The sequence below is a fragment of the Accumulibacter sp. genome (assembly GCF_023806565.1).
In the GTDB taxonomy this organism is placed as follows: Bacteria; Pseudomonadota; Gammaproteobacteria; order Burkholderiales; family Rhodocyclaceae; genus Accumulibacter.
In genome coordinates this window covers 1-56,391 of record NZ_JAMTDV010000139.1, presented here as the reverse complement: position 1 = coordinate 56,391, position 56,391 = coordinate 1, and the positions used below count along the sequence as shown (strand labels likewise).

Annotated in this window: 52 protein-coding genes, 1 tRNA gene and 2 pseudogenes (1 of these 55 only partly in view); 26 read left to right on the top strand and 29 right to left on the bottom strand. The window is 63.0% G+C overall.

Annotated features, from left to right (window positions below):
• Window positions 1–1,012 carry the 5' portion of an efflux RND transporter periplasmic adaptor subunit gene (locus NFV80_RS17375; protein WP_366143451.1) on the bottom strand. Its footprint begins 185 nt before the window's first position, so the window shows 1,012 of its 1,197 coding nt (coding positions 1–1,012); the start codon lies at window positions 1,010–1,012; its stop codon lies beyond the left edge, outside the window.
• A gap of 268 nt (window positions 1,013–1,280) precedes the next feature.
• Here NFV80_RS17375 and NFV80_RS17370 point away from each other — a divergent pair, with 268 nt between their 5' ends.
• On the top strand, window positions 1,281–1,652 hold the full coding sequence (locus tag NFV80_RS17370; protein ID WP_295331661.1) for a DUF3301 domain-containing protein: 372 nt from the start codon (window positions 1,281–1,283) through the stop codon (window positions 1,650–1,652).
• Window positions 1,653–1,795: 143 nt separating this feature from the next.
• Here NFV80_RS17370 and NFV80_RS17365 read toward each other — a convergent pair whose 3' ends face one another.
• From NFV80_RS17365 to NFV80_RS17355, 3 genes are all read right to left on the bottom strand, one after another.
• The gene (locus NFV80_RS17365) at window positions 1,796–3,421 is read right to left on the bottom strand and encodes a 4-hydroxyphenylacetate 3-hydroxylase N-terminal domain-containing protein (RefSeq protein WP_296759450.1); all 1,626 of its coding nucleotides are present in this window, start codon (window positions 3,419–3,421) and stop codon (window positions 1,796–1,798) included.
• Between the two features lie 34 nt (window positions 3,422–3,455).
• Window positions 3,456–5,297: a translational GTPase TypA gene (gene typA, locus NFV80_RS17360; RefSeq protein ID WP_295331657.1), complete on the bottom strand. Its 1,842-nt coding sequence runs from the start codon at window positions 5,295–5,297 to the stop codon at window positions 3,456–3,458.
• Between the two features lie 76 nt (window positions 5,298–5,373).
• The gene (locus NFV80_RS17355) at window positions 5,374–5,760 is read right to left on the bottom strand and encodes a group II truncated hemoglobin (protein WP_295331656.1); all 387 of its coding nucleotides are present in this window, start codon (window positions 5,758–5,760) and stop codon (window positions 5,374–5,376) included.
• 248 nt (window positions 5,761–6,008) lie between these two features.
• On the opposite strand from NFV80_RS17355, the gene NFV80_RS17350 reads away from it, so the two are divergent.
• Both NFV80_RS17350 and NFV80_RS17345 read left to right on the top strand, forming a co-directional pair.
• Window positions 6,009–6,509, top strand: a complete 501-nt coding sequence (locus tag NFV80_RS17350) for a phasin family protein (RefSeq protein ID WP_295331655.1) — start codon at window positions 6,009–6,011, stop codon at window positions 6,507–6,509.
• A 243-nt stretch (window positions 6,510–6,752) separates the two neighbouring features.
• Window positions 6,753–7,028, top strand: coding sequence for an ArsR family transcriptional regulator (locus NFV80_RS17345; protein ID WP_295331653.1), 276 nt, complete (start codon window positions 6,753–6,755; stop codon window positions 7,026–7,028).
• Window positions 7,029–7,181: 153 nt separating this feature from the next.
• On the opposite strand, the gene NFV80_RS17340 is transcribed toward NFV80_RS17345, so the two are convergent.
• The 8 genes from NFV80_RS17340 to NFV80_RS17305 form a co-directional block, all read right to left on the bottom strand.
• Window positions 7,182–8,621: a DUF294 nucleotidyltransferase-like domain-containing protein gene (locus tag NFV80_RS17340; RefSeq protein ID WP_295331651.1), complete on the bottom strand. Its 1,440-nt coding sequence runs from the start codon at window positions 8,619–8,621 to the stop codon at window positions 7,182–7,184.
• 135 nt (window positions 8,622–8,756) lie between these two features.
• A complete protein-coding gene (locus NFV80_RS17335; RefSeq protein ID WP_295331650.1) occupies window positions 8,757–9,125 on the bottom strand; it encodes a Na+/H+ antiporter subunit G in 369 nt (122 codons plus the stop codon).
• On the bottom strand, window positions 9,122–9,391 hold the full coding sequence (locus NFV80_RS17330; RefSeq protein WP_295331649.1) for a K+/H+ antiporter subunit F: 270 nt from the start codon (window positions 9,389–9,391) through the stop codon (window positions 9,122–9,124). The genes NFV80_RS17335 and NFV80_RS17330 overlap by 4 nt, the downstream gene beginning before the upstream one ends.
• Window positions 9,385–9,876, bottom strand: coding sequence for a Na+/H+ antiporter subunit E (locus tag NFV80_RS17325; RefSeq protein WP_295331647.1), 492 nt, complete (start codon window positions 9,874–9,876; stop codon window positions 9,385–9,387). Before NFV80_RS17325 ends, NFV80_RS17330 begins: the two co-directional genes overlap by 7 nt.
• Window positions 9,873–11,372, bottom strand: coding sequence for a monovalent cation/H+ antiporter subunit D (locus NFV80_RS17320; protein ID WP_295331645.1), 1,500 nt, complete (start codon window positions 11,370–11,372; stop codon window positions 9,873–9,875). The genes NFV80_RS17325 and NFV80_RS17320 overlap by 4 nt, the downstream gene beginning before the upstream one ends.
• Entirely contained in the window at window positions 11,369–11,695 is a 327-nt protein-coding gene (locus NFV80_RS17315; protein WP_295331643.1) for a Na+/H+ antiporter subunit C, read from the bottom strand. Before NFV80_RS17315 ends, NFV80_RS17320 begins: the two co-directional genes overlap by 4 nt.
• Window positions 11,695–14,499, bottom strand: coding sequence for a monovalent cation/H+ antiporter subunit A (locus NFV80_RS17310; RefSeq protein WP_295331641.1), 2,805 nt, complete (start codon window positions 14,497–14,499; stop codon window positions 11,695–11,697). Before NFV80_RS17310 ends, NFV80_RS17315 begins: the two co-directional genes overlap by 1 nt.
• Window positions 14,500–14,851: 352 nt before the next feature.
• Window positions 14,852–15,145, bottom strand: a complete 294-nt coding sequence (locus NFV80_RS17305; protein ID WP_366143450.1) for a DUF1214 domain-containing protein — start codon at window positions 15,143–15,145, stop codon at window positions 14,852–14,854.
• A gap of 153 nt (window positions 15,146–15,298) precedes the next feature.
• Here NFV80_RS17305 and NFV80_RS17300 point away from each other — a divergent pair, with 153 nt between their 5' ends.
• From NFV80_RS17300 to NFV80_RS17290, 3 genes are all read left to right on the top strand, one after another.
• Window positions 15,299–15,637, top strand: a complete 339-nt coding sequence (locus tag NFV80_RS17300) for a CzcE family metal-binding protein (RefSeq protein WP_295331639.1) — start codon at window positions 15,299–15,301, stop codon at window positions 15,635–15,637.
• A gap of 118 nt (window positions 15,638–15,755) precedes the next feature.
• Complete coding sequence (gene copK / locus NFV80_RS17295; protein WP_295331637.1) at window positions 15,756–16,043, top strand: periplasmic Cu(I)/Cu(II)-binding protein CopK; 288 nt, start codon at window positions 15,756–15,758, stop codon at window positions 16,041–16,043.
• A 297-nt stretch (window positions 16,044–16,340) separates the two neighbouring features.
• Window positions 16,341–16,580, top strand: coding sequence for a CopK family periplasmic copper-binding protein (locus NFV80_RS17290; protein WP_295331668.1), 240 nt, complete (start codon window positions 16,341–16,343; stop codon window positions 16,578–16,580).
• A gap of 583 nt (window positions 16,581–17,163) precedes the next feature.
• Here the strand turns inward: NFV80_RS17290 and NFV80_RS17285 are convergent.
• The 14 genes and pseudogenes from NFV80_RS17285 to NFV80_RS17220 all read right to left on the bottom strand — a co-directional run bounded on the left by NFV80_RS17285 (window position 17,164) and on the right by NFV80_RS17220 (window position 30,335).
• On the bottom strand, window positions 17,164–17,808 hold the full coding sequence (locus tag NFV80_RS17285; protein WP_295331635.1) for an isoprenylcysteine carboxylmethyltransferase family protein: 645 nt from the start codon (window positions 17,806–17,808) through the stop codon (window positions 17,164–17,166).
• Window positions 17,805–18,050: a DUF2933 domain-containing protein gene (locus tag NFV80_RS17280; RefSeq protein WP_295331633.1), complete on the bottom strand. Its 246-nt coding sequence runs from the start codon at window positions 18,048–18,050 to the stop codon at window positions 17,805–17,807. The genes NFV80_RS17285 and NFV80_RS17280 overlap by 4 nt, the downstream gene beginning before the upstream one ends.
• Before the next feature lie 24 nt (window positions 18,051–18,074).
• The gene (locus tag NFV80_RS17275) at window positions 18,075–18,407 is read right to left on the bottom strand and encodes a hypothetical protein (protein ID WP_295331631.1); all 333 of its coding nucleotides are present in this window, start codon (window positions 18,405–18,407) and stop codon (window positions 18,075–18,077) included.
• A 464-nt stretch (window positions 18,408–18,871) separates the two neighbouring features.
• Entirely contained in the window at window positions 18,872–19,018 is a 147-nt protein-coding gene (locus tag NFV80_RS17270) for a hypothetical protein (RefSeq protein WP_295331630.1), read from the bottom strand.
• 100 nt (window positions 19,019–19,118) lie between these two features.
• Window positions 19,119–21,449 carry a heavy metal translocating P-type ATPase gene (locus NFV80_RS17265; RefSeq protein ID WP_295331628.1) on the bottom strand — a complete coding sequence of 777 codons (2,331 nt, stop codon included), beginning with the start codon at window positions 21,447–21,449 and terminating at the stop codon, window positions 19,119–19,121.
• A pseudogene (locus NFV80_RS17260) lies at window positions 21,428–21,721 on the bottom strand (HD domain-containing phosphohydrolase); the annotation flags it as partial. The pseudogene NFV80_RS17260 and the gene NFV80_RS17265, both read right to left, overlap by 22 nt.
• Before the next feature lie 5 nt (window positions 21,722–21,726).
• A pseudogene (locus tag NFV80_RS17255) lies at window positions 21,727–21,882 on the bottom strand (IS21 family transposase); the annotation flags it as partial.
• Window positions 21,883–22,178: 296 nt separating this feature from the next.
• Window positions 22,179–22,631, bottom strand: a complete 453-nt coding sequence (locus NFV80_RS17250; protein WP_295331627.1) for a hypothetical protein — start codon at window positions 22,629–22,631, stop codon at window positions 22,179–22,181.
• Window positions 22,632–22,681: 50 nt separating this feature from the next.
• Window positions 22,682–25,816, bottom strand: a complete 3,135-nt coding sequence (locus NFV80_RS17245; protein WP_295331626.1) for a CusA/CzcA family heavy metal efflux RND transporter — start codon at window positions 25,814–25,816, stop codon at window positions 22,682–22,684.
• A 10-nt stretch (window positions 25,817–25,826) separates the two neighbouring features.
• Window positions 25,827–27,380: an efflux RND transporter periplasmic adaptor subunit gene (locus NFV80_RS17240; RefSeq protein ID WP_295331625.1), complete on the bottom strand. Its 1,554-nt coding sequence runs from the start codon at window positions 27,378–27,380 to the stop codon at window positions 25,827–25,829.
• On the bottom strand, window positions 27,377–28,648 hold the full coding sequence (locus NFV80_RS17235) for a TolC family protein (protein ID WP_295331624.1): 1,272 nt from the start codon (window positions 28,646–28,648) through the stop codon (window positions 27,377–27,379). Before NFV80_RS17235 ends, NFV80_RS17240 begins: the two co-directional genes overlap by 4 nt.
• 6 nt (window positions 28,649–28,654) lie before the next feature.
• Window positions 28,655–28,984, bottom strand: a complete 330-nt coding sequence (locus NFV80_RS17230; protein WP_295331623.1) for a copper-binding protein — start codon at window positions 28,982–28,984, stop codon at window positions 28,655–28,657.
• A 187-nt stretch (window positions 28,985–29,171) separates the two neighbouring features.
• The gene (locus NFV80_RS17225; protein WP_295331621.1) at window positions 29,172–29,621 is read right to left on the bottom strand and encodes a DUF411 domain-containing protein; all 450 of its coding nucleotides are present in this window, start codon (window positions 29,619–29,621) and stop codon (window positions 29,172–29,174) included.
• A gap of 84 nt (window positions 29,622–29,705) precedes the next feature.
• Window positions 29,706–30,335: a cytochrome c gene (locus NFV80_RS17220; protein WP_295331619.1), complete on the bottom strand. Its 630-nt coding sequence runs from the start codon at window positions 30,333–30,335 to the stop codon at window positions 29,706–29,708.
• Window positions 30,336–30,482: 147 nt separating this feature from the next.
• Here NFV80_RS17220 and NFV80_RS17215 point away from each other — a divergent pair, with 147 nt between their 5' ends.
• The 12 genes from NFV80_RS17215 (at window position 30,483) to NFV80_RS17160 (ending at window position 43,329) form a co-directional block, all read left to right on the top strand.
• Window positions 30,483–31,163, top strand: coding sequence for a heavy metal response regulator transcription factor (locus NFV80_RS17215; protein ID WP_295331618.1), 681 nt, complete (start codon window positions 30,483–30,485; stop codon window positions 31,161–31,163).
• Entirely contained in the window at window positions 31,160–32,533 is a 1,374-nt protein-coding gene (locus NFV80_RS17210) for a heavy metal sensor histidine kinase (protein ID WP_295331617.1), read from the top strand. Before NFV80_RS17215 ends, NFV80_RS17210 begins: the two co-directional genes overlap by 4 nt.
• Window positions 32,534–32,918: 385 nt before the next feature.
• On the top strand, window positions 32,919–33,812 hold the full coding sequence (locus tag NFV80_RS17205; RefSeq protein WP_296759442.1) for a PEP-CTERM sorting domain-containing protein: 894 nt from the start codon (window positions 32,919–32,921) through the stop codon (window positions 33,810–33,812).
• Between the two features lie 210 nt (window positions 33,813–34,022).
• Window positions 34,023–34,715, top strand: a complete 693-nt coding sequence (gene phoU / locus NFV80_RS17200) for a phosphate signaling complex protein PhoU (RefSeq protein WP_295331615.1) — start codon at window positions 34,023–34,025, stop codon at window positions 34,713–34,715.
• A 131-nt stretch (window positions 34,716–34,846) separates the two neighbouring features.
• Entirely contained in the window at window positions 34,847–35,863 is a 1,017-nt protein-coding gene (gene pstS, locus NFV80_RS17195) for a phosphate ABC transporter substrate-binding protein PstS (RefSeq protein ID WP_295331613.1), read from the top strand.
• 83 nt (window positions 35,864–35,946) lie between these two features.
• On the top strand, window positions 35,947–36,930 hold the full coding sequence (pstC, locus tag NFV80_RS17190) for a phosphate ABC transporter permease subunit PstC (RefSeq protein WP_295331665.1): 984 nt from the start codon (window positions 35,947–35,949) through the stop codon (window positions 36,928–36,930).
• Between the two features lie 26 nt (window positions 36,931–36,956).
• Window positions 36,957–37,799: a phosphate ABC transporter permease PstA gene (gene pstA, locus NFV80_RS17185; protein ID WP_295331611.1), complete on the top strand. Its 843-nt coding sequence runs from the start codon at window positions 36,957–36,959 to the stop codon at window positions 37,797–37,799.
• A 13-nt stretch (window positions 37,800–37,812) separates the two neighbouring features.
• Window positions 37,813–38,592: a phosphate ABC transporter ATP-binding protein PstB gene (gene pstB / locus NFV80_RS17180; RefSeq protein ID WP_295331610.1), complete on the top strand. Its 780-nt coding sequence runs from the start codon at window positions 37,813–37,815 to the stop codon at window positions 38,590–38,592.
• A gap of 156 nt (window positions 38,593–38,748) precedes the next feature.
• Complete coding sequence (phoU, locus tag NFV80_RS17175) at window positions 38,749–39,447, top strand: phosphate signaling complex protein PhoU (RefSeq protein ID WP_295331609.1); 699 nt, start codon at window positions 38,749–38,751, stop codon at window positions 39,445–39,447.
• On the top strand, window positions 39,444–40,169 hold the full coding sequence (gene phoB / locus NFV80_RS17170) for a phosphate regulon transcriptional regulator PhoB (protein ID WP_295331607.1): 726 nt from the start codon (window positions 39,444–39,446) through the stop codon (window positions 40,167–40,169). Before phoU (NFV80_RS17175) ends, phoB begins: the two co-directional genes overlap by 4 nt.
• Window positions 40,166–41,476, top strand: coding sequence for a phosphate regulon sensor histidine kinase PhoR (gene phoR, locus NFV80_RS17165; protein WP_295331606.1), 1,311 nt, complete (start codon window positions 40,166–40,168; stop codon window positions 41,474–41,476). Before phoB ends, phoR begins: the two co-directional genes overlap by 4 nt.
• A gap of 212 nt (window positions 41,477–41,688) precedes the next feature.
• Window positions 41,689–43,329, top strand: coding sequence for an electron transfer flavoprotein-ubiquinone oxidoreductase (locus NFV80_RS17160; protein WP_295331605.1), 1,641 nt, complete (start codon window positions 41,689–41,691; stop codon window positions 43,327–43,329).
• A gap of 24 nt (window positions 43,330–43,353) precedes the next feature.
• Here NFV80_RS17160 and queG read toward each other — a convergent pair whose 3' ends face one another.
• Window positions 43,354–44,484: a tRNA epoxyqueuosine(34) reductase QueG gene (gene queG, locus NFV80_RS17155; RefSeq protein WP_295331604.1), complete on the bottom strand. Its 1,131-nt coding sequence runs from the start codon at window positions 44,482–44,484 to the stop codon at window positions 43,354–43,356.
• Here queG and tsaE point away from each other — a divergent pair.
• The 8 genes from tsaE (at window position 44,479) to NFV80_RS17115 (ending at window position 54,111) form a co-directional block, all read left to right on the top strand.
• Window positions 44,479–44,985, top strand: a complete 507-nt coding sequence (gene tsaE / locus NFV80_RS17150) for a tRNA (adenosine(37)-N6)-threonylcarbamoyltransferase complex ATPase subunit type 1 TsaE (protein WP_295331603.1) — start codon at window positions 44,479–44,481, stop codon at window positions 44,983–44,985. The genes queG and tsaE overlap by 6 nt on opposite strands.
• Complete coding sequence (locus NFV80_RS17145) at window positions 44,937–46,337, top strand: N-acetylmuramoyl-L-alanine amidase (protein WP_295331601.1); 1,401 nt, start codon at window positions 44,937–44,939, stop codon at window positions 46,335–46,337. The genes tsaE and NFV80_RS17145 overlap by 49 nt, the downstream gene beginning before the upstream one ends.
• 124 nt (window positions 46,338–46,461) lie before the next feature.
• Window positions 46,462–46,537: transfer RNA gene (locus NFV80_RS17140), tRNA-Thr, on the top strand.
• Between the two features lie 725 nt (window positions 46,538–47,262).
• Window positions 47,263–48,072, top strand: coding sequence for an NF038130 family PEP-CTERM protein (locus NFV80_RS17135; RefSeq protein WP_295331599.1), 810 nt, complete (start codon window positions 47,263–47,265; stop codon window positions 48,070–48,072).
• Between the two features lie 152 nt (window positions 48,073–48,224).
• Complete coding sequence (locus tag NFV80_RS17130) at window positions 48,225–49,769, top strand: MraY family glycosyltransferase (RefSeq protein ID WP_296759437.1); 1,545 nt, start codon at window positions 48,225–48,227, stop codon at window positions 49,767–49,769.
• A gap of 6 nt (window positions 49,770–49,775) precedes the next feature.
• Entirely contained in the window at window positions 49,776–50,219 is a 444-nt protein-coding gene (locus NFV80_RS17125; RefSeq protein WP_295331597.1) for a low molecular weight protein-tyrosine-phosphatase, read from the top strand.
• A gap of 312 nt (window positions 50,220–50,531) precedes the next feature.
• The gene (locus NFV80_RS17120; protein WP_295331596.1) at window positions 50,532–51,731 is read left to right on the top strand and encodes a polysaccharide biosynthesis/export family protein; all 1,200 of its coding nucleotides are present in this window, start codon (window positions 50,532–50,534) and stop codon (window positions 51,729–51,731) included.
• A 121-nt stretch (window positions 51,732–51,852) separates the two neighbouring features.
• Window positions 51,853–54,111, top strand: coding sequence for a polysaccharide biosynthesis tyrosine autokinase (locus NFV80_RS17115; protein WP_295331595.1), 2,259 nt, complete (start codon window positions 51,853–51,855; stop codon window positions 54,109–54,111).
• On the opposite strand, the gene rlmB is transcribed toward NFV80_RS17115, so the two are convergent.
• Together rlmB and NFV80_RS17105 are read right to left on the bottom strand one after the other, a co-directional pair.
• Window positions 54,108–54,890 (bottom strand): 23S rRNA (guanosine(2251)-2'-O)-methyltransferase RlmB, encoded by a 783-nt coding sequence (rlmB, locus tag NFV80_RS17110; RefSeq protein WP_295331594.1) that lies wholly within the window; start codon window positions 54,888–54,890, stop codon window positions 54,108–54,110. The genes NFV80_RS17115 and rlmB overlap by 4 nt on opposite strands.
• Before the next feature lie 89 nt (window positions 54,891–54,979).
• The gene (locus NFV80_RS17105; RefSeq protein WP_295331592.1) at window positions 54,980–56,053 is read right to left on the bottom strand and encodes a carboxysome shell carbonic anhydrase domain-containg protein; all 1,074 of its coding nucleotides are present in this window, start codon (window positions 56,051–56,053) and stop codon (window positions 54,980–54,982) included.
• Window positions 56,054–56,391 lie beyond the last annotated feature (338 nt).

Sequence of the window (56,391 nt, the reverse complement as noted above, 5' to 3'; positions counted from 1 at the left end):
CGCCGTCCCGCTTCCTGCCCGGTTGGACTCCGCTGGTCGCGTCGCCTGCCGCTTTCGGCGCCGTGCTGTCACCGGCCCCCGGACGATCGTCGCTCGGTCGGAAACGGAGCGCGGCGTTGGGCACCAACAGCACGTTCTCCCGGCTGGCGACGGCGATGCTGACATACGCGGTCATGCCCGGCAGCAGGATCTGTTCGGGGTTGGAGAGCGAAACACGCACATTGTAGGTGACGACGTTCTGCTGGATCGTCGGGTTGAGGCGAAGCTGCTCGACCGCGCCGTGGAAAATGCGGTTGGGAAAAGCGTCGACCGTGAAGCGCACTTTCTGTCCTGGGCGAATCTTGCCGATGTCGGCCTCGGCGAAGCTCGAATCGATGCGCATTTCGGACAAGTCCTGTGCGATCTTGATCAATGTCGGCGTCTGCAGGCTGGCGGCGACGGTCTGCCCGAGGTCGACCACGCGGTCGACGACGACTCCCGATACCGGCGAACGGATCAGCGTGTAGCCGAGATTCGCCCGGTCCTTGTCGGCTGCAGCTTTCGCCTGGAGCAGTTGCGCTTCGCTCGAACGCCGTGTCTGGATCGCCTGTTCGAGTTCCTGTCGAGAGACGTATTCCTGCTCGAACAGCGCTTTCATGCGCGCTTCGCTGGCGCGTGCAAGATCGAGGGCGGCAGCGATATTGCCGACGTTGGCCGCCGATTGTCGGGCCTGCGCGGCAAGGAGTGCGTCGTCCAGTTCGAGCAGCGGCTGCCCCTTTTCGACCTTGTCGTTGAAATCGACGTAGAGTTTGGTGACCGTGCCGGAGACCTGTGTGCCGACATTGACCAGCACCACCGGATTGAGCGTGCCGTTGGCCGAAACCGTCTGGGTAAGGTCGCCTCTTTCGATCGCCTGCAGCTTGTAGCGCTGTTCGAGCGATCGGTTGCCGGTCTGCAGGTACCACCAGTAGGCACCGCCGAGCAGGCCGGCAAGCAGCAGGATGACGGCGGCCCGCCTCGCCAAGCGTATCACGGAGCGTCTGACCGTGGGCTCACCGTCCTTAGGCAGTTTTTCTCTGCTCGGGTGAGCAAGATCGCAATGGCGAGGCCGCGTACGTGTCGGAAACGCTTGACGTCGTTCTCCAGCGAATTCGTGCGAGGTGTCGTGTGAGCCATTTTTCGCTAGTATAGCCAGCTCGCCTGCGGTTTTGTGCGGGGACGACGCGGCGCGACGCCTATCACGGCTCCCCCGGACGAACGTTCGCGCCGCCGCGGGCAGTCATTCTTTCAGGGATCGTCAGATGCCGTGGATGGAAACGATCAGCCTGTTGGTTCTGTTCGCCTTCGGCTGGTTCTGGTTCGGCAGCTTCCAGGCGCGCGCCGCCGGCATGGCTGCTGCGCGCGCCGCCTGTGCGGCGGAAGGCCTGTTGCTGCTCGACGACACCGTGGCGCTTGGCTCGTTGCGCCCGGCGCGTGATGACCAAGGCCGGCTGCGCCTGCGGCGCGTCTATCACTTCGAGTACAGCGATACCGGGGACAATCGTCGTCCGGGTCGAGTGACGCTGCTCGGCAGCGAACTGGAAATGGTGAGCCTGACGCCGTCCGGGCGATCCCGGTTGCGCCTCGTGTCGAGCGGCGACGTGCAGCGAGAGCCTCCGCAACGGCTTTCGTAGTGGATTGGCGCGGGTTGCGGTGCTCCCGTCGCCGCACGATCGGCCAGCGCTGATGAATCCCGCGGAGCACTCTTTGCCCCGCGGGCGAATGCCGCCGCCGGTTTCGTCGACTCGTGCCGACGAGGCACACCCGCCTGCCGGTCTTACTGCTGGTCCGGATTGCCGCGAGTATCGTCGGTGTTCGGCAACGGCACCATGATTGCCTGCCACGGTCGCGAACAGCCGGCGTCGCAACAGCGTCCCGGCTGGCGATTGCGCGTGACCGGGCGTGACTCGTCGTGCAGCACGCCCCGTTCAAGAAGCCTTTCGACCAGTTCCACCTTGCTGCCCAGCGGGTAATTGCGCCAGATCTCCTGCTTCATGGCCGCCGGCGAGCCGCCGCCGTGCAGGCTGATCACCGAGTACCAGCCGCCCTGATACGAGGCGGTCAAATCCTCGATGAAGCGGGCCACTTCGATCCGTTTGTCGTAGGGAACGTCGGGATTGGCGCGCAGTACCTCGGCAAGCGTTGCCGCGGTCGCCGGGTTATGGTCCTCGTCGGGGCCGGGCAGGGCGACGATCAGTCCGCCGGAGACCTCGTGCGCCAAGCGATGCATGTCGTATATCTGTGTGGCCAGCAGGAGCTTGCCAATGTTGGCGAACACCGGTTCGGGTACGAAGCTTCCGCTGTGTCGGTCCGGCGTGCCGTAGACGCTGGCTGCCACACCGCAGGCGAAGAAGCCTTCGGTGATCTTGATCAGCTCGACCATCGGCTCGCGCAGGCTGGCCTTGCGCCCGGGGTCGAAGCCGTTAGCCTCGCAGATCAAGGCGCCGGCGCCGATCAGAAGGTCGCCGAAACCGGCTCGGGCAGCGATGCAGCTGTGTCGATGGTGCGTGGCATAATCGTAAGTCAACGAGCCGGAATGCTCCCACTCGCCAGCGAGGAATACCCGTTCCCAGGGGACGAAAACGCGGTCGAAAATCACCACGGCGGTCGATTGTCCGTAGCGGCGTGAAAACAGTGCAGCGCCATGCTCGAGCCTTTCGCCAGGCCGCCCCGCCGGCCGCGCCACGATGGTCACTCCGGGGGCGTCGATCGGCACGGCGCAGCACACCGCGAAGTCGGCATCGGCCACGCCCATGTTGCGGCTGGGCATGACCAGGAACTCGTGCATGTACGGGGCGCCAGTGACGATCGCCTTGGTTCCCGAGATGACGATCCCCTTGCCACTGCGTTCAACGATGTGCACATAGGTCTCAGGATTGTCCTGCTGATGCGGCCGGCGCGAGCGGTCACCCTTGGCATCGGTCATTGCGATACCAAGTGAGAGGTCGCGCGCCTGTACTTCCGCGAGATAGGCAGCGAAGCGCGTGCGGTACTCGTTGCTGTCCAGCGCGTCGTCGACTCTGGCAGCGAGTTGGTGGATCGCATTCAGCGCGTCGTGTGCCAGGTAGCGTTGTGCGCAGCCTGTTTCCTGACAGAGGAGGCGCACGGCTTCAAGCTTGTTCAACAGGTCGCCCGACGACTCATCGATGTGCAGCATGCGATTGACCGTCGCTCCACGGAAAGTTTGCACGGCAGTCATCAGTGGTGCTCTCGCCGGATCGAGAGCGAAATCGTAGCTCACGGCCAGCGCATTGATTCCCGGTTGCAGCGACGGGGCGTCGGCTACCGATTCGATCAATCGGCCGTCGACGTAAACCTTCGGCGCATACTGTCGCAGAGATTCGCGGTACTCGGCGCCGCTGATCAGCCGGCTGGTGTGCGGCAGAGTGGACTGTGTGTGCATCGTGCGTACCCCTGGTCGGCACCGGACGGCGAGTCTAGCCTTCGCGCGCAGCCCGGCGGCGCTCGTTGTCGGTCAGCAGGCGTTTGCGGATGCGGATGCTTTTCGGCGTGATTTCGACCAGTTCGTCGTCATCGATGAATTCGACTGCGGATTCCAGCGTCAGCGCCACCGGTGGCACCAGGCGCACCGCCTCGTCGTTGCCCGCGGCGCGGATGTTGGTCAGCTGCTTGCCCTTGATCGGATTGACGACCAGGTCGTTTTCGCGGCTGTGGATGCCGATTATCATGCCCTCGTAGAGTCTGTCGCCGGGACTGCTGAACATCCGTCCGCGATCCTGCAGTTTCCACAAGGCGTAGGCGACCGCTTCGCCCTTTTCGGCCGAAATCAGGACGCCGTTGCGGCGCCCCGGGATGTCACCCTTCAGCGGTGCGTACTCGTCGAAAACGTGACTCATCAGGCCGGTGCCGCGCGTCAGATTGAGGAACTCGCCCTGGAAGCCGATCAGGCCACGCGCGGGGATGCGGTATTCGAGGCGAGCCCGGCCACGTCCGTCCGAAGACATGTCCTGCAGTTCGCCGCGCCGATAGCCAAGCGCTTCCATGACGCCGCCCTGGTGCGACTCCTCGACATCGAGCGTGAGCATCTCGTAAGGCTCGCACGGTTCGCCGTTGATTTCCTTGATGATCACCTTTGGCCGCCCGACCGCCAGCTCGTACCCTTCGCGGCGCATGTTCTCGAGCAGGATCGTCAGGTGCAGTTCGCCACGTCCAGAGACCAGGAAACTGTCCGTATCGGACGTCTCTTCGACACGCAGCGCCATGTTGGTCAGCAATTCCTTGCGCAGGCGCTCGCCGATCTGGCGGCTGGTGACGAATTTTCCTTCCGTGCCGGCCAGCGGCGAATTGTTCACCATGAACGTCATGTTCAGCGTCGGCTCGTCGATCTTCAGCATCGGCAGCGCTTCCGGCTTGTCCAGATCGGTGACCGTGCAGCCGATCGCGAGATCGTCGATTCCGGTGACGAGCACGATGTCGCCGGCCAACGCTTCTTCGAGCGGTACGCGTTCGAGACCGCGAAACCCGAAAATTTGTCCGACTTTGGCGTTTCTTGGCGCACCATGCTCGAACCTGCCCTGGGAATCTGCCTGGCCGAACATCACGAGCACCTGCTGTGCTGGTCGCAGGCGTCCGCGCTGCAGGCGGCCGATGCCGATGCGGCCGACGTAGCTCGAATAATCGAGTGCCGAAATCTGCAGTTGCAGTGCGCCGTCGATGCCGTCCGCTCGCGGCGGCGGGACGTGTTCGAGAATGGTCTCGAACATCGGCCGCAGGTCGGGCGACGGTGTCGCCGGATCGCGCGTCGCGTAACCGTTGATGGCGGATGCATAAAGTACGGGGAAATCGAGTTGCTGGTCGTTCGCCCCGAGCTTGTCGAAGAGGTCGAAGGTATGATCGACCACCCAGTCCGGCCGCGCGCCGTCACGGTCTATCTTATTGACCACGACGATCGGTTGCAGGCCGAGTGCCAGCGCTTTCTTGGTGACGAAGCGGGTCTGCGGCATCGGGCCTTCGACGGCATCGACCAGCAGCAACACGCCATCGACCATCGACAGGACGCGCTCGACTTCGCCGCCAAAATCGGCGTGGCCCGGCGTGTCCACGATGTTGATATGGACGCCAGCGTAATCCACCGCCAGATTCTTGGCGAGGATGGTGATTCCACGCTCCTTCTCGAGTTCGTTGGAATCCATCATCCGCTCGGTGATGTGCTGGTGTGCCGCGAAGCTTCCGGCCTGCACCAGCAGCTTGTCCACGAGGGTGGTCTTGCCATGGTCGACGTGGGCGATGATGGCGATGTTGCGGACGGGGCGGGACATGTCGGTTGCGGCTATGGAGGAAGGGGCGACATTCTAGCACGGGTCGCCCAGATTGCTGCGGCGCAGCGCGTATCGCTCAGGCAGGCTGGTTGCGCATGAAGTCGGCAGTGTCGAAGAAGGCGGTCAGCAGTTTCTCGCGCACTGTTTCGTCGATGCCGATCGACTCCATCGCCAGGTACATGCAGGCGACCCACTGGTCACGCTCGGCCGTGCCAATGGCAAAGGGGAGGTGGCGACGGCGCAGCATCGGATGACCGATTTGCTGCACGTAGAGGTCCGGCCCGCCGAGCCAGCCGGAGAGAAACATGAACAGCTTGTCGCGCGACGCCTGCAAATCGGCGGGGTGCATCGCACGTATTGCCGCGAACTGCGGAACCGAATCCATCAGTTCGTAGAAGCGGTCGCATAGCCGGGCGACGCCGTTTTCGCCGCCAATCAGCGAATAGGGAGTCTGTTCCTGCACGAGTGTGTTGCCTGCCAAGAAAGGAAGAATTCTACCCTGTGCCGCGTTCGCTGGCGTTCTTGTCGCGGATGGGCTCTCTCGGTGGGTCATTTCCACCGTACTGTCAAATCCGGCACTTCCGCAATGCAACATGAGAAGTTGACAAACGTCACCTGATGGACAAGAATGAACGTTATGCTGCATTGCAGCAATTCGCTGCGGGCCGAGTCGAGCCCCTGCGATTTTTCGTATTCCCAAGGAGATCAAGCATGAACAAGCTTACAGAGAAATTGACCAGCGCCAGCCAGACTGGCCTGAACGACCTCAGAACCATCGTCAACACCTCGCTCGATGGCATTGGCCAACTGGCGACGCTGAACGTGGAGACGGCTCGCGCCTTTACCGAGCGGAGCGCCGAAAACCTCGCCGCGCTGGCACAAGCACGAGACCTGCAGGGGCTGCTGGCGGTGCAGAAACCGGCGATCATCGCAGCCGCCGAGCAGTCGCTGGCTTACTCGCGGCGTATCTACGAGATCTACAGCGAGTCGTCGACGACGGTCGCCCAGATCGTGGAAGGACAGTTCGGAGGTATCGGCCGGGGCTTGGTGACAGGCATCGACAAGCAGTGGCAAGCAGTCTCCCCCACCCTCCAGTCTGCCGTGGCAAATGTCAAGTCGCTGTTTTCGAGGGCCGCCAAGATTGTGCGGCCGGAGACGGAAGTTCCGGCGACCGGCACACCCGCCCTGCCGCTGATCGAGAAAGCTGCCTGACAAGCCTGCCGGCCAGCCTGTGCTCGCGGGCAAGCCGCTGCAACCGCACCCGGCGCCGGCCGCCGGGCGCTCTGCCCGGAATCCGTCACGCGGCGCGGCAAAGTGGCTTGCCAAGCGGATCGCCAAGGCAGAGGTATCGCCAGGAATGCCGGGAGAAACGTTCGCAGGAATTGCCAGAAAGCGATTCGCGGTGCACACTGCGATTCTTTGCCAACTGGTAACGGCATTCTTGGGAGTAGTCCGATGACCGAAACGATTGTTGCCTACCTGCGAGCCAACGCCGAACAACTCGATGTCGACATGGCCGAGGCACTGAACATCCCGCTCAGCGAACTGCGCGAAGAGATTTCCCGGCTTGCTGCATCGGGCGACGTGATCTGTTGCCGGGTGACCCGTTTCCTCGATGGCCGCAAGATCGAGGGCATCAGCTGCCGGCTGTCGTGCGATCCGCCAACGCCGGCACGTGGTCGCAAGCCCGGCGTCAAGAAGGACGACGACGCCGAGGCAAGCCTGTTCTGATGGCGTCGAAGCCTGTAAACGCAATTTACTACCCAGTCGGCCGGCGGAGTTGCGCGCCTGTTCGCTGCGATTTCTTCCCAGACTCACTCGCCGCGCAGGGGGAACTGCGATCGGCCGACATCTCGCCGCTGCCCCAACATCGCGCGGTTGTGCTTACCTGAGCAAATGCAGCTTGAAATGGCCCTTGACGAATTCCTGAAATTTCTCCACTCCCTTCAGGGCGATCTGCAGCCTGCCCAGTTCCATCATGTTTAGTCGTTCGAGCGAGATGTAGTTGTCCGGCTTGCGCCCTTCGTGCACCGCTTCGACCTGTCCGCGCAGGCGCATCAGAACCAGGAAATCGAAGCTCTCGGCAATGTTGGCGGCCATCTTCTTGTTGACCACCTTGTCCTTGACCAGCATTTCCAGTCGCTGGTGGGTGCTTCCTTCGAGCTTGCCGGCCTGAATCGCGAGCGCCTTGACGCCTTCGGAAAGCGCAAAAATTCCCGCTTTCTTGATTTCCAGCATGCCCGAGTGCTCCCCTTCCTTCTCGCCCTTGATCTTGCCAAACCAGCCGATCGGAGGGACGAAGCGCAGGGTGTTCTCGACCATTCGCATCAGGAACAGCTTGTTCTGTTGCGCGTGCCTGTACACCTGCGCCTTCAGTTCCTGCTCGAATGAGGTGTCGCCGTAAATGGTCCGGATGTCCGCGAAAGTCCCGCAACTGAGGACGTGGTTCGGACTCGGCACCTGCATCCAGCGATCGAGCTGATCGCTCCATTTGCTCAGGCTGCGCCGCCACTCCTTGTTGTTCGCCATGATCCCGCCGCTGCAGGGCGGGATGCCGATGGCGACCAGGGAATCGATCAGCAGCTGTGAAAACCCCTCGATCTTGGCGATCTGCTCCGGCCCGAGTTCGTCGCCATAGATGATCGCGTTGTCCTGGTCGGTGAGCAGCGTCTGCTCGCCGCGCCCCTCGCTGCCGAGAACGACAAAGGCAAAGCGCTCCGGCAGGTCGTTGAAATGATCCCGGCGAATCAGCGCAATCAGCCGCAGGAGGATCTGGTCGTTCAGGTGGGCGATCATGCGCACCACGTCGCGCGTCTTGGCGCCGGTGCCGTTCAGGTGGAGGACCAGGCTCTGGATTCTCGAATAGACCGTCTTCAGTTCGTCGAAGTCCTTCGCCGTTTCGATGTCGAGTACCAGTTGATGCGGCGAATGTGACTGCAGGCGGATGATGTCGCTGTCGGTGATGATTCCCGAAAGCTCCCCCTTGTCGTTGACCAGTGCCAGGCGATGTATCTTCTCGCGGGACATCCGGTACAGCGCTTCGTAGAGAAAATCGTCCTCGCCAATCACCGACAGCGGGCTGTGCATGATCGATCGCACGCTGAGGGAGGACGGATCGACTCCGTTGGCGACCACCTTGTTGCGCAGATCGCGATCGGTGATCATGCCGCTGGGCAGCGTGTTCTCACAGACCACGACGCTGGAGATGTTCTTGTCGCGCATGATTCGGACCACCTCGACGAGCGCGTCGTCGGGCCCGCAGGTGACGACGTTGCGCTGGCAGAAATCCTTCACCGGGCGAAAAAACTGACCCTCCTCAGCCATTGCGTGCGTCTCCTCGCTGTGATCGACCGGATTCCCGCCGCTGGTGCAGCGTCATCGGTGGCGGCGCCTGGGCAGCAAGTCGGGGAAGCGCGATTCTACCATCTGCCGCCGCTTCGCGTCCGCGGCAGCGGGCGTTTACGATGCCTCGTCGATGTCTCCGGGCAGACTGCTGTCGCTCGCGGTGAGTGCTTCGTGATCCCTTCGGTTCACGGCGTGCTGCCGATGCAGAGCCGCTTTGGCGAGCAGATGCGCGCTGACCGGCGCGCTGAGGAACAGGAAGAGCAGGATTGCCAGTTCGTGCAGGCTGACGCCGCCGTCGCGGTTCGAGAAGAAGATCGCCGATGCGAGCAGCAGTGCACCGACGCCGAGAGTGGTGGCCTTGGTCGGGCCATGCAGCCGGTCGAGAAAATTGGGCAGGCGCGCCAGGCCGATCGAGCCGAGCAGGACGACGAGCGCGCCGAGAACGATCAGCACCGCGACAGCCGATTCAGTCGCCGTACTCATTCGATGAGGTCTCCGCGCAGCAGAAACTTGCAGAACGCCGCGGTAGCGACGAAACCCAGCAGCGCGAGCAACAGCGCCGTCTCGAAATACGTCGTGGTCGCCGCGCGAATTGCGAACAGGATGATCAGTGCGATGGTGTTGATGCCCATGGTGTCTAGCGCCAGAACACGGTCGACGGTGTCCGGGCCCCGCACCAGACGATAGAGGTTGAGCGCCTGAGCAGCGCCGATCAGGACGAAGGCGATTTCGATGGCGGCGTTCAGCATGCAAAAATCTCCCGGAGTGGCAGTTCGTATCGTTGCTTGATCGCGCGCGCCAGCACCTGCGGGTCGGGTGCATCCAGGGCGTGCACGAGCAGAATCCAGCGCCGCCGATCGACGTCAATCGCCACCGTTCCCGGCGTCAGCGAGACGACGCTGGCGAGCAGCGTGACGACGAAGGGATCGCGCAGGTCGAGCGGCACTTCGACGAGCGCCGGTGACAGCCGGCAAAGCGGACCGATCACCTGGCGGGCGACGCGCCAGTTGGCGGTAAAGATATCGGCCGCGACAACGCCGACGAAATGCAGCGCCCGTGCCGGGCGAACGAGGCGCGGCGGGTCCGGCCAGAACGCTTGCGTCAGCAAGGGCACGGCGACGGCGAGCAGACTGCCGAGTACGAGCAGGCCGGCCGACACGGGACTGCTGATCACCAGCCAGAGCAGCAGGACGGTGGCCGACAGAAGCGGTCGCGGCAGAAGCCCGCGTTTCATTGCCGATGCGGCCGCTGCGGGCCAAGGATGTGAGCCACGTACGCCTCGGACGCGTACAGCTGCTCGGCGGCCCGTTCTGCGTAGTTGGCAAGCGGGCCTGCGAACAGCGCCAGCAACGGGCCGCCAGCGACCAGCAGCAGTGTCGCCGTCACTTTTTGCCATGCGATGACATTCGGACTTGCGCTGGCGGTGAACGGCCCTTTCCAGAACAGTTCGCTGCCGTCGCGCGCCAGCGCGATCAGGACGACGAAGCCGGCGCCCAGGAGGATTACCCAGATCGCCGGTCCGGCCGTGGCGTCACGCAGTGTCGTCAGCAGCATCAGCTTGCCGAGGAAACCGGAGAAGGGCGGCAGTCCGGCGGCCGTCGTCGCTGCGGCGAGGAAGGCCAGCCGTACCCAGACGGCGGTTGAAGTCGATCGTCCCGTGAAATGGTCGGCAGCGTTGCCGCGCTGTTCGGCGATGACTCCGGCGAGCAGGAAGAACGCTGCGCCGGAGACGGTCGAATGTAGCAGGTAATAGATGGCGGCTGCGGTGACCCCCGGCCTCGGTTGTGCCGGTGCGAGCAGCAAGCTTCCGGCCGAAAGCAGGATCAGCCAGGCGGCAAGTGTCCGCAGGCGCGTGGCGGCAAGCGTGCCGAGTGCCGCGAAGACGACGGTGGCCAAAGCCAGCGTCGTCAGCCAGTGCCCGAGCAGGTCGGGCATCGTCGGCGCAAGGACAACGGCGTGCACCCGCAGGATGGCGACGATCCCGACTTTGGTCATGATGGCAAACAGTGCAGCAACCGGCACCCCGGCGGCAGCATAGGTATGCGGCAACCAGAAGGACAGTGGCAGCAGACCGGCCTTGAGCGCGAAGACGGCGATCAACAGGGCGAACGCCAGTCGCGTCAGCGCCTGGTCATACCCGGGCAGCGTCAGGCGATCCGCCAGGTGCGCCAGATTGAGCGTGCCCATCGTGCCGTAAAGCAGTCCCAGTGCGAGCAGAAAAAATGCCGAGCCGACGAGATTGAGCACCACGTAGGCGATTCCCGCGCGCGTTCTCCGGATTCCGCCGCCGTGCGCAAGCAGCGTGTAGGAGGCGAGCAGCATCACCTCGAAGAAGACAAACAGATTGAACAGGTCGCCAGTCAGAAAGGCTCCGAGCACGCCGAACAGTTGCAACTGGAACAACGGTTGAAAGTGTCTGCCGCGCAGGTCGAATCCCGCGTTGGCGTAGAGCAGACAGGCGAATGCGAGCACTGCCGTAAGCATTGTCATGGCCGCTGCCAGGCGGTCGACGACGAGCACGATGCCGAACGGCGCCGGCCAGTCTCCTAGCGCGTAGATGTGCAACTGGCCAGCGTCGGCGAGCCACGCCAGCCAGCTCGTGGCGATGATCAGCAGCGCGGCGGCGGAAATTCCGACGCCGCGCTGGAATGCCGGGCGGTCACAGGCGATCTGCAGCAGGGCGGCCGCGAAGGGAATCAGGATCGGCAGGATCGGCGCGTGTGTATTCACCGCCCCTGGTCCACGTCGATGTGATCGCAGCCCGATTCGGACAGGCCGCGAAGCGCCAACATCGCCAGATAGGCCGTCATGCCGAAGCCGATGACGATCGCCGTGAGCACCAGCGCTTGCGGCAGGGGGTCGGCGTAGCTCGCGCCGCTGCCAATCAACGGCGGTGCGTCGAGGCGCAGACGGCCGCTGGCAAACAGGAAAAGGTTGACGGCGTACGAGAGCAGCGTCAGCCCGAGCAATACGGGAAACGTACGGGCACGCAGGATGAGGAACACGCCGCAGCCAGCGAGTATTCCGACCGCGGTGGCGAGCAGCGCTTCCATCAGCTTTCCTCCCCATGCCGGTGGGCGACGAGTGACAGTCGGCCGAGACCCGCGAGCACGATCAGGACGACGGTCACGACGACGATATACACACCGAGATCAAAAATCATCGCCGATGCCAGTTCGATTTCGCCGAGCAGCGGAAGCCGCAGGTGACCATGCGCGCCGGTAAGGAAAGGCCGCCCGAAAGCCCAGCTCGCAACACCGATGCCGGCCGCCAGCAGCAGTCCCAGGGCGAGCAGCCCCGGCTGCTCGTCCGGCATGCGCCGTTGGCCGTAGGCGATTCCATTCGCCAGATACTGCATGATCAGCGCGACCCCGGTGATCAGGCCGGCGACGAAACCACCCCCGGGCGCATTGTGTCCGCGCAGAAAGACATACGCCGAAACGGTCAGAGCCAGGGGCAGCAGGGGCTGCATCATCATCGAGAGAAAGAGCGGGTGCGCGTCGCTGGCCCAGCGGCGGCCGTCGGCATCACGCCTCGGCGCGACCAGCACCAGGCGGTCGAGCAGGGCATGCGAGGCGAGGGCGACCATGGCCAGGACGGTGATTTCTCCGAGGGTGTCGAAGCCGCGGAAATCGACCAGGATGACATTGACGACGTTGGCGCCACCACCGCCGGGAAGTGACTGCTGCACATAGAAATCGGCGATCGTCTCGTGTGGGGCAGTGAGCATCCGCAAGGTGATCAGCCCCAGTCCACCGCCGACGAACAGTGCCAGCAGCAGGTCGCGCGCCAGACGGCGAGCGCTGCTCTTCGGGGCACTGCGCGGCGGCAGGTAATACAGCACCAGCAGCATCAGAATGACCGTTCCGGTCTCGACGGCGAGCTGGGTCAGTGAGAGGTCCGGCGCGGAGAAACGGAGGAAGGTCAGCGCCACGACCAGCCCGACGACGCTGACCAGGATCACCGCCAGCAAGCGTTCGCGGTACAGCATCGTGGCGCCGACCGCACCGATCAGCAGCGCGAGCAGTGCGAAGACGGCGGCCTCGTCGGCCGCCTGCATGGGCAGGCGGTGACTGCCGCTGGGCGCGGAGAAAAACGACCAGCCGCCGAGGACGACGACGAAGCCGAAGAGCAGCGCGCAATAGCGCTGCAGCGAACCGTTGTCGAGCAGCGTGACGATCACATGCGCGCTTCGGGTGAGCTGGCGATGGAAGCGTTCGAAAGCGGTGCGCGGATGCATCGCAGGCAATTGCTCCTGCCAGGCGAACAGCGGAACCCGCAGCGCGTAGATCAGGACGCCGCCGGCCAGTGCGACAAGGCTCATCAGCAGAGGCTGATTGAAGCCATGCCAGAGCGCCAGCTGGAACGTCGGCGGCGGCACCTGCAGCGTTGCCGTCGCCGCCGCGGCGAGCAGCGGTTCGACCGTCCAGCGCGGCACGATGCCGACCAGCAGGCAGAGCAGCACCAGCAACTCGATCGGTACGCGCATCCAGCGCGGTGGCTCATGCGGCTGACGCGGCAGATCGATCGGTTCGCCATGGAAGAAGACGTCGTGCACAAAGCGTGCGGAATAGGCTACCGCCAGCATGCCGGCGATCGTCGCAAACAGCGGCAGCGCCCAGCCCAGGGGCGCAAACTGTGGATTGGCAGTGGTTTCCGCGAAGAACATTTCCTTGCTCAGGAAGCCGTTGAGTAGTGGCACGCCGGCCATCGAGCCGGCAGCAATGATCGCCAGCGTCGCGGTGATCGGCATGTAGCGGAACATGCCGTTGACCCGGCGCATGTCGCGCGTGCCGCATTCGTGGTCGATGACGCCGGCAGCCATGAACAGCGACGCCTTGAAGATCGCGTGGTTGATTACGTGGAAGACGCCGGCCACCACCGAAAGTGGCGTGTCGAGACCAAACAGCAGGGTGATCAGGCCGAGTTGGCTGATCGTCGAGTAGGCCAGCAATCCCTTGATGTCGTGGCGAAACAGGGCCAGCGTCGCGGCGTAGACCAGGGTTATCGCACCGCTGCCGCCCACCAGCCAGAACCAAAGCTCGCTGCCGCCGAATGCCGGGTAAAGGCGGGCGAGCAGGAAGATGCCGGCCTTCACCATGGTCGCCGAATGCAGGTACGCGGAAACGGGTGTCGGCGCCGCCATCGCATTCGGCAGCCAGAAGTGGAAGGGAAACTGCGCCGACTTGCTGAATGCGCCGAGCAGGATCAGGATCAGCATCGGCGCGTACAACGCGTGCCCACGAATTTGCTCGCCGGCAGCCAGGATCGCCGACAGCTCGAAGCTGCCGACGACGTGGCCAAGCAGCAGGATACCGGCGAGCAGTGCCAGACCGCCGCCGCCGGTGACCGCCAGGGCCATGCGGGCGCCACTGCGTGCCTTGTACTTGTCACTCTGATAGGCGACGAGCAGGAATGACGAAAGGCTGGTAATTTCCCAGAAAACCAGCAGCAGAAGCAGGTTCTCGGAAAGCACGACACCGAGCATCGCCGCCATGAACAGCAGCAGGATGGCGTAGAAGCGTCCGAGCCGATCGCTCTCCGGCAGATAGTACGCAGCGTAGAGCACCACGAGCAGACCGATGCCGCAGATCAGCAGGCAAAACAGCAGGCCGAGGCCGTCGAGACGCAGGCTGAGATGCAGTCCGTAGTTCGGCAGCCAGGCGAGGCGCACGAGCTCGCAGTGGCCGCTCAGGGCATCTGGCGCCAGCGGCAGCAGCAGCGCCAGGCAGACGGTCATCACGCCGGCCGCCGCCAGCGCCGCACTGGCCCGCCCGTGGCGCTGCAGCAGCAGCGGCAGCGGAAACATGGCAAAAGCCGTCACGGGGATGCCGGCAAGCAGCAGGCTCGAGTTCAAAGGGCGCCCTGGCAGGTTTGGGGGTAGTCGGGATGCCGCGGCCGATGGGTCGACGGCGCGATTATAACGGGCTTGGTCGCCCGTGACTGGCCGCCAGCCGCTCGCCTTTTTCCCGCTCGAATCGAGGCGACTTCGCCGAGATGCCGGTCAGCGCCTGGACCCCGGGACTCGCGCGCATGGCGCGGCCAGACTCGATGCAGTGGCCGGAAGGCGGGGAAGTGTGCCGGTGGCAGGCGAATCAACCCATAGACGCCCGTGCCTGCTGAGCAGCACTCGAACGGCAAGCGTGGCGCTACTGTCCGGGTGCCGGTCACGTGGTGCTGTCGCACCCCGCGGAGAGCGATGGCGAGACTCACGGCCGCAATTCGAGGTCGCCCGGCTGCCAACTCTTGTCGAACCACGGCTCCAGCGGCCCGTAGATCCGCAGGAGGACGTTGTAGTTCTTGCCAGGCATCGTCTGTACCCAGTTCTCCACATGGCCGGCAGGGGCGGTTGGTCCGAACCAGATGGTGACGCCATCGTCCGGATTTTTCTGCTGGCGCGGCAGCGTACTCTTGAAGCTTGCCAATTTCTGGTCAGTCGGCAGGAGCGAACGGGACTGGTTGTCATACGCCGTGAATGCCCAGAAGTTCTTTGCCGGAATCACGCCATCGTGCAATGTCCGTCAGGCTGACCAAAACGTAACCTCTGGGTCACCGTGTCGTTAGGAGGCGGGTCCTATTATGGCATCACGGTCACACAAAATCAGTCTGATTGACCCGAGATATCCGATCCACCCAAAGTTATCAGGAGAATTGTCATGAATAATACCTGTACCAAGCTGGCGATGGCTGTCACCTTGGCCGCCATAGGCGCAACAACCTTTGCGGCCGAGCCAACGACAAATCAGCTTGCCCCGTATGGCTATCCGGCAAGCGGTACGGCCGGCAGTAGGGTCGTGAATTTGGGCAGCGAGAGCAAGTCGCTGAATGTCACACAGTCCGAAACGATTCAGCTCAATGTGAACGGCAGAATCACTACTTGGACTTTCGATACGCTCGGCACGACTTCGTTCCCGCTCACGAAGATTATCCCAGGTGCTGACGGGGTTACGGTCTATGTGGCCAAGAACCCGCTCTATCGGGGGGCTGGTCGCTGACCTCAGACTTACCGGACGATGACGCAAATGTCATCAAGTGGTCGGCAAGCCGTAAGCTGGTCGACATTATCATTGTCAATGCAGTTCCACTAGTTCCACTTTTTCTAGGAGAAAGACAATGTTGAAATATCTATTGACGGCGGCTGTGATGGGCGCAGCTACTCTCACTGCGTCAGCGGCGGACCTGAGTCAGGTTCAACAATCCATCGAGTTGAAGGACGGCAGTACGGTCTTCGTCTTCAAGGACGGGAAGATGGGGATGGAGGACAAATACGGTCGCCCGACCTACATGGAGTCCGGCCACGTCATGGAAACCAAGGATGGCAAGCAGATCATCATGAACGGGAACGAGATCTGGCGTGTCGACACTCTGCTGTACAAGAACCAGAAGGGTGGCGGACGCTGACAGCATTCCAAGGGTTGACCAAAAGTTAATCCCCGGGTCCACCGTTCTGTTGGGATGCGGCACCTACGATGGCATCACGGTCAGGCGGCATTGGTCGGATCTGATCAATGTCATCTCGTCAGGAGAATCTCCATGAAAAAGATTTTTTTCAACCTGGCCTTGACCGCCATTGTGGCCACCGCAGGCACCGCGACGGCGTTGGCCGATGCCCAAAACGACGCTCTCAGAAAGGGCCGCATTCACTGGCCTTCACACGGCCCGGCCGCCAAGAGCGCGCCGACCGCAAAGCCGTCTTCCATAACTTCGTTCGCAGTGGACAAAGCTCAGGTTGAGGAATCGATCGAGTTGAAGGACGGCAGTACGGTCTACATCTTCAAAGACGGGAAGATGGGGATGGAGGACAAATTTGGTCGTCCGACCTACATGGAGTCCGGCCACGTCATGGAAACCAAGGACGACAAGCAGATCATCATGAACGGGAACGAGATCTGGCGCGTCAACGGTTTGCTGCACAAGGACCACGGCGGTGGCGGCTAATTCGCGACAAGCAAGGGCGGGGCTCCTCAAAGTCCCCTTTTTTGTTCTGATATGCAACGTCGGTCGGGAGAATTCTGGTCGACATTTCAATATCTTCGTCGCTATGGAAACGCGGATTTAATCTCTCTTGCCGGCGATGCTTTGGGTATAGTCTGCCCGTTGCCGACGAGGAAACTGGCGATGAAGCAGATCAGTTTTTCCCAAGCCGATCAGCGGTTCCCTATAATTGGTCAGTATCAGCCCTGAAAACAAAGAGATTGTGAACCGTTGCCGCGTTCAGACCAATACCCGTACGCGCGTCGGAAACCAGAAAGACAATGGATCGGCACCCTCACTGCTTGCCGCGTTGATCCTGGCGATAGGCTTGCCGTAGCAGGCAGCGGGGCGTCGCGCCGGTCTATCGTGGCGACATAAGCGATGCGGCGCGAAGAAATACCTGGTCTACTATGACGTCTGTGAGTCGAGGCGACTGCGCCGGGCACATAAATGTCTAAAAAAGGCGCAAAAGGGTGCGGCTCGAATTAAATTGCCATAGTCGCCCCCGCCACCTTCGGCGGCGGAGTTCTGCAAGAGACCCGTCCGGCTAATCCGATCGGTCGCCGAAATGAGGGAGCCATCTCGGCGTCCTGCGGGCGTATTCCCGCCACGATTCACCGAATGCGGCCTCCGCGTCGCGTTCCTCGCGTTGCGCGAGCCTGACGTAGGTTGCAACGAGGATCGGGAAGAGGATAAGCGTTACGATCGTCGGCCATTGCAGCAGGAATCCGAACATGACCAGGACAAACGCGGCGTACTGCGGATGGCGAATCCTCGCGTACGGGCCATCCGCCGCAAGCGTCCCCTTCCTTTGGGCCTCGTAGAGCACAGGCCATGCCTTGGCCAGCAACCAGAAGCCGCCGATGATGAATACACCGGAAAGCAGATGGAATGGCCCAAAGTGCGGATGGGCCGTCCAGCCGAAGAACATCTCCGGTAGATGGCCGGCATCGTGCGACATCCAGTCGATGCCTGGGAACTGCTTGGTCAGCCATCCGGAAAACAGGTAGATTGTCAGCGGGAAGCCGTACATCTCGGTGAAAAGGGCGACGAGGAAGGCCGAGAACATCCCGAGGGTGCGCCAGTCCTGTCTCGTCCTGGGTTTGAAGAAACTCGCAGCGAAAAGGATGAAGAACGCCGAGTTGAGGACGGCCAGGGTCCAGAGGCCGTAGCCGGTGTCGCCGTGGTTCATTTTCCGTCCTCCTTCCCGTCAGTCCCTCCACCTTGGCCAGTCTCCCCCTGCCCATGATGTCCATGGTGCATGAAAATGTGCATCAGCGGGCAGGCCAGCAGGAGCAGGTAGGGGAGTATCCCGAAAAGGTGGGCGCGGTGCTCGGAGAGCAGGTAGAACAGGGCGACGACGGCGAAGAACCACCATCCCCACGCGATCCTGTGCTTGTGGCGGCCTTCCTCGTCGTTTTGCCTCGGGTCCATTTCCGCTCTCCTTCGTGAAATTCCTTAATGGGTTCTGGCGGGAGGATGGTTGCAGCAGGCCCCACCAGCCGGGCGCGCCGCGTTTTCGATTTCGTTGCCTTCCTTGAAGCGCCACAGGGCACGCCGCCATCCGTGCAGGCCGCCCCGGAGGACTAGGCCAGATTCCGTACAAGTCTTTTCCAATTGTTCGAGCGTCGCCTGACGCAGGTCGTATTGCACTGCGATAGCCTTATCAACCGCCGTCGCCGAACGTACTCCCATCATCCCGAGAAGGACGTCGCAGGCCGTGTGCAGCATTTCTGCGGTGGGGGCAACGAAGCGAAGGCGGCGAATTTTCAAAATGGGCTCGATGTCCACGATTCTGATTCCTTTGGTAGGGAACAATGGGGTAACGACGAACCGTGCACGGCACCGCTCGGAGCAGAAGCGGTACCTCACACCGCTCCATTCGACCGATACTCCGGTGTCGGCCGTGCGAACCTCCCTGCCGGACACGGGGTCGCGGGTAGTTTCCGGTTGCGCTCTTATGTCGATTCTCCTGGGCGCTTGGTCGGATCGTGGGCTATTCGTTGCATATGAGAATGGCTTTGACGGGGTCGATCGCCCCAAAATCCTTCCATCGCGCGTGTTGGGCTTGGGCGGGAACACCGTTGGCACAGCCATGGTTGCATTCGACGATCCAGCGACGCATCAAGACGTTCCGGCAATATCCGACCCCGATTTGTTTCGGATCGCATCCGGCGGCTTCGGCGAGAAGCCTGCACGAACAGAGATTCCCATGGCCGCGGTTTTCGTTCGTCGGCATGACGCTGATGGCGGCATTATTTGCCGTCGCGGGGATGATGGTGGCGCTTCCTGTCGGCTTTCCTGTCCGCGGGAGTCTTCTCCGACCCGGTAACGAAGGCGCCTGCGGAGATGATGAAGGCGGCGTTGAACAGGGAGGCCGGGAGGACGGTGGGGGCTTTCATGACGTTTCTCCTCGCGTTGGTTGGGACTGTGCAAAGACCCGGAGGCTCCAGACGGTTCATATGCTGCTCCGGCGACACCGTCAAAATGGTGACCGCGGGATTACTTCTCGGTAAGGTTTTCGGCGCCCCCGGCACGCAGACGTAGGGCATTGCCGACCACGCTCAGCGAAGACAGACTCATGGCCGCGGCCGCGATGATCGGGGAAAGGACGAGCCCGAACGCGGGGTAGAGGACGCCGGCCGCTACGGGGACGCCCAAGGCGTTGTAGAGAAAGGCGAAGGCGAGGTTCTGACGCATGTTGTCCACGGTGGCCGACGAGATGAGACGGGCGCGGGCGATGCCGCGCAGATCGCCCTTGACGAGCGTGACCTGTGCGCTGTTCATGGCGACGTCCGTCCCCGTGCCCATGGCGATGCCCACGTCGGCCTTGGCGAGGGCAGGGGCGTCGTTGATGCCGTCTCCGGCCATGGCGACCAAGCGACCCTCCTTCTGGAGACGCTCGACCAGGGCGAGTTTGTCGGCCGGCTTCACCTCGCCATGGATCTCGTCGATGCCGAGTCTCGCCCCGACGGCCCTGGCAGTGGTCTCGCCGTCGCCGGTGGCCATCACCACCCGTAACCCGGCCCGGCGCAGCGCCGAGAGGGCCTCCGGCGTGCTGGCCTTGATCGGATCGGAAACCGCGAGGAGCCCTAGCAGCCGGCCGTCAGCCGACAGGTGCATGACGCTCGCCCCGCCCCGTCGCAGTTCCTCGGCCGGACCGGTCAAAGGGGAGACGTCCACGCCCACCTGGGCCATCAGTGTGGCATTGCCCAGGGCGAGTCTGCGGCCGCCGACGGAGCCGCTCGCACCGATCCCGCTTGAGGACTCGAAGCCTTCGGCTTTCTCCAGATCGAGCCCACGCTCCCGGGCGGCCTTGACGATTGCGTCGGCGAGAGGATGCTCGCTGCCTTGGTCGAGGCTCGCCCCGAGTCGCAGGATCTCGTCCTCGGAAATGCCTGAGATGGCGATCGCTCGCTCGAACGCAGGGCGGCCTTCAGTCAGGGTTCCCGTCTTGTCCACGATCAAGGTGTCGATCTCGCGCAGGCGCTCGATTGCGGCCGCGTCGCGGAACAGGATGCCCTGGGTAGCGGCCCTGCCCGTGGCGACCATCACCGACATGGGAGTGGCCAGGCCGAGGGCGCAAGGACAGGCGATGATGAGGACGGAGACGGCGTTGATCAGGCCGAAGAGCCAGCCGCGCTCACCGCCGAAGAGGCACCAGCCAAGGAGGCTGGCCAGGGCGACGCCGACCACGGCGAGGACGAACCAGCCAGCCACTACGTCGGCCATGCGCTGCATGGGGGCCTTGGAACGCTGGGCTTGGGCCACCATCTGGACGATCTGGGAGAGGACGGTCGCCGAGCCGACCTTCTGCGAACGCATCACGAGGCTGCCGAAGCCGTTCAGGGTGGCGCCGATCACCTTGTCGCCCGGCGCCTTGGGCGCGGGGAGCGGCTCGCCGGTGAGCATCGACTCGTCCACCGCGCTCGCTCCCTCGACCACCTCGCCGTCCGTCGGCACCTTCTCGCCAGGGCGCACGCGCAGCAGATCGCCGACATGGACGTGGGTCAGGGCCACGTCCTCCTCGGATCCGTCCGGGTTGATCCGGCGGGCCGTCTTCGGGGCGAGCCCGAGCAGGGACTTGATCGCCTCCGAGGTTTGGGCGCGGGCCCGCAATTCGAGCATCTGGCCGAGCAGGGTCAGGGAGATGATGACGGCGGCGGCCTCGAAGTAGACGCCAATGCGGCCGTGGGCCTCGAAGGAGGTAGGGAAGAGATCCGGGGCGAGCGCGGCGACCACGCTGTAAAGGAAAGCCGCGCCGGTGCCGATCCCGATGAGCGTCCACATGTTGGGGCTGCGTCGGACAATGGATTCCAGACAGCGCCTGAAGAAGGGGGCGCCGGCCCAAAGGACGATGGGAGCCGTCATGAGCATTTCCGTCCACGTCCTGACGGCGGCCGGAAGGGTTCCGATGCGGTGGCCGACCATGGCGAGGACGACGACGATGACCGTGAGCGGCAGGCTGCCCCAGAAGCGCAGCCGGAAGTCCCGATATTCCGAGTCGTCCTGCTCGGTCCCCGCCTCGGGTAGCACAGGTTCCAGGGCCATGCCACATTTGGGGCAGGAACCCGGGCCGAATTGGCGAACCTCCGGATGCATCGGGCAGGTGTATTCGGTGCCCGCGTGAGTGGCCTCCTCGACTCGCGGTGCGAGATACTTTCCAGGGTCCGCGTCGAACCTGGCCTTGCATTTGCCGCTGCAAAACCGGTAATGGACGCCGTCGTGGTCCGACACATGGGGGGACTCGAGTTTGACGGTCATGCCGCAGACGGGATCGATGTCGGCCATGTCGTTCACCTCTTGGGTCATCAGGTTCTTGGAAGGCTGCATTTGGCGGCGACCATTTCGCGCAGTGTGGGCTCCTCGAGGAGGAATACCTCGACGGCGTCCGGGTGGAACTGACTGCCGCCCATGCGCAGGATCTCCTCCTTGGCCTCGTCGAAGGGCATGGCCTTCCTATAGGGACGGTCGGAGGTCATCGTGTCGAGCGTGTCGATGACGGCGAAAAGCCTGGCCCCGAGAGGAATCTCCTCCCCCTTGAGCCCTCGTGGGTAACCGCCGCCGTCGTGGCGCTCCTCGTGGCATAGAACGAGCTCTGCGGCCTCTCCCGCCGTTGGCGTCGCTCATACCGCGGTACCCCGCCCGCTGCCAAGTGCCGGCGTACCGTGTTCACCGCACACCCCACTTCCACCGCAATCCGCCGCAGACTGAATCCATGCTTCCTCAAGACCTCCATTTCCACATACACCTCTCTCGTAATCACCGGCGCCCCAAGAAAGTCGCCGATCTTCTCAACTCGGTGTATCAACTTTCAACCGCTGCGATGTATCAATTTACATCCGCTGCTGACACCCGTCTCCATCTCCCGGATGTCGAGAGCCTCGGAGAGGGCTTCCACAAACCGGTCGTAGAGCCCCTTGGGAAACGCGCGGCCCGGTCCGGCGCCGGAGCGGATTTCGTGCAGGCAGCCTTCGCAACGGCATTCCAGGGGGCCGTGACTCAAGCAGGCGGGTCGGAGGCCCTCGGGCGTTGCCATGTTTGGTGTCCCATCCGGGCCGCTCACGGCTTGGACATCCCGCCCTTCATCATCTGCTCCACCATGTCCATACGCTTCTCTATGCGGTCCATGCGCTCGCCGTATCCGCCCGAGGGTTTCCCGGCGCCGTCCACGCCCTTGGCGCCCATCATGCCTTCCATCATCGGACAGTTCTCCATGTCCATTCCGGACATCATGCCCTTGGCCATCTCCATGCTCTCGTGCAGGGAGCGCATGTGCTCGGCGACGAGTCTGTCGCGCTCGGGACCCGGCTTCGTTCTTGCAATTCGCTTGGCCTGGGCCTGAAGTTTGGCGGCATTGGCTTCTATGGCCTTGGCGTCGGCATTCGGCGCCGGGGCCGTGGCGGTGGTAGAGGCTCCAGCGGCCTTCTCAGGGTGGTGCTCGTCGTTGGCGAGGGCCGGGACGGTCAGGCCGAGACCCAGAGCGAGTGTCGCGAGCCTCGTCTTGGCGTTCATGGCATTTCTCCTTTGCTGGTGGACGAAGGGGCTTGGGGTTGCCGGAGGACTCATTTTTCCAGCCCCCGGCTCAACCGCCACTGTTTGATCAGGGCGTAGATGGCCGGAATGACGGCGAGTGTGAGGATCGTCGAGGAGACCATGCCGCCGACCATCGGGGCAGCAATCCGGCTCATGACCTCGGAACCGGTGCCCGTGCCCCACATGATGGGCAGGAGGCCGGCCATGATGGCGACGACCGTCATCATCTTCGGACGCACGCGCTCGACGGCGCCCTCCATGACCGCGGCGTAGAGGTCGGAGAGGTCGGGCGTCCGGCCCTCGGCTCGTCTCGCCGCCTTGAGTTCCTCCCAGGCGTGGTCGAGGTAGATCAGCATGACGACGCCGGTCTCGGCGGCCACGCCCGCCAGGGCGATGAAGCCGACGGCGACGGCCACGGAGAGGTTGTAGCCCAAGGCCCACATCAGCCAGACCCCGCCGACGAGAGCGAAGGGCACGGAGAGCATGACGATGAGGGTCTCGGTCAGGCGCTTGAAGTTGAGGTAGAGCAACACGAAGATGAGCAGCAGCGTGACGGGAACGACGATCTTCATCTTCTCGACGGCGCGCTCCATGGATTCGAACTGACCGCTCCACGTTGCGTAGTAGCCCGGTGGGAACTTGACCTTCCCGGCGACGGCCTTCCTGGCGTCGGCCACGTAGCCTCCGATGTCGCGGTCACGAATGTCCACGTAGACGTAGGCCGACAGCAGGGCGTTCTCCGTGCGGATGCCCGGGGTGCCCTTGGCGATTTCCACCCTGGCCAGTTGGCCGAGCGGAACCATGGCCCCGTCCATGGTCGGAACGAGCACCTCGCGGGCGATGCGGTCGGGATCGGAGCGCAGTTCCCTCAGGTAGCGCACGTTGACCGCGAAGCGCTCGCGGCCCTCGACGGTCGTCGTCACCATCTCCCCACCCAAGGCGGTGCCGATGACGTCCTGTAAGTCACCGACGGCCAGCCCGTAGCGGGCCAGTTGCTCCCGGTCGGGCTCCACGTTGAGGTAGAACCCGCCGGTGATGCGCTCGGCGAAGGCCGAGGTGGTTCCGGGGACGGCCTTGACGACAGACTCGATCTCCTTGGCGAGGCGCTCCATCTCGCCCAGGTCCTTGCCGAAGACCTTGATCCCGATGGGGGTGCGGATGCCGGTGGAGAGCATGTCGATGCGCGCCTTGATAGGCATGGTCCAGGCGTTGGAGACGCCGGGAAACTGGAGGGCCTTGTCCATCTCGGAGATCAGTTTGTCCACCGTCATCCCGGGACGCCACGCTGACTCGGGCTTAAGGTTGATGACCGTTTCGAACATCTCGGTCGGCGCCGGGTCGGTGGCGGTGTTGGCCCGCCCGGCCTTGCCGTAAACCGAGGCGACCTCGGGGAAACTCTTGATGATTTTGTTCTGGGTCTGGAGGAGTTCGGCCGCCTTGGTGATCGACATCCCCGGCAGCGAGGCCGGCATATAGAACAGTGTGCCCTCGTTGAGGGTGGGCATGAACTCGGAGCCCAGGCGCGACGCCGGCCAGATCGTGGCCGCCAGGGCGAGGATGGCGATCGCGACGCTGGCCTTCTTCCACTCCATTACCCGGGTGATGACGGGCCGGTAAAGCCGGATAAGGATGCGGTTCACCGGATTCTTTTGCTCGGGCATGATTTTGCCGCGGATGAAGAAGGCCATCAGCACGGGCACGAGTGTGACGGAGAGCAGCGCCGCGCCGGCCATGGCGAAGGTCTTGGTGTAGGCCAGCGGCGAGAAGAGCCGACCTTCCTGGGACTCGAGAGTGAAGACCGGCAGGAAGGAGACCGTGATGATGAGCAGCGAGAAGAACAGGGCCGGGCCTACCTCGCGGCAGGCGGCCAGCATCGCCTCGGCCCGCTCCGCGGCCGAGTGGCCCTCGGGCAGCCGCTCAAGGTGCTTGTGGGCGTTCTCGATCATCACGATGGCGGCGTCGACCATGGCCCCGATGGCGATGGCGATACCGCCCAGGCTCATCAGGTTCGAGTTCATGCCGAGCAGGCGCATGGCGATGAAAGCGATGAGCACACCGACCGGTAGCATCACGATGGCGACCAAGGCCGAGCGCACGTGCATCAGGAAGACGACACAGACCAAGGCGACGATGATCGACTCCTCGGTCAGCGTGCGCTTCAAGGTGTCGATGGCCCGATGGATGAGCTCGGAACGGTCGTAAACGGCCTCGATGCTCACCCCCTCGGGCAGACCAGTGGAGACCTCGGCGATCTTCTCCCTGAGGTTGTGGATGACTTCGAGGGCGTTCTGGCCGTAGCGTGCCATGGCGATGCCGGAGACGACCTCGCCCTCGCCGTTCAGTTCCGTCAAGCCCCGGCGCTCGTCCGGGACGAGTTCGACCCGGGCGACGTCGCGCACCAGCACTGGGGTTCCCTTGTCGCTCTTGAGGACGAGTTTCTCGATGTCCTGAACGCCGCGCAGGTAGCCCTTGCCGCGGACCATGTATTCGGTCTCGGCCATCTCCACCACCCGACCACCGACGTCGCGGTTGGAGTCGCGAATGACCTGCGAAACCTTGGCAAGCGGGATCCCGTAGGCGCGCAGCCTCACCGGATCGACGGTGACCTGGTAGGTCTGGACGAAGCCGCCGATGGAGGCGACCTCGGCGACGCCGTGGGCCTTGGTCAGTTGATAGCGCAGATACCAGTCCTGCAGCGTCCGTAGTTCGGCCAGCGTCTTGTCCCTGGCGAGCACGGCGTATTCGTAGACCCAGCCGACGCCGGTCGCGTCCGGGCCCATCTGGGGGACGACGCCCTTGGGCATCCGCCCGGCAGCCGAGTTGAGGTATTCGAGCACCCGCGAGCGGGCCCAGTAGATGTCGGTGCCATCCTCGAAGATGACATAGACGAAGGAGGCGCCGAAGAAGGAGAAGCCGCGCACCACCTTCGACTTGGGCACCGAGAGCATGGCCGTGGTGAGCGGGTAGGTGACTTGGTCCTCGACCACCTGCGGCGCTTGTCCCGGATACTCGGTGTAGACGATGACCTGCACGTCGGAGAGGTCCGGCAGCGCGTCGAGCGGCGTGCGCAGCACGGCGACGGTCCCGCCGACGATCACGAACAGGGTGGCCAGCAGGACAAGGAAGCGGTTGCGTCCGGACCAGTCGATGATTTTCGAAAGCATGCCCCTCCCGTCAGTGGCCCGCATGGGCGCCGGAGGCGGGAGTGACCCGCGTGATCACCCATTCCCCTTGCGCGCGCTCGACGAACTCGAAGGAGACCTCGGCACCGGGCTTTAGCGATGACATCAGCGCGTCGTTGGCGACCTTGAACTCCATGGTCATCGCTGGCCATTTGAGGTCGGCGACGGGGCCGTGGGCGATGCTGACCGTCCCCGCTTTGGCGTCGGTCCCCTCGACCTTCCCGGCGGCCGAGTGGCCCGCGGGCGCGGGCTTGGCGCCGCCATCCGCCGGCTTGCCGTGCGCGGCATGGCCGAAGCCGCCGACGGCCGCCTTGAGGTTGCTTTCGGCGTCGATGAGGAAGTTGGCAGCGACAACCGCCCGCTCGTCCTCCCGCACCCCTTCGAGGACCTCTACGCGGTCCCCGGAGCGTATCCCTGTCTTGACCTCGCGCGGCTCGAAGCGGCCCTCGCCCGCCTGGATGAGGATGATCCGGCGCGTACCGCTGTCGATGACGGCCGACGCGGGGATCGTCAGGGCCCGGGCCTTCCCGGCGGAGCGTGTCTCGACGCGGGCGAACATGCCCGGCTTGAGGAGCGTCCCGGGGTTGGCCAGTTCGATGCGCACCGGTACGGTGCGGGTCTCGGCCTTAAGGGTCGGGTAGACGTAGGAGACGGTGCCCTCGAAGGCTTTGTCGGGATAGGCGTCGATGGAGACCTTGGCCTTGGCACCGACGGAGACCGACCCGACGTCCTGTTCGGGGACGTCGGCGACGACCCAGACCGAGGACAGGTCGGCTACCTGGTAGAGCGTCTCGCCCGGCATGAAGCGCATGCCCTGGACGGACTTCTTCTCGGTGACGACGCCGGAGACGGGCGATCTCAGGATCAGCGTCCTCCGGACCTCACCGGAATTGGCCAGGACCTTGATCTGCTCCTCGGAGATGTCCCAGTTGCGCAGGCGTTGCAGGCTCGATTCCGCCACTTCGCGCATCGCCGCCTGCTTGTCGCGCTCAGCCTCGTGCAGCGCGGCCAGCCCCTGCATCGCGATCGCATACTCGCGCTGGGCGGAAACCAGCTCGGGACCATACACCTCGAACAGGGGCTGCCCCTTGGCGATCGGCTGCCCGGTGACATTGACGTACTGGCGCTCGACGTAACCCTCGAACTTCGGAGCGACGGTATAGACGCGCCGTTCGTCCGGCTCGATTCGGCCCGCCGCGGAGACGATCCGCTCGATTGGGGCGAGGACCGCTGGCTCCGTACGCACGCCCAGTTTCTGCACCTTTTCGACGCTAATCCTGATCTGGTTGGCGGACGCCGGCGTGTTGTCCTCTTCGCCCTCATAGACGGGCAGATAGTCCATCCCCATCGGGTCCTTCTTCGGCACCGGAGAAGTGTCGGGAAGTCCCATCGGGTTGCGGTAGTACAGGAGCTTGCCGCGCTTTGCCGCGGGCGCAGACGTTTCGATGGCGCTGCTGGTCGGCTCCGGGTGACTGCCCAGCCAGTAGCCGCTGCCGGCGGCAAGCAGCGCGACGCCGACGACGGCTAAGGCGGCGGTGGGTTTCATAGGTCATCCCCCAGGAGTCGTTCGATTTCGCCGAGGCGGATCCGCGCTTCGCTTTGCGCCTTGATCTCGCTCTGTCGGGCCTGCCGGATCTTTCGCTGCGCTTCGAGCAGCGTCGCGAAGTCGACCTTGCCGGTCTCGTAGCCGGCGAGGGCGGCGCGATAGGTGAGTTCCGCTTCAGGCAGGAGGCTGGTCGAAGCGAGCAACTCGGTACGCCGCGCCGTCTCGATGCCGACGAGATTTTCCGAGAGTTCGGCCAGCAACTGATTGGCCGTTGCTTCCTTGCGCGCCCGCGCGGCGGCCAGCGTTGCCTCGGCTTCGCGCTCCTGCGAACGGCGCGACGAGAGTTGCAGCGGAAGGTTCAGTTCGACCATCAGTTCCCACTCCCGGATCGCACTCTGGTACTGGATCGGACCGGCGCCGACCGTGACATCCGGGTAGCGATTCCGGTATACCAGTTCCCGGCTGCGCTCGGCCGCCTGGACCCGGGACGTTTCGGCGAACAGCACCGGATTGCGGGCGCGCAGCCGCTCTTCGAGCGTCGCCGGATCGAAATTCGCTGCCGCTGGCAGCGCGCGCAGGCGTTCCGGCGCGGCCAGCGGCGCCGCTGCAGGCCGAGCCAGCAAGGCGTTGATACGTGCGTCTAGCTGCCGGCTCTCGCCCTCCAGAACCAACAGTTCGCTCTGCAGGCCAGTCTGTTCGACCTGCGCGCGGATCACGTCGGCGAGTGCCGCGAGACCGCCCGAATAGCGCGCCTGCGCGATCTTCTCGAGGCGCCGGGTCAGGTCGAGAATTTCGCGCATGAGTTGCAGGTTGCGTTGGACGTAGTAGCGCTGCGCGTACGCCGTCTTGATCTTCGCCGCGAGCTCGGCCCAGGTGCCGCTGGCGCGATTCTTCGCTCCCTCCGCTTCGAATTCGGCGATCTCGCGGCGCAGTTCCCGCTTCCCGAACCAGGGCAGATCCTGTGACAGCAGATAACGGGTACTGCCGACGCGGCTGGGCGAGATCGTCGGGTTCTGCTCGCCGGAACGGGTGATGTCGCGCAGTTCCACCCGCAGGCGTGGGTCGGCCAGCGCCCCGGCGGGCACCACCCGCTCACCGGCGGCGGTGGCCTCCGCCTGCGCGGCTGCATATTCGGGGTTGCTCCCGCGGGCGAGCTCGAGCAGGCTGTCTACGCTTCGTCCGAGTGCGGCTTCCTGCGACAGGGCCTCGGTCGCCAACCAGAGCGAAGCGAGGAGGGCCGGAAGCAGACGGAACGGTCTCGCTGCCATTGCCGCTTACTTGGCTGCCTCGAGAAGGATGATCATCATGCCGTCGTCGATGGCGAACAGAACCTTCTCCCCCTCCTTGATGCCTTCGAGGCGGGCGGTTTCCTTGACCTTGAAGGCCATGGTCATGCCGGGCATCCCATTGGGCAGTGGGCCATGCGTAAGCGTGATCTTGCCGGAGGCCTTGTCCACTTTCTTGACGACGCCTTCGGTCAGCGGGGTGTCGGTCTTTCGGGCCGCGGCTCCGTCTCCGTACTTCTTCCGCTCCGTAGAGTTGGCAGCGTTCGCTCCGGACGTGAGCGCGAAGGCGAGAAAGGCTGCGATCAGGATGATCTTCATCCTGGAAACCGCAGTTGAAAACACACGAACCCTTCGACACGCCCGCTACGCGGGCTGCTCAGGGCGAACGGGGCCTCACCCGCTGGGTGAGAGGCAAAAATCCCGTTCGTGCTGAGCTTGTCGAAGCATGAGCGGGATTTTCCGTGGGTAACTGCGGTTTTTAGGTTCATCGCGGATTCTCTTTCGGTCAGTGTTTGGCGAAGGTTTCGTAGCCACCGTCTGCGCGGACGAGCAGCGTGTCGTAGGGTTTGGGCGTGACGGTCTCCATACCGGGGGAACCCTGTGGCATGCCCGGGCCCGACAGGCCGACGACCTTGGGGTTCTCCCGGAGGAGTCGCCGCACGTCCTCGGCCGGCACATGGCCCTCGATGGCGTAGCCGGCGATCTTGGCGGTGTGGCACGAGCCGTAGCGGTCGGGCATGCCGACAGCCCTACGGGCGGCCGGAACGTCCTGGACGTCCTTGGTGACGACCTCGAAGCCGTTCCTGCGCATCTGCTCAACCCACCTCTCGCAGCAGCCACAATAGGGGCTCTTGAAGACCTCGACGCGGACCGCGGCGTCGGCCAAGGCGAAGCCCGGGGCGGCCAGGGCGAGGGGCAGCAAGAGTGGTCGGAGGGTTTTGGCGAATCGGTTCATGGCGTCGCTCCTGTCGTTTCGGATGTCGGCAGTTTGGCTTTCCAATTCCTACGGGAGGCTGACCGCCGGATTACATTCGTGTAATCAATGTCCATGGTGGTCGTGCCCCGCATGCGCGTGGGGATGGGCGCCGTGGTCGTGCTGCCCATGTTCGTGACCCATTCCTTCCATGCCCGCGTGCGAGTGGCCGTCGCTGACCTCCACCAAGGCGCGGTAGCCCGCTGGCGACGTGTCGGGGAGGACGCGCACAAACGCCACCAGATCCCATATCGCGCCGTCGTCCATGCCGCCCTTTGACCAGGCCGGCATGCCGGAGCCCTTGACACCGTGTTTGACGATCTGGAAGCGCCTGGCGTCCGCAGCCTCGACGGCTTGGCCTTCGGCCTTCGTTGAGAGGTTAGTTGGCTGCGGGTAGAGGCCCTTGCGGATTTCCGTGTCCGCGGCGCCCGGCGAGAGGTGGCAGCCCGCGCACATGGCCTCGTAGTTGCCGGCCCCGCGGCGGATCCGTTCGGGCGAGGCGAGGTCGTCGGGGATGGTGACGCCGACAGCAGCCATCGCGATGGATCTCTCCCTGGCGAAAACGATCAGGGAGCGGACGGCCTCCGAATGGGGCTCGTCGGCCGAGAAGGGAATGAGGCCGAGGCTGACGGCGGCCATCGCCGAGACGGCCGCGAGAACAACGGCACCGAGCGCACCGAGCAGGATTCGTTTCATGGGTGGGACTTCCGGGGATTGTCCGGCCGGATTCTGACCCGTCGCACATAACGAAAGGCTGACGGCGGAATTACATTTCGGTAAGGATCTGCATCGGAAGCAGGCAGCCGGCGCACAATGGGCCAGTGCGAAATTCGGGAGAAAAGCGTGAAGATACTGGTCGTGGAAGACGAGACCAAGACAGGCGATTATCTCAGACAGGGACTTACGGAGGCGGGCTTTGTCGTGGATCTGGCCCGTGACGGCCTGGACGGGTTGCATTTGGCTCTCACCGAGGCCTACGATTTGGCCGTCCTGGACGTCACGCTTCCGGGTATCGACGGCTGGCGGGTGCTCCAGGGCGTCCGCAAGGCCGGCAAGGACATGCCAGTGCTGTTCCTGACCGCCCGCGATTCTGTAGACGACCGGGTCAAGGGACTCGATCTCGGCGCCGACGACTATCTCGTCAAGCCGTTCGCCTTCGCCGAATTGCTCGCCCGGGTGCGCACCCTGCTGCGCCGGGGTTCGAAGGCGCGCGAGGAGGAAGTCCTGTCTGTCGCCGATCTCGAGCTTGATTTGCGCCGCCGCAGGGTGACGCGTGGGGGAAAGAAGATCGACCTCACCAGCAAGGAATTTTCGTTGCTGGAACTGCTGCTGCGCCGGCGGGGAGAAGTGCTTCCTCGCTCGCTCATCGCCTCGCAGGTCTGGGACATGAATTTCGACAGCGACACCAACGTCATCGAAGTGGCGGTCCGGCGCCTGCGCTCAAAGGTGGACGACGGTTTCGAGCCCAAACTGATCCGGACGGCTCGAGGCATGGGCTACGTAATCGAGGACGAAGGGAATTGACGCCGTTCGAGGGAAAGTCCGTCACGCTTCGACTGACATTCCTTTTCGCGTTGGTATCGACCTCGGTTTTGCTGGCCCTCGGATTCGTGGTGGGGTCCCTTGTTGAGCGCCATTTCGAGGAAATGGATGCCGAACTGCTCAGCGGAAAAATCAGACTCGTGGGACGCGCCCTGGGCGATGCGGACGTGGTCACTCTACGCCCACGTCTGGAGGCGGCTCTTGTTGGACACCACGGATTAGCCGTGGAGGTCTGGGACGCGGACGGCGCGAAGATCTACTCGTATGGCGACGCCAAATTTCCGGCCGAACTGAAAATGGCGGGGAGGCATCCGGCGTATCGCCCCTTGAAATGGGTGGACGCCGAGGGACACTCTTTCCGCGGACTGGCCACAAAGGTTCCGGGGCCATCGGGCCCGGCGATTGTGGCAGTTTCCACCGAACTGGACGTTCACGAGCACTTTATGCGCTCCTTTGATGAAATCCTGTGGAGCGTCGTGGCGCTCGCGGCTGTGGCCAGCGGGTTGCTCGGCTGGGCTGCAGCCCGCCAGGGACTCGCACCCCTGCGTGACATCTGCCGGGACGCCGCAGAGATCACAGCCGACCGCCTGGACCGCAGGCTGCGCGCTGAAGCCTTTCCCGATGAGTTGGCTGAGGTCGCCCGAACCCTCAACGAGATGTTTGAGAGGCTCGAAGAGTCGTTCCGAAGGCTATCGGAGTTCTCTTCGGATCTGGCCCACGAGTTGCGCACTCCGCTGAGCAACCTCCTTACCCAGACACAGGTGACACTCTCGATGGCTCGGACAAGCGACGAATATCGGGACGTCTTGGCCTCAAACGCCGAAGAATTCGAGAGGCTCTCGCGGACAGTGGCCGACATGCTCTTCCTCGCAAAGGCTGAGAACGATCTCGTTGTGGCCGCCACGGAGGCGGTTGATCTGCGCAGAGAGGCCGATGGCCTTCTGGAATTCTATGAGGCCGTCTCCGAAGAGAATTGTGTCGAGCTGTCCGTGAGGGGACGAGCAGAGGTTCCAGGGGATAGGTTGATGCTGCGGCGAGCCATGGGAAACCTTCTTTCAAACGCTTTCCGGCATACTCCGAAAGGCGGACGTGTGGAGGTGGCCTTGACCTGCTCCAATGGACTTGCGAAAGTCGAGGTTACCAACACTGGCGTCACCATTCCCCCGGAACATCTCCCACGGCTGTTCGACCGTTTCTACCGGGCCGACCCGTCACGACAGAGGAATTCCGAAGGCGCGGGACTGGGATTGGCGATCACGCGCTCGATCATGCGCGCGCATGGGGGCGACGCCACAGTCTCCTCCAGCGACGGCCTGACAGTCTTCGAACTCAGGCTGCCGGCGTACGAGTGAGGAGGCGATACAACCGTGGTCTGGCAGCGACTCGCGGCGCCTTCTTGCTGTTCGGCGCGGGAACGCCGCGTGCAAGGTGACAAGCACGCGTGTAGCGGAGTCGGGGTGCTTCCCCCGCGCGCATTGGCTACGCGAGTTCCCGGTGGCGCCATTGGGATGCTCCGTTGGCGCCGATCCGGGCGAGCCAGAGGTGGATCGACGTTTCGGCGTCTGCAGTGCTCACCGGAATAAACTGATTGACTCCGGCTGAACGTGGAACCTACTATACTTGCGGCGTGTGCTCGGGTTTCCTGCCCCTGTTCCTTTCTCGGTGGATCGTCACGGCAGCGGACTTCAGGAGGATCATGTTATGTGTACTGTTCGACCCATTGCATGGGCGGCGGCCATGTGCGCTTGCTTGTACACGGCGGTACCGGCCACCGCCGCTACCCCTTCTCTCGCGGACCTGCTGGGTGGCGGCACGGTCCAGGTCGACGGCCTCACGTTCTCGAATTTCAAGCCGCTGCTGGCACCGGTCTTTCCTTCAGACGACGTTCTGCTGGATGCCATTCTGTATCATCCGAGTTCGCTGAGCAGCATGCCGCTGATCGATCCAAGCGGCGGCGGTGTGTTTTCGCATGCTTTCGGCAACGCGATGCCGGCGGCCGCGGGCAGCATCGCGGTGCTGCCGCTGGCGGGCAATCCGGCGGACCCTGGTTTGCGCTTCGATGGTCCTTCTACCTGGTCGGTAAACGCCGGCAACATTGCTTCCTTGCAGGTCACCGGTTTCTTCTACGACGTCACTCGCAATCCGTCGTCGGGACCGCTCCTCAGCGCCGATCTCCGGCAGGCCGTGGCCGGGGCGGTCACGGTCGGGCCCGACAGCTTCCCCTCGGACGGTTTGCCGGACATTGCCCTGGGTGGTGCGCTGCAGTTCGTATTCGATTCGAGCGGCCAGCTGATCGACGGCAACGCCACGGGCGACCTGTTTGCCCGTTTCGATATTCCCGGCGTGCTTCATCCCTCCCCGCTTCATCTTTCGCAGCTTTCGTCGGGCTTCACTTTTCCGGCGCAGGACACGGTCCGGGTGTACAACCTGATCGCCGTCGGTGCTTCTTCGGGCGGAGAGTACACGCTCGGCGCACTCGACGAGCGGTACGACCCGCCGATGGCGCCGCACAGCAACAACCTGGGCCCCTGGCTTCCCGCCACTTTCGCCGTTGTGCCGGAGCCGGCCTCCCTGCTGCTTTGCGCCATCGGATTGGGCGGCCTTCGCCTGCGGTGCCGGCGGCAGGCGTAGCTGCAGCGAACTTCAACCACACAACCCCGCTTCGGCGGGGTTGCTCTTGCTGCGTCCGGCACGCTACTGCCGACCTGTGATGGCGGCCGCAGTGCTCCATCCGAGCCTTGCCGGTGCCCGCCCGCTTCGGCGGCGCTTGTTCCGTCATCTTCCCGAAACATGGCGTGCCTATTCTTGTTGGCGTCCGTTCCATTCGCCAACACGAATTTCATGACTCACCACCTCAGCAGACAGTTCGACCTGGAACTCGAAGAAATCCGCAATCGCATCCTGGAAATGGGTGCTCTCGTCGAGAGGCAGGTGCTGGGTGCGATCATCGCGTTCCACACGGGCAACCTCGAACGAATGAACGAAGTCATGCGCAACGACCGCGAGGTCGATGCCTGCGAAGTGGGTATCGACGAGGAATGTACCCGGCTGATCGCCCGGCGGCAGCCGGCTGCCGGAGACTTGCGCCTGATTCTCGCGATCCTGCGGATTGTCACCGACCTCGAACGGATCGGTGACAAGGCGGTGCAAATCGCCAACATGTCGCGCTTGCGGCGTCTCGCCGGCGAACCGCGTATCCCGCGCTTGCCGGACCTCGATCAAGAGGCGCAGCTGGCCACCGAGATGCTGCGCGCGGCGCTCGACGCTCTCGCCCGCAGGGACGTCGATGCAGCGCGTCAGGTGATCGGCGCGGACAGCGCGGTCGATCAGGCTTTCAACGCGATTCTCCGGCAACTCGTCACCTACATGATGGAAGACTCGCGCACGGTCAGCGAAGCGCTCGACATCATCTGGATCGCCAAGGCGATCGAGCGCGTCGGGGACCACGCGACCAACATTGCCGAAGACGTCGTCTACATTGTCAGCGGCATCGACATTCGGCACACGGTGGCAAAGCCGGAGGAGGGCGCCTGATCCGTTCCCCTCGGCCGCCGCAGGCGCGGATGCTCGCCGCGAACTGCCCGCTGCGCCAGCCGCAGCGTCCAATGATCAACAAATTGGGCATGTCGCCCGCCTACTGAAAAGAGTCAGTCCGGAGATCCCTCATGCGAATCCATCCTTCCGTTCCGCGGCTGTGCGCTTTCGCCGCAGCCGTCTTCCTGAGCATTGTCGCGCGTGCCGCCGACATCACCGGCGCCGGCGCCACTTTTCCCTACGCCGTGTACACCAAGTGGGCCGAAGCCTACAAGGCCGTCACGAAGAACCAGGTGAACTACCAGGGCATCGGTTCTTCCGGCGGCGTCAAGCAGATCAAGGCGAAAACCGTCGATTTCGGTGGTACCGATGCTCCCCTCAGCGAGGCCGATCTCGACGCTGCCGGTCTCGTGCAATTCCCGACGGTCATGGGTGGCGTGACCATCGTGGGCAACGTCCCCGGGGTAGACTCCGGCAAGCTGAAGCTCGACGGGCCCACGGCTGCCGACATCTTCCGCGGCGCAATCAGGAAGTGGAACGATCCGCTCATCGCCGCGCAGAATCCCGGCCTGAAGCTGCCCGACCTGGCCATCACCGTCGCCTTCCGTTCCGACGGGTCCGGAACCACCTACGTTTTTTCGAACTACCTGGCCCGACAGTCGGCGTCGTTCAGGAATGAGGTCGGCACCGGCAACACGGTGAACTGGCCCGCCAACGGGGTCGGCGGCAAGGGTAATCCTGGCGTCGCCGCCAACGTACAGAAGATTTCCGGCGCCATCGGCTATGTCGACATCGCCGATGCCAGCAAGAACAACATGCGCTTCGTGGCACTGAAGAACAGGGCGGGCAACTACATCGTGCCGACCCAGACGGCTGTCGAGGCGGCCGCCGCAGGAGCCAACTTCAAGGTCAAGGGAATGGCTCCCGATCTTCTCGATCAGACGGGCAAGGATGCCTGGCCAATTACCAGTGCCACCTACGTCCTGGTCTACGGCAAGGGCAGCGATCCGGGCAAGCAGAAGGGAGTCGTCGATTTCTTTGCCTGGGCTCTGAACAATGGCCAGACGATGGCCGAGGAACTCGGCTTCGTGCCGCTGCCTGCGGGTGTGGTGAGGATGGTCGAAACCGAGATGAAAGCCATCCGCTAGCTTGCTTGCGGTGGCCTCGCCGTTGCTGTCGAAGGCTCCGCAGCGTGTACTTGCCATTCAGGGGTGATCCAATGAGCGCAGTGATGAACGGCAATGCGGGTCCGATCGAATTCCAGGCGCGCCAGGCGCGGCGCGTCAGCGAGTTCAAGTGGCAGGATACGGTCTTTCATCGGGTGACCCTGCTCTTCGCCCTGATCGTGCTGGCCGCTCTCGCCGGAATCCTGATTGCCCTGGCAGTGGAAGCGAGGCCGGCGTTCGGGCAATTCGGCATGGCCTTCCTGTGGAGCAGCGTCTGGAATGCGCCGGAGGAAAATTTCGGCGCGCTCAGCGCGATCTATGGCACGGTCGTTACCTCGTTCATCGCGCTGGTCATCGCCGTGCCGGTCAGCTTTGGTATCGCGCTGTTCCTTACCGAAACCTGCCCGGCCTGGATGCGCCGTCCCTTGGGCACGGCGATCGAGCTGCTGGCCGGAGTGCCCTCGATCATTTACGGCATCTGGGGCCTGTTCGTGTTTGCGCCGCTGTTCGCCAAACATGTGCAGCCCCATCTGCAGGCGGTTCTCGGCGGGGTTCCCGGAATTGGCCGATGGTTTGCCGGTCCGCCGATCGGCGTCGGCATTCTCACCGCCGGCCTGGTGCTGTCGCTGATGGTGATTCCTTTCGTGGCCTCGGTCATGCGCGACGTTTTCGAAACCGTGCCGCCACAGCTCAAGGAGTCGGCTTACGGAATCGGTTGCACGACCTGGGAAGTCGTGACCTGCGTCGTCCTGCCTTACACCCGCGTCGGCGTCATTGGCGGCATCATGCTTGGATTGGGCCGCGCGCTCGGGGAAACGATGGCCGTCACTTTCGTCATCGGCAACGCCAACCGCATCGTCGGCAGCCTGTTTGCGCCGGGTACCTCGATCGCATCGACGCTGGCCAACGAATTCGGGGAAGCCAGTCCCGGCCTGTACATCTCCGCCCTGTTCGCTCTCGGCCTGATTCTCTTCGTCATCACCTTCATCGTGCTGGCGATTTCCCGCTGGCTGATCCGGCGAGGCAATGCCAAACGAGGCACTCAGTGAGAGCGAATGCACTTCGGAGCCCTACGATGAATCTGTATTCCCGTCGCGTGCTGACCAATCGTATCGGTGTCGGCCTGTCGATGGCAGCGATGCTTTTCGGTCTGCTGGCCTTGCTGTGGATTTTATGGACGCTGATTTATAATGGTTTTTCTGCGCTGAACTGGGATTTCTTCACGCGGGATACGCCGGCGCCGGGAAGCGAAGGCGGTGGACTGCGCAACGCCATCGTCGGCAGTCTGCTGATCGTTGGCGTGACGAGCGCGGTGTCCACCCCGGTCGGCATTCTCGCTGGCGTATATCTGGCCGAGTTCGGTGGCAGATCACGTTTCGCTGCTGCCACCCGGTTCGTTACCGACATCATGCTGTCGGCGCCGTCGATCGTCGTCGGCCTTTTTGTCTATGCCCTGGCCGTGGTCACCTGCGGTGGCTTTTCCGGCTGGGCGGGGTCGCTGGCACTGTCGCTGATCGCGATCCCGGTAGTGGTGCGAACCACCGAGAACATGCTGCTGCTGGTTCCCGGCAGCCTGCGCGAAGCGGCATTCGCAGTGGGCGCACCGCACTGGCAGGTATCGTTGAAAGTTACCCTGCCTGCGGTCAAGGCGGGAGTGGTGACCGGCATTCTGCTGGCGATCGCCCGGATCACGGGCGAGACCGCCCCCTTGTTGTTTACTGCCTTGAACAACCAGTTTTTCAGTATCGACATGTCGCAGCCGATGGGGAATCTGCCGGTGGTGATTTTCCAGTTTGCCATGAGTCCGTACGACAACTGGGTCAGCCTGGCCTGGGGCGGTGCGCTGCTGATCGCGCTCATGGTCCTCACGATCAACGTGCTTGCACGCGTCCTGTTTCGCAAGAGATCCTCAGAATGATTCCGGAGTCCATATGTCCGACCTGCCACAAACCGTCGACGAAAACATTCTTGCGGTCCGCGACCTGAGTTTCTATTACGGCGATTTCCGCGGTCTGAGCAATGTGTCGCTGGACATCGCGAAAAGCAAGGTCACGGCGTTCATCGGCCCCTCTGGTTGCGGCAAATCCACTCTGCTGCGCACGTTCAACCGCATGTACGACCTCTATCCGGGGCAGCGCGCGGAAGGACAGGTGCTCTTCCATGGCCGTAACCTGCTCGACAGAAAACAGGATGTGAACCTGGTGCGCGCCAAGATCGGCATGGTTTTTCAGAAGCCCACGCCTTTCCCGATGAGCATTTACGAAAACATCGCCTTCGGCGTACGTCTTTACGAGCGCTTGTCCAAATCCGAGATGGACCTGCGCGTCGAGTGGGCACTGCGCAAGGCGGCGCTCTGGGAAGAGACGCGGAACAAGCTGCAGCAGAGCGGCCTCTCGCTCTCGGGTGGGCAGCAGCAGCGTCTGTGCATCGCGCGCACGATCGCCGTGAAGCCGGAAATCGTCTTGCTCGATGAACCGACGTCCGCACTCGATCCGCTGTCCACGGCCAAGATCGAGGAGTTGATCAACGAACTGAAGTCCGATTACACGATCGCGATCGTCACCCACAACATGCAGCAGGCCGCGCGCATCTCGGACTACACGGCGTTCATGTACGTTGGCGAACTGATCGAGTTCGGCAGGACCAATGAAGTGTTCGTCAAACCGAGATGCCAGCAGACCGAGGACTACATCACGGGGCGCTTCGGCTGATTGCCGCTGGCGTTTCCGCCGGGTGGCAGCATGTGCGAGGACATCTGCAGGCGGTCGGCCGGACGTTCCCCGCGGCTGGCGCTTCGTCATCTTGCAGTAACATTCCGGCCGTATCCTGGGCGCATCGGTACTTGACGAGAACATGAACGCAGCCAGATGAACACTCACCTCAGCAAACAGTTCGATCTAGAACTGGAAAACATCCGGACGCGCATCCTGCAGATGGGCGGCCTCGTCGAAAGGCAGGTGCTGGCGGCGATCGAGGCCTTCGGCACGGGGAATATCGAAGAAATGCAACAGGTCATCCGCAACGATCGCGAGGTCGACGCCTACGAAGTCGGCATCGACGAGGACTGCACCCTGCTGATCGCCCGGCGGCAACCGACGGCACGCGATCTCCGCCTGGTCATGGCGATCTCGCGCATCGTCACCGACCTCGAGCGCAGTGGCGACAAGGCGGCTAAGATTGCCAACAAGTCGCGCAAGGTGTACCGCGCCGGGGCGCGGCGCATTCCCCGCATCTCGGATGTCGAGCATTGCGGACAACTGGCGACCGACATGCTGCATGGTGCGCTCGACGCGCTGGCGCGCATGGACGTCGATGCCGCTCGCCAGGTGATCGGTGCCGACAAGGAGATCGACGAAGCGTTCAACGCCATCCTGCGACAGTTGGTCACCTACATGATGGAAGATCCGCGCACGATCAGCGAAGCGTTGGACGTCATCTGGATCGCCAAGGCAATCGAACGCGTCGGAGACCATGCGACCAACATCGCCGAGAACGTGATCTACACGGTCAGCGGCATCGACGTGCGGCACACCGGTCCTGCGGCCAGGAAGGCGGTCAGGGAATGATGCGAACGTCAAGCACGCTGCCGCTCGTGCTGGTCGTCGAGGACGACAAGGGCATTCAGGAACTGCTGCGCTTCACGCTCGTCTGCGGCGGCTACCAACCGCTCTGTGCGGACACCGCCGAAGAAGCCGAAGAACTGCTGCGCGAAACGCTGCCCGACATCGCGCTGATCGACTGGATGCTGCCCGGCAAGTCCGGGCTGGCGCTGATCGGCAAGCTGCGCGGCGAGCGACGAACGCGCAGTCTGCCGATCATATTGCTGACCGCCCGTGGCGAGGAAACCGATCGCGTGGCCGGACTCGAAGGGGGGGCTGACGACTACATCGTCAAACCGTTCAGCCCGAAGGAACTGCTGGCCCGCGTGCAGGCCGTGCTGCGCCGATGCGCCCCCGAGTTCGTCAAGGGGACGCTTCGCGTCGGGCCGATCGAACTCGATACGGTCGCCTACGAAGCGCGCGTCGACGGACGGCGGATCACCTTGACGCCGACCGAATTCCGACTGCTGCGCTTCCTCATGGCGAGCCCCGGACGCGTATATACTCGCCAGCAATTGCTCGACAATGTCTGGGGAGACCACGTGTACATCGAAGATCGGACGGTCGACATCCACATCCGGCGCTTGCGCGTCGCCCTCGGAGCACGCGCCGAACAGATGGTCGAAACGGTGCGGGGTGCCGGCTACAAGCTCATCGCATCGTCGGAACTGCATCCCAGCGAACGATGACGCCACGCCGGCAGTGGCTCGCGACGGCGGTGCTGACTGGCGTCCTGCCGGTCCTCGCCACCGCCGTGCTCGCCGGACTGACGCTCGGCGCGGACTGGGGCTGGGCGGTGGCGGCATTGGGCTGGTTGTTCGTCATTCTCGTCCAGCTCCGGGAGTTGTCGAATCTCGCCGCCTGGCTCGATGCTCCCGACAGCCGCGAACCGGCGAATGTGCGTGGTTTCTGCAGCGAACTCGTGCGCCGGCTCGGGCGCAGATTGCGCGATGACAGCCGCAAACTCGCCCAGGCCGAGGCGGGGCTGCACTCGTTTCGCGAGGCGATGGATGCCGTTCCCGATGGACTGGTGATCATCGATACGCAGCATCGGATCCAGTGGAGCAATCGTGCTGCTGCCGTGCATCTGGGCATTTGTCTGCCGCGCGATGGCGGCGCGATCATCGAGCAACTGGTACGTGCGCCGGGTTTTGCCGAGTATCTCGGCAACCCGGACGTGAATGCACCCTTCGTCGTGCAGTCGCCGGCCGTGCGCACCCGTTATTATGCCGTTCGCGTGGTTTCTCTGGGCGAGCACAGCCAGCTCCTGGTCAGTCTCGACATCAGTGACGCCCGGCGGGTCGAATCGATGCGCAGCACCTTCGTCGCCAACGTGTCGCACGAGTTGCGGACGCCTTTGACCGTGGTCAGCGGCTTTCTCGAGCACTTTGCCGACGATGACACGATGACCGCCGAGCAGCGCCAGCACTTCACGCGCCTGATGAGCGATCAGACGACGCGCATGCTGAGTCTGGTCGACGATCTGCTGACCTTGTCGCGGCTGGAGTCGGAGGACGCCCCGGCGAGCGAAGAGGAAGTCGAGATGGACGATCTGCTCGCACAGTTGCTGGCCGAAGCGCACAGCCTGAGCGAAGGTCGTCACCGGCTCGAACTGATCTGCGATGGACAGGCATTGCAGGGAAACCGCAAGGAGCTGCACAGTGCGTTCGGGAACCTCGTTTCGAACGCCATCCGATACACGCCCGCCGGTGGCGACATTCGCATCGAGTGGCGGATCCGCGAGGGCCTTGGTGCATTTTGTGTGCGCGATTCGGGCGTCGGCATTCCGGCGGAACATCTGCCGCGGCTGACCGAACGCTTTTACCGGGTCGACCGCGGCCGCTCGCGCGACAGTGGTGGCACCGGTCTCGGTCTGGCGATCGTCAAGCACATCCTGCTGCGCCATCAGGCGACGCTGGTGGTCGAGTCGCAGGTCGGAAAGGGCAGCAGCTTTCGTGCCGAGTTTCCTGGCTGGCGCCTGAAAGCGGTGGGCTGAACCGGTCGCGCGGCTTGCGCGCAGCGCGGATGCCTGCTGCGGACCCTCGCGGGCCGGGTATCGTCGCGTCGACGGGGCGTTGACCCGCGTCCCGGACTTGGGGTATATGACGAACAGGCAGGGAGGACGCGCGCGCGTCGGTCCAGCTACGGAGCAGATTCGCCAGACCTCGCGGCGAATCCGGAGCGAACGAGAAATCTTGGGGAGCGGTCATGGAACGTGAAGCGATGGAGTACGACGTGGTGGTGGTCGGCGCCGGTCCGGCGGGATTGAGCGCGGCCATTCGCCTCAAGCAGGTGAATCCCGAGCTGGCGGTGATGGTCCTGGAGAAGGGCTCGGAGGTAGGCGCCCACATCCTGTCCGGTGCCCTGTTCGAGACGCGGGCACTCGACGAACTGCTGCCCGACTGGCAGGAGCGGGGTGCCCCCTTGCACACTCCGGTGAGCGAGGATCAGGTCTATCTCTATCGCAGCGAAAGCTCGGCGGTGAAACTTCCCAATTTCGCCGTTCCGGCGCCGATGCACAACACCGGCAACTACATCATCAGTCTCGGCAGCCTGTGTCGCTGGCTGGCGGAGCAGGCGGAAGCGCTCGGCGTCGAGATCTTCCCGGGCTTCGCTGCAGCGGAGATTCTCTATCACGAAGACGGCTCGGTCAAAGGCGTGGCGACGGGCGACATGGGCCGCGACAAACATGGCGAACCGAAAGACGGTTTCCAGCCAGGGCTGGAGTTGCACGCCAGGTACACGCTGTTTGCCGAAGGTGCGCGTGGGCAACTCGGCAAGGAACTGATCGCCCGCTTTGATCTGGCCGCAGCCGCCACCGCCCAACACTACGGCCTCGGCATCAAGGAGCTGTGGCAGATCGATCCGGCGAAACACCAGCCCGGTCTGGTGGTGCACGGTGCGGGCTGGCCGCTCAGCGAACACGGCGCCACCGGCGGCTCGTTCCTCTACCACATGGAAGACAATCAGGTGGCGGTGGGCCTGATCGCCGATCTCAATTACGCCAATCCCTATCTCTCTCCCTTCGAGGAGTTCCAGCGCTTCAAGCTGCAGGCCGGAATTCGCAAGTATCTCGAAGGTGGCAAGCGCCTTTGCTACGGGGCGCGAGCGATCACGAAGGGCGGGCTCAACAGCCTGCCAAAGCAGACTTTCCCCGGCGGGCTGCTGCTCGGATGTGATGCGGGCACGCTCAACTTCGCCAAGATCAAGGGGGTGCATACCGCCATGAAGTCGGGGATGCTCGCGGCCGAGACGGTGGGCGCGGCCCTGCAGGCGGGAGACCAGGGGCGCAGCGATCTGCGCGCGTATGCAACTGCTTTTGAAGCTTCGTGGCTGTACGCCGAACTGCATCGGGCGCGCAATTTCGGGCCTGCGCTGCACAGGTTTGGCACCTTTCTTGGTGGCGCCTTCAACTGGATCCAGCAGAATCTGTTCGGTGGCCGCATGTTTTTCACACTCAAGGACAGGACCAGCGATCACGAGCAGCTCGCCCCGGCCGCCCAGGCGCAGTCGATCGAGTATGCCAAGCCCGATGGGATCCTCACATTCGATCGCCTGTCGTCGGTATTCGTTTCGAACACGGCGCACGAGGAAGAACAGCCGGTTCATCTGCGTTTGCTCGACAGCAGCAAGGCGATCGCGATCAACTACAAGGAGTATGCTTCGCCGGAGCAGCGTTACTGTCCGGCAGGCGTCTACGAGATCGTCGAAGAGTCGGGCGGGCCGCGCCTGCAGATCAACGCGTCGAATTGTCTGCACTGCAAGACCTGCGACATCAAGGATCCGACCCAGAATATCCGCTGGGTGGCACCCGAGGGCGGCGGCGGACCAAACTACCCGAACATGTAAAGGGGGGAGGGGCTGCCTTTGGCGTCAGGCGATGCCGCGCGTTTCCTGCGCTTTGCCGGCGTGCTCGGCAAGCGCCCAGCCGACGTGCTCGCGCAGCATCGGCGAGGGATCGTCCTGCCGCGCGGCGAGTGCCGCGAGTACTGCCGGTGAGCTGGCCGCGTTGCCGAGCGCGACGGCGATGTTGCGCAGCCAGCGCCGATGACCGATGCGGCGAATCGCGCTGCCCGCCAGCCGCCTGTTGAACTCGTCCTCGTTCCAGGCAAAGAGCACCGGCAGGGGCGTTGCGTCCAGGCCGTTGCGAACGGCGAAATCCGGGTCGCCGAGACGGGCGAAGCGGTTCCACGGGCAGCACAACTGGCAGTCATCACAGCCGTAAATGCGATTGCCGATCGGGCGGCGCAGCGCGACCGGAATCTCCCCCGGCAATTCGATCGTCAGGTACGAAATACAACGGCGGGCGTCTACCTCGTAGGGAGCAAGGATCGCCGACGTCGGGCAGGCGTCGAGGCAGCGGCGACAGTCGCCGCAGTGCTCTCCGATCGGCGGGTCTGCCGGCAGCGGCAGGGTGGTGTAGATTTCGCCGAGAAAGAACCAGGATCCGGCACGCGTCAACGACAGCGTGTGCTTGCCCCGCCATGCGAGACCTGCGCGGATGGCGAGTTCGGTTTCCATTACCGGAGCGGAATCGGAAAAAGCGCGGCAGGTCGGTTGCAAACCCTGTGCACCGGCTTCTTCGATGAGACGGTCCACGATCTTCTGCAACCGTTGTCGCACGCTCCTGTGGTAGTCGCGCCCCAGCGCATAGCGCGAAACGTACGCCAGGTCTCCGTCCGCGAGAACCGTTCCGGCGTCGGCGGCTGCAGGCCAGTAGGGGAGGCGGGCCGAGATCACCGACAAGGTGCCCGGCAGCAGCCGTTGGGGAGCAGCACGCAGGGCCGCGTGTTTCGCCATATAATCCATCTCGCCGTGCCGGCCGAGTTCCAGCCAGCGCAACAACCACGGCGTCGCTGCCGAGACGTCCGCCCGGGCGACGCCGATCGCGGCAAAGCCAAGTTCCTGCCCCCACTCCTTGATCCGCCGGACCAGTTCGGCATAATCCGGTCGGACCTCTTGCAATTCTTTGCCGCCGCTTGTACGGGAGTTCCCTTCGTGCATAGCCCGGATGATAACCAGTCCACGCTGACCGTGCAGCTCGCAGATGAGGCGGCGACTGCTGCTCTTGGCCGTCAACTCGCCCCCTTGCTGCAACCTGGCATGATCGTCTGGCTCGACGGCGATCTGGGTGCCGGCAAGACGACGCTGGTGCGCTCGCTGTTGCGTGCACGCAATCATTCGGGTCCGGTGAGAAGTCCGACGTACACTCTGATTGAAATTTATGTGATTTCGAGGATATACTGGTATCACTTTGATTTCTATCGTTTCAACTTTCCAGAAGAGTTTTTGGATGCCGGGCTTGGCGAGTATTTCCGTGACGACGCAGTGTGCCTGGTCGAATGGCCGGAGAAGGCTGCCGGTTACCTGCCGGCAGCCGATCTCGTCATTCGCTTTCACTTTGCAGGCAACGGTCGGACGCTGGACGTCGTCGCATGTAGCGAGGAGGGACAGGAATGCCTGAGAGCACTCAAGAGGAACTGGCAGCCGCACGCCGCAGACTGATCAAGTTTACCGGTGCGTCGCTGCTGCTGACCGTCAGCCCGCTGTCGCAAGCCGCGGCGAATCGTAACCCGGGCATTCTCGCAGTTCGCATCTGGCCGGCGGCGGACTACACGCGCGTGGCCATCGAATACGGTACCCCCCTCAAATACACCTATTTCATCGTCAAGAATCCGGAGCGCCTCGTCGTAGACCTCGAAGGCATCGAGTTGAACAGCGTGCTCGAAAGCCTGGCCAACAAGGTGGCGGCCGATGATCCCAACATTCGCCTGTTGCGTGCCGGTCGTTACAAACCTGGAATCGTCCGTCTGGTGATGGAACTCAAGGTAGAGGCCAATCCGCAGGTTTTCGTTCTGCCGCCGGTGGGCAATTACGGTTACCGGCTGGTTCTCGATGTCTATCCGGTAAACCCGCCGGATCCCCTGCTTTCGCTGATCGATGGCAAGGAGGCGCGGACCACGGTTGCCGACAACAGGAGCAACGGCAAGCCAGAAGCACGCACGGAATCACCGGTCGAGGCGAAGCCGGAGACGAGGTCCGAACCGAAGCCGGAAGTGAAATCGGATGCCCGGCCGGAGTCGCAACCGGTCAGCGAAGCGAAAGCCGCGGTCAAGCGTCCGGGCCGACCGGTGGTCGATCGACTGGTCACGATCACCCTCGATCCCGGGCATGGTGGCGAGGATCCGGGGGCCGTCGGGAGCGGTGGCAGCTACGAGAAGAACGTTACGCTGGCAGTCGCCAAGCGCTTGCGTGCCAAGATCGAAAGCGAGCCGAACATGCGCGCGGTCCTGACGCGTGACTCCGATTATTTCGTGCCATTGCACGCGCGGGTGCAGAAGGCGAGACGAATCCAGTCCGACCTTTTCGTTTCGATTCACGCCGACGGTTTTGTCCGGCCGGATGCCAACGGATCGTCGGTCTTTGTTCTGTCGGAGAATGGCGCTTCGAGCTCCGCCGCGCGCTATCTGGCGCAGAAGGAAAACGCCGCCGATCTGATCGGCGGGGTGAATATCGATGTCAAGGATCCGGTGCTGGCGCGTACTTTGCTGGATCTCTCGCAGACCGCCACGATCAACGATAGCCTCAAGCTTGGCAAAGCGGTGCTCGGCGAACTCGGAGGCATCAATCGCCTGCACAAGGCCAGTGTCGAGCAGGCAGGTTTCGCTGTTCTCAAGGCACCCGACATCCCGTCGATCCTCGTCGAGACCGCGTTCATATCGAACCCCGAGGAGGAGAAGCGGCTGAACGATGACGCCTACCAGGACAAGATGGCCGAGGCCATTTTCTCGGGGATCAAGAAATACTTCGCGAAGAATCCGCCGCTCGCCAAGTCTACGCTGGCCAGACTGGACTGAGGGGTAGCTGCGCCGCGAGCCAATCGCTTGGCAACGACGGGCGGTTCCCGAAGGCAAGGTAGACTTTCCAAAGCTTGCGCGGCGCTGTTACAATGACCCTTCTCACGCCCCCTCCCGGTGCCGTGCCGCTGTAGCTCAGTCGGTAGAGCAGCGCATTCGTAATGCGTAGGTCGACAGTTCGATTCCGTCCAGCGGCACCAGCAAATCCATTGCGTCTGCTGCGACTCGATATCGGAGTCCTGAGCTGTCTTCTATTCCGGGCAAGAAATGGTCACCGCGTCAGCCGGTCCTGGCGAGCAAGATTTCGGACGCCCTGCGGCAACATCACTCGCGGCGCTTGCGCAGGCTGTTGGCTTCGCAAGAGCGATGCATCCTTCGTTCGCAGTTCTTGCCTGAGCCCGGGAATCCCCAAGACTGGGACCGGCCCTGTGACGCCTTGGCAGCGAAGAACTTCGCCGATCCGTTTTCTAGGACCACGCTGACTTTCGGGCCAAGGTTCCCGACGTCGCTCGGCTGCGCTGGTCCTCCGCTCGGCTGCATGACGATTGCACGATAGGTCGGCGTATCCGGAAGACGCTATCCGCGGTGGCGGAACTTGCCGAATGCTATACTGTTCATATGATTCGCCGGGCCGGGATTGTCAGCAGCCGGGCAGGTGCCGGCCACGGCACGTGTTCTGGCTGTGGCAGATGGCGATCAGGTGTGGGAAGCGGGTGTCGGGTTTTTTTACATGGTGGGTTTGGTGGTTCATCAACAAAATCTCAGGGCTTTGGTTTTATGGGAAATTGTATTGCGGGCATGGAATTTGCTCTATGTTTGGCAGGTCAGGTTTTTTCGAGGACGAGCGGGGTTTTCTCGCCGATGTCCTGAAGGCCAAGGCTAATGAAGCCATATCAACCTCATCAACCGGATTCTGGAAAGGGTGGTGACTGAAGTGAAGGAGTTTTCCATGAGCGTATCTCGTAGCAATACATCGATAGCAGTGCTTTCCTTGGCAATGGCGGCTGGCAGCGTGCATGCCGCCACTTGGCACGCTGACGGAGGGACTTGCCAAACATGGCTGCCCAGCGCGCCGGGTTCTCATCTCTTGGTATCCAACTCTTGTTCCGATGCGAACGTGGCAGCGGCCTTGAGTGGGGACGGTAACGTCGAGCTGGGCAAGTTGGCCTCGACGCCCGTGACCACGCTGAGTGGTAACGTCGGCGGTCATAGCGTGGTGCTGAGCAGTCTGGTGGCAAGTGACTGGACTGTGGATCTGCGCACCCAGTACGTCACGCGTGCCTTTGCGTCTGCGGGAATGACTCTGACCGCGAGCCAGTTGGCAGCGGCCGTACAGGCGATGGCCAATCCGACGCTCTATGCGCGTCTCAGTGATCCCAACGTTTCGAGCATCTCGGACCAAGGTGGAAATATCGTGGTCACGCTGGACGGCTTTTATAACACGAGTCCCGTCTTGCTGGGCTTGGTGAATGCAGTCAATGCAATCATTCCCGGCACGGCCAACGATATCAATCCGGCCGATGTGCCAGCCTTCTCGCAAGCGAGCGAGGTCGTCAAGATGCAGGTCGATGGTGGCGCCTGGACGTATCGCTATGGTTTCTCTGCGTTCCCCACAGGTTACAGTTCTGCAGATGGGTCGTACAGCGGCGGTTATCCTACGCCGGAGCCGGGAACCGTTGCACTTTTCGGGGCCAGTTTGTTTGGTCTTTTCTTTGGTCGTCGGCGGTTGTCGTAAGACGACCCACAGAAGATTTGGCGCGAGAGCGCCGTCGGGATGTACACACAGAGCCCGCAAGGGCTCTGTGTGTATAGGGCCAAGCGGGCGAATGGTTGTATGACTGGTGCTGGCCAGGTTTTCTGCCTGGACGGTCGATTGTGGAGATGGCATTGGAGCTGGCCGTTCTGTTCGGTGCGTGTCTGTTGATTTCGGGGGTGGCAATCCGGGTGAGTGCCATGCTCGCCAGTCAGCTAGGCATCGTGGACCGCCCTGGCGGGCACAAGCAGCATGAAGCCAGCACACCATTCGTTGGCGGCTGTGGGTTGATCGCGGTAGTCGTCAGCGTTCCTCTGCTGGTTGGCTGGTTTTTCGGGGATTCCGCACTATTCCGGATCCGGGGGATGCTGCTTGGCGGTCTGCTGATCTTTCTCACGGGCCTTGCCGATGACATCTGGCGCCTCGGCTTCAAGCCGCGATTCATGATCCAGGCAGTGGTTGCCCTGTCGATGGTATTCATCGGCGGAGTGGAGCTTCGGTCGCTTGGCGAGCTTCTTCCAGGGGTGCGTGTCGATCTTGGTTGGCTGGCCATCCCTGTGACCGTATTCGCGACGATTGGCTTGATAAACGCAGTGAATATGATCGACGGCATAGACGGTCTGTCGGGGTCGATCAGTCTGGTCTGTCTGGCGCTCACGGCAGTCGTTGCTCACTTGGCGAACAATACCGGCTACACGATTTTCATTGTGGCCCTGATGGGAGGCGTTGGCGGCTTTCTCTATTACAACCTGCGTTACCCTGGCAATAGTCGGGCGCGTGTCTTTCTCGGAGACAACGGCAGCATGCTGCTGGGTTTCCTCTTTGTTTGGCTGTTCATCGCGCTTTCACAGAATCGGGGAGGGCAGCAAGCGGCAATGCCGCCGGTTGTCGCCTTGTGGTTGTTCGCATTGCCGTTGATGGACACCGTCGGCATCATGCTGCGCCGAATCTGGTTGGGCAAATCGCCGTTTCGGCCCGACCGTCACCATCTGCATCACCTCTTCCTTCGTGCCGGCTTCCGTACCTGCGACGTGGTTGCGTTTGCAGCGGTCATGCAATTCCTCTTTGGGTTGTGTGGGATATTGGGCATGCTGCTTGGGGTGCCCGACTATCTGATGTTCTGGAGTTTTGTCGGCGTGTTCGGGGTGTACTTCCTGCTTATCGTGCGACCATGGCGACTGGTGCCGGGGCTGCGACGGCTGAACAACTCTCTCGGTCTGCCCTCGGTGCAAGTTCGCGGCATCTTCGTCGGCTATCTGCGCAAGGAGAGAATCTCCGAAGTGATCGGGGTGATCTCGGCCGGCTTGACTCGCGGCTATGATTATCAGTTGAGCATCCATGAACTGGGAAGCTCGCGAACCGACGGGCGGAACGTGTACTGCGTGGTTCACATTCCGTCCGAGGGAAACGATCAGTTGATCGGCAAGATTCAGCGCGACGCGATGCGAATCAGGAGGCGGCTCGCCAGGCAGCCGGGGGTCGAGGTTCGCTTGTTCCTGTGCCGCAAGAGTGAAAATGACCCTCGGACCGCCTATTCTCCGATAGTCGGTGGTGGCAGCCGAACTGGTGAGCGTCGCGGCGTGCGCAGTACCCTCATTTACTCCATGGAGCGTGGTGACGGCTCGATGCCAAGTGAAGCACACGGCTTCGGGCTCAGCGTTCCGCCCGGTTGTAGCTGACTTTACATGTTCAACAGAATCCTCACAGTTTGTACTGGCAATATCTGTCGCAGTCCCGCGGCCGAGTTCCTCCTGCGGCAGCGCATCGAGAAGACGGGAAAGCGAGTGGAGGCACGCTCGGCCGGTATCGGCGCGTTGATTGACCATCCGGCAGAAGATGCGACAAGCACGATGCTGCGTGCGCGTGGCGTGGACCTGAGCTCCCATCGTGCCCGCCAGCTGACCCGCGAGCGCCTGCGCTGGGCGGAACTCGTGCTGGTGATGGAAAAACACCATCGGGATGCAGTGTTGGCCATGGACCCGACGGCGCGCGGCAAGACTTTCCTGCTCGGACACTGGACCAGGAAGGAAATTCCCGACCCCTACCAGCGAGGCGACGCGGCGCACGCCGAAGCGCTGCAGTTGATCGACGAGGCGCTTGAACCCTGGGTCAGCAAGCTCGCCGATTGACCACCGCGAACCGCCCCAGTTCTTCGCGTGAGTGTGAAAAATAACACCCGCCGCCGCAAAAATCAGCGCTATTCTCTCTTCGTGGTCTGAATCTCCCTGAAAGCACCCGTAGCGAAGCTCATGGTTCCGTCCTGAAAGCCGACCAGAGCGAGCGGTTTGGTGTGCCCGGGATGGTACCAGCGCGGTCGCCCCGACCGGCCGCGGTCGGCCCGGCTTGGCGGCAGACCTTCACGCAATGTAAACTTCGCGGCGCATGTTGCCGTAGATTGATGGTCAGCAAAGGAAAAGAGGATCCGCTATGAGGAATTCGGCATGAACGTGTCTCCAGCATTGTTCGGCAGGCTTCGCCCGATGTTGTTGTGTCTCGCTGCGAGCGCGTTGGCGGGTTGCAGCATCATTCCCGGCAACCAGTCCTATAGTAACCGCGACGAGTCGGATGTGCGTTTGCCGGTGCAGGAGGGCGAGACGCTTGCTCCCGCAAACTTGAAGATCAGACCGATCACTGCCGAGCTGATCATCGAGATGTTCAAGGCGGCGCGTCCACCGATTGGCGACGGTACGAGCTCGGCGAAGGTGGTGGCGAAAGACGATCTTCGGTCGGTCGGAAATCAGCCTCCGGTCGTGCCGGATTACAGGCTCGGGCCGGGCGACATCATTTCGATCATCGTCTGGGACCACCCCGAGTTGACGATTCCGGCGGGTAGCTTCCGTACGGCTGACCAAGCGGGAACCGTGATCAACCAGGATGGCACGATCTTCTTTCCCTACGCGGGCGTGCTCAAGGTCGTCGGCAAGACGACCGGCGAGGTTCGCGACATGTTGACGGCGAAGCTGACCAAGTATATCGAAAAGGTGCAACTCGACGTGCGCATGGCGGCGTTTCGCAGTCAGCTCGTATACGTCGTAGGCGAGGTCCGCCAGCCTGGCACGCAACAGATCACGGATATACCCATGAGGATCGTCGATGCGGTCAACCGGTCGGGAGGCTTTTCGCCCGAGGCGGACTACAGCCGCGTGCTGCTGACGCGGCGGGGTACCACCTATCTGGTCGATATTCAGGCGATGTACGACTATGGTGCCACTGAGCAGAATGCCCTGCTCGAGCAGGGAGATATCGTCAATGTTCCCGATCGGAGCTACAACAAGATCTTCGTGCTGGGCGAAGTGACCAAACCGGGCTATGTGCCAATGAACAAGAAGCGTTCGACGCTGGCGGAAGCCCTCAGCGAAGTCGGCTACATCAACCAGAACACTTCCGATCCACGCTGGATCTATGTCATGCGTGGCGACAGCGATACCCCCGAGCTGTTCTATCTGAATGGCAGTCTCCCGGACTCGATGTTACTTGCGGACCGTTTCCCGTTGCGACCGCGTGACGTCCTCTACGTGGAGACCGCGCCGATTGCACGCTGGTCGCGCGTGATCAACCACATCTTCCCGACGGTGGACATGCTCAACCTCACGAGCGGAATCAAGTACCCGTTGTTTGGCGGGCGACAGCTTGGCTACTGACCCTGCCGCGGCTTCTCTGAGGACCCTTTGGCTGCCAGTTGTTCAGGATGAGAACTGGCAGCCTGTTTGCAGGCTTTACCCGCCGGGTCGCGGCCGGGCGAGCCAAACCATGGAAAAAAAAATGGACAACGACCAGTTTAGATCCTCTGCCAACACGAGTGGCGCTTCGCTGTCGCCCGCGGTGAGCACGCAGCCCATGCAGCAGCTTTCCCCGGAGGAGGGCGAGGAAGGCCTGGCGCTCGGCGAAATCATTGCCATTCTGATGGACTATCGCTGGTTGATTGCCGCGATCAGCCTTTTCGCGCTCGCCGTCGGTCTCGCCTGGGTGTTGGTGGTCAAACCGGTGTACCGGGCCGATGGTCTGATCCAGGTCGAAGAGAAGACACAGGGAGGAATTGGCTCGCTCAAGGCTCTCCAACCACTGCTCGGTGACGATACGACGGTCTCCGCCGAAATCGAGATCCTGAGTTCGCGGATGGTGCTCGGCCGGGTGGTCAGCAAGCTCAAGCTCGACATCGTCGCCACCCCGCGGACCTTTCCGCTGATCGGTGGCATCGTTTCCCGAAGATACCAGGGCGACGAGCCGAATTCGGCCTGGCTCGGTCTTTCAAGCTTTGCCTGGGGGGGAGAGCGAATTCAGGTCGATTCTCTGGACGTTCCGCAGCAGGCGCTGGACGAGAAGCACACGCTGATTGCGGGCGAAGAGGGTGCATTCGAGATCTTCAACAAGGACGACGAGTCCGTGCTGAAAGGGAGGGTGGGGACACGTACCAGTGACCACGGCTACTCGATCTTTGTCTCACAGCTGAAGGCCAGGCCGGGGACGGTGTTTCGGCTGAAGAAGCTTGCCGCGGAAACCGCGATCGACGATCTGCGGCGTGACTACACGGTCAAGGAGCGCGGCAAGAAATCGGGCATACTCGAATTGAGCCTGCTGGGCAAGGATCCCGAACAGATGGTCGTGATCCTCGACGACATCGAAAACACCTACGTTCGCCAGAACGTCGAGCGGCGTTCGGCCGAAGCCGAGAAGACGCTGAAGTTCCTCGAAACGCAATTGCCGGCACTCAAGACGCAGCTCGACAACGCGGAAGCGGCGTACAACAGCTATCGCCAAAGCCGCGGCTCGCTCGATCTCGACATGGAGACCCAGGGCATTCTGAAATTGCTGGTCGACGCCGACGATGCGGCAATCAAGCTCCAGATGCAAAACGACGAACTGCGCCAGTTGTTCAAGGCGGAGCACCCGCGCATGGAAGCATTGAAGGACCAGATGGATCGAGTAAGGGCGCGCCGGGATCAGGTTCTGGCGCAAGTTCAACGCTTGCCGGAGACCCAGCAGACCGTTCTCCGCCTCGCTCGTGACGTCGAAGTTTCCAAGAACCTGTACACGGACCTGCTCAACACCGCGCAGCAGTTGCGGGTCACCAAGGCGGGCACCGTCGGCGATGTGCGCGTCATCGATACGGCTGCGGTCGGGCGAAAGCCGGTGAGTCTCGGACCGCTGGCGGTTCTGGGAGTCGCGCTGTTGCTCGGTTTGCTGGTCAGCATGGTGGCAATCTGGGTGTTGCGTTCGCTGCGAGTCGTCATCGAAGACCCCGAAAGCATCGAGTCGCAACTCGGGTTGCCAGTGTATGCCACGGTACCGCACAGCAAGACCGAAGTGGAACTCAATCGCACGGCACGCGAAGGGATTGCCGAACTGCTGGCCGTCGCCTACCCGGAGGAAGACGCGGTCGAGAGTCTGCGTGGATTACGAACCACTCTCCACTTCGCTCTCCTAGACGCACAGCGCAACTCGTTGCTGATTACCGGATCGAGTCCGAGTCTCGGCAAGAGTTTCATCTCCAAGAATCTGGGCGCGGTCCTGGCACAGGTCGACAAGCGCGTCGTGATCATCGATGGCGACCTGCGGCGAGGGCATCTCCACAAGGAATTCGCCATCGAGCGGGCCGTCGGTCTCTCCGAGTATGTATCCGGACAGGCGACGCTCGAAGAGATCACCAAAGACACCATGGTACCCAACCTGTCGGTCGTTACCACCGGCCAGATTCCGCCCAATCCCTCGGAGTTGTTGATGCATCGGCGCTTTGCAGTGCTTCTGGCCGAACTTTCGGCGCGCTTCGACACGGTGATCGTTGATGCGCCACCGGTGCTCGCCGTTTCCGATGCGGCAATCATCGGCCGCCATGTCGGCGCTACGCTGATGGTCGCTCGCGCCGGCAAGCACCCGATTCGGGAACTCGAGCAGGCCATCAAGCGGCTCAATCAGGCGGGTGTCCAGGTCAAGGGTTTCGTCTTCAACGATCTCAATGTCAGTCGCCAGAGTTACCGCTACGGCTACAAGGGCTACGTGTATCGGTATTCCTACAAGAACTAGGCGTTGTGGCAGCGCGAGCTGTTCGACGCCTGCTCTGCCCTCCGACCGGATCGCCGCCGCGCCTCGTACAGACAGACTCCGGTAGCAACCGACACATTGAGGCTGGCAACCGAGCCAAGCATCGGGATACTGACGAGCTGATCGCAGGTTTCCCTGGTCAGGCGGCGCAGGCCGTCGCCCTCGGCACCGAGCACCCAGGCGCATGCGGCGGGCCACTGCGCGACGTACAGGTCTTCCCGGGCGCCGGCGTCGGTTCCGATCACCCAGATGTCCCGTTGCTTGAGTTCGCGCAGGGTGCGCGCCAGATTGGTGACCGTCACGTACGGCACCGCTTCGGCAGCGCCGCTCGCTACCTTGACGGCTGTCTGCGTCAGCCCGACAGCACGATCCTTCGGAGCGATCACGGCGTGCGCACCGACGGCATCGGCCACACGCAGGCAGGCCCCGAGATTGTGTGGGTCCTGGACACCGTCGAGCACCAGCAGAAAGGCCGGTTCGTCGAGGGTGTCGAGAATATCGTCGAGGCGCAGGTGGCGGGGCGCGGCATCTACCGCAGCGACCACCCCCTGGTGTCGCGCGCCGGGGGCGATGGCGTCGAGGCGCGCTGCCGCCACCGGCAGGACGCGCACTTTGGCGAATTCGGCGTGTGCCAGCAGGTCACGCAAGCGGGCGTCATGGCGATCGGCATCGACGTACACTTCATGGACTGCGCCCGGGTCGTGGCGCAACTTGGCGAGAACCGAATGAAAACCGAAGACCAGACGCGATTGTGCGGACATGGACGAAGCCGAGGCCAAAGAGGAGTTCTGGATTCTATCAGTTCGTCGGCGAATCCGATGCCGGCGGATTCCTCTGCTCCGGCCGCTTGCTAGTCGATTGCGATCGTCTCGAGCGTCCGTGATCGCCAGTCGAGCACTGCCGTACGGATCGTCGTCTGCTCGCTCAGGCGCGGAAACTCGGTGCGGATGACGTCGGCGGCGAAACCCGAAAGAAATCGCGACTTGAGTTCGGCGCGGGCGCGGTCCACTCCGATTTCGTCGTAAGGCACCGACGCCAGAAGCAGGAAGCCATCGTCGGGAATCCGCCCTGCCTGCATGTTGGCCTCGATGATGCCCGCCGCGCGGCGAATCGGGACATCGAGATTCGGGCTGTAGGGCCCGATGATCAGCGCGATGTTGGGCGTATGCAGGAAATCGAATCCGCGGCCAAGGCAGATCATCCACTCGCGGTGCTCGATGTCGAGCAGGCGTTCGCCGCGGCGAATTTGCGTGCGCACGTTTTCGATATGGGTCAGGTTGCCGTAGAGCAGGGGCAGCAGGTCAGCGCGCATACGTGCCGGCATGTCCGGCAGCAGCGCCGCGAGGCGCAGTTCGAGAGTCGCCCGGTCGCTCGAGGTCAGGGTTGCCAGGTCGAGCTTGTCGCCGGTAGTACCGTGGATCACCAGGGCATCCTCATCGGTTTCGAATCCACAGACCAGCGGGTAGACGGTGCCGTGGTCGCTGCCGAAGATATGTTCGACCTGCCGACGGATTTCGTGAGTGTGGGCGATCGCAGCCTGCGTGTCGTACTGAAAGCCGGCACAGCCGCGCCGCGGATCGCCCTGGGAATAGTGGTAGGTGACCAGGAAGACGACGTGGCGTCCGGCACCGACCACGCGCTGCACGTGGTGTGCGAGCACCTCTCCGAGATGTGGCCAGCCGAGGTCGAAAATGCCGCCGAGGTTGCGGAACGGCATCAGGATGCCGACCGGCGTGTTGGTCGCGACCGGAATGTTGATGCGACCGTCCATGCACTTGAGCACGGCAATCGCGGTCGGATGCTCGGCCAAGTAGCGTTCGCGGGCGAGCCAGGCTTCCGGGCTGCGGAAGATCGCGCTGTGGCGGTCGGCCAGACCGAACAGCCAGTCGATCCGTTCCGCGATCGGTTTCCCATGGATGTCCACTACGATGCCAGCCTCCAGACCGAAAGTCCGGCCAGGCGCCAGCCGGATTTGACGTGCCGCGGAATGCGGGTGAACGGCCGGTAGTATCTATTCGCCCGAGACTCTGGTCAATTGGCGCGTCCACGGGCCGTCGTGCCTTGCCGTCCCGCGACGAACCGCATCGTCCGGGCAATGCGACCGATGAGTATCGGGCAGAGCGTGCAGAACTTTCGCCATTTTACGGCAGTCGATCAGGAAGATCGCGAGCCCTTTCCTCGCATCGCGATTCCCCTCCCGCGTCTGCAGGCATGAGTATCTACACAACACAAGAGGGGTCTGGGGCGAGGTTGTTGGCGAGC

Excerpts from the sequence above, each read along its gene's own strand:
- copK (WP_295331637.1), top strand. The coding sequence starts at position 15,756 with ATGTTGAAATATCTATTGACGGCGGCTGTGATGGGCGCAGCTACTCTC.
- NFV80_RS17115 (WP_295331595.1), top strand. The coding sequence starts at position 51,853 with ATGGACAACGACCAGTTTAGATCCTCTGCCAACACGAGTGGCGCTTCG.
- pstB (WP_295331610.1), top strand. The coding sequence starts at position 37,813 with ATGTCCGACCTGCCACAAACCGTCGACGAAAACATTCTTGCGGTCCGC.
- NFV80_RS17145 (WP_295331601.1), top strand. The coding sequence starts at position 44,937 with ATGCCTGAGAGCACTCAAGAGGAACTGGCAGCCGCACGCCGCAGACTG.
- queG (WP_295331604.1), bottom strand. The coding sequence starts at position 44,484 with ATGCACGAAGGGAACTCCCGTACAAGCGGCGGCAAAGAATTGCAAGAG.
- phoR (WP_295331606.1), top strand. The coding sequence starts at position 40,166 with ATGACGCCACGCCGGCAGTGGCTCGCGACGGCGGTGCTGACTGGCGTC.
- NFV80_RS17325 (WP_295331647.1), bottom strand. The coding sequence starts at position 9,876 with ATGAAACGCGGGCTTCTGCCGCGACCGCTTCTGTCGGCCACCGTCCTG.
- NFV80_RS17315 (WP_295331643.1), bottom strand. The coding sequence starts at position 11,695 with ATGGAAGCGCTGCTCGCCACCGCGGTCGGAATACTCGCTGGCTGCGGC.
- phoU (WP_295331609.1), top strand. The coding sequence starts at position 38,749 with ATGAACACTCACCTCAGCAAACAGTTCGATCTAGAACTGGAAAACATC.
- pstC (WP_295331665.1), top strand. The coding sequence starts at position 35,947 with ATGAACGGCAATGCGGGTCCGATCGAATTCCAGGCGCGCCAGGCGCGG.
- NFV80_RS17205 (WP_296759442.1), top strand. The coding sequence starts at position 32,919 with ATGTGCGCTTGCTTGTACACGGCGGTACCGGCCACCGCCGCTACCCCT.
- typA (WP_295331657.1), bottom strand. The coding sequence starts at position 5,297 with ATGTCCCGCCCCGTCCGCAACATCGCCATCATCGCCCACGTCGACCAT.
- NFV80_RS17270 (WP_295331630.1), bottom strand. The coding sequence starts at position 19,018 with ATGAAAGCCCCCACCGTCCTCCCGGCCTCCCTGTTCAACGCCGCCTTC.
- NFV80_RS17160 (WP_295331605.1), top strand. The coding sequence starts at position 41,689 with ATGGAACGTGAAGCGATGGAGTACGACGTGGTGGTGGTCGGCGCCGGT.
- NFV80_RS17225 (WP_295331621.1), bottom strand. The coding sequence starts at position 29,621 with ATGAACCGATTCGCCAAAACCCTCCGACCACTCTTGCTGCCCCTCGCC.
- NFV80_RS17250 (WP_295331627.1), bottom strand. The coding sequence starts at position 22,631 with ATGAACGCCAAGACGAGGCTCGCGACACTCGCTCTGGGTCTCGGCCTG.
- NFV80_RS17240 (WP_295331625.1), bottom strand. The coding sequence starts at position 27,380 with ATGAAACCCACCGCCGCCTTAGCCGTCGTCGGCGTCGCGCTGCTTGCC.
- NFV80_RS17365 (WP_296759450.1), bottom strand. The coding sequence starts at position 3,421 with ATGCACACACAGTCCACTCTGCCGCACACCAGCCGGCTGATCAGCGGC.
- NFV80_RS17120 (WP_295331596.1), top strand. The coding sequence starts at position 50,532 with ATGAACGTGTCTCCAGCATTGTTCGGCAGGCTTCGCCCGATGTTGTTG.
- NFV80_RS17350 (WP_295331655.1), top strand. The coding sequence starts at position 6,009 with ATGAACAAGCTTACAGAGAAATTGACCAGCGCCAGCCAGACTGGCCTG.
- NFV80_RS17345 (WP_295331653.1), top strand. The coding sequence starts at position 6,753 with ATGACCGAAACGATTGTTGCCTACCTGCGAGCCAACGCCGAACAACTC.
- NFV80_RS17370 (WP_295331661.1), top strand. The coding sequence starts at position 1,281 with ATGCCGTGGATGGAAACGATCAGCCTGTTGGTTCTGTTCGCCTTCGGC.
- NFV80_RS17300 (WP_295331639.1), top strand. The coding sequence starts at position 15,299 with ATGAATAATACCTGTACCAAGCTGGCGATGGCTGTCACCTTGGCCGCC.
- rlmB (WP_295331594.1), bottom strand. The coding sequence starts at position 54,890 with ATGTCCGCACAATCGCGTCTGGTCTTCGGTTTTCATTCGGTTCTCGCC.
- pstA (WP_295331611.1), top strand. The coding sequence starts at position 36,957 with ATGAATCTGTATTCCCGTCGCGTGCTGACCAATCGTATCGGTGTCGGC.
- NFV80_RS17125 (WP_295331597.1), top strand. The coding sequence starts at position 49,776 with ATGTTCAACAGAATCCTCACAGTTTGTACTGGCAATATCTGTCGCAGT.
- NFV80_RS17335 (WP_295331650.1), bottom strand. The coding sequence starts at position 9,125 with ATGAGTACGGCGACTGAATCGGCTGTCGCGGTGCTGATCGTTCTCGGC.
- NFV80_RS17230 (WP_295331623.1), bottom strand. The coding sequence starts at position 28,984 with ATGAAGATCATCCTGATCGCAGCCTTTCTCGCCTTCGCGCTCACGTCC.
- NFV80_RS17340 (WP_295331651.1), bottom strand. The coding sequence starts at position 8,621 with ATGGCTGAGGAGGGTCAGTTTTTTCGCCCGGTGAAGGATTTCTGCCAG.
- NFV80_RS17245 (WP_295331626.1), bottom strand. The coding sequence starts at position 25,816 with ATGCTTTCGAAAATCATCGACTGGTCCGGACGCAACCGCTTCCTTGTC.
- phoB (WP_295331607.1), top strand. The coding sequence starts at position 39,444 with ATGATGCGAACGTCAAGCACGCTGCCGCTCGTGCTGGTCGTCGAGGAC.
- NFV80_RS17280 (WP_295331633.1), bottom strand. The coding sequence starts at position 18,050 with ATGGACCCGAGGCAAAACGACGAGGAAGGCCGCCACAAGCACAGGATC.
- phoU (WP_295331615.1), top strand. The coding sequence starts at position 34,023 with ATGACTCACCACCTCAGCAGACAGTTCGACCTGGAACTCGAAGAAATC.
- NFV80_RS17285 (WP_295331635.1), bottom strand. The coding sequence starts at position 17,808 with ATGAACCACGGCGACACCGGCTACGGCCTCTGGACCCTGGCCGTCCTC.
- pstS (WP_295331613.1), top strand. The coding sequence starts at position 34,847 with ATGCGAATCCATCCTTCCGTTCCGCGGCTGTGCGCTTTCGCCGCAGCC.
- NFV80_RS17330 (WP_295331649.1), bottom strand. The coding sequence starts at position 9,391 with ATGCTGAACGCCGCCATCGAAATCGCCTTCGTCCTGATCGGCGCTGCT.
- NFV80_RS17265 (WP_295331628.1), bottom strand. The coding sequence starts at position 21,449 with ATGCAGCCTTCCAAGAACCTGATGACCCAAGAGGTGAACGACATGGCC.
- NFV80_RS17220 (WP_295331619.1), bottom strand. The coding sequence starts at position 30,335 with ATGAAACGAATCCTGCTCGGTGCGCTCGGTGCCGTTGTTCTCGCGGCC.
- NFV80_RS17235 (WP_295331624.1), bottom strand. The coding sequence starts at position 28,648 with ATGGCAGCGAGACCGTTCCGTCTGCTTCCGGCCCTCCTCGCTTCGCTC.